Origin of the sequence: Variovorax sp. YR634 (genome assembly GCF_900106655.1) — a bacterium.
Taxonomy (GTDB): Bacteria; Pseudomonadota; Gammaproteobacteria; order Burkholderiales; family Burkholderiaceae_C; genus Variovorax.
Map to the genome: position 1 here is coordinate 223,904 of NZ_FNOL01000006.1, position 56,318 is coordinate 280,221.

Annotated in this window: 52 protein-coding genes (2 of these 52 running past the window's edge); 27 read left to right on the plus strand and 25 right to left on the minus strand. The window is 67.3% G+C overall.

Translation table 11 applies throughout. From position 1 onward, the window contains the following. The 8 genes in view from BLV60_RS13770 to BLV60_RS13805 are tightly spaced (at most 26 nt apart) and all read left to right on the plus strand, a layout consistent with a single transcriptional unit that may run on beyond the window. A protein-coding gene (locus BLV60_RS13770) for an MFS transporter (RefSeq protein WP_093055318.1) crosses the window boundary here: on the plus strand, positions 1-49 show its 3' portion. 1,280 nt of this gene lie to the left of the window's left edge; only the last 49 of its 1,329 coding nucleotides appear in the window; its start codon lies off the left edge, out of view; the stop codon is at positions 47-49. Positions 50-71: 22 nt separating this feature from the next. Next, complete coding sequence (ltnD, locus tag BLV60_RS13775; RefSeq protein ID WP_093055320.1) at positions 72-995, plus strand: L-threonate dehydrogenase; 924 nt, start codon at positions 72-74, stop codon at positions 993-995. A gap of 26 nt (positions 996-1,021) precedes the next feature. Then, positions 1,022-2,038, plus strand: coding sequence for a D-erythronate dehydrogenase (gene denD, locus BLV60_RS13780; RefSeq protein ID WP_093055322.1), 1,017 nt, complete (start codon positions 1,022-1,024; stop codon positions 2,036-2,038). A gap of 3 nt (positions 2,039-2,041) precedes the next feature. Continuing rightward, positions 2,042-3,313: a 3-oxo-tetronate kinase gene (otnK, locus tag BLV60_RS13785; RefSeq protein ID WP_093055324.1), complete on the plus strand. Its 1,272-nt coding sequence runs from the start codon at positions 2,042-2,044 to the stop codon at positions 3,311-3,313. Beyond that, the gene (locus tag BLV60_RS13790; protein ID WP_093055326.1) at positions 3,310-3,975 is read left to right on the plus strand and encodes a class II aldolase/adducin family protein; all 666 of its coding nucleotides are present in this window, start codon (positions 3,310-3,312) and stop codon (positions 3,973-3,975) included. Before otnK ends, BLV60_RS13790 begins: the two co-directional genes overlap by 4 nt. A 12-nt stretch (positions 3,976-3,987) precedes the next feature. Next, positions 3,988-4,809 carry a 2-oxo-tetronate isomerase gene (otnI, locus tag BLV60_RS13795; RefSeq protein WP_093055328.1) on the plus strand — a complete coding sequence of 274 codons (822 nt, stop codon included), beginning with the start codon at positions 3,988-3,990 and terminating at the stop codon, positions 4,807-4,809. Beyond that, positions 4,806-6,002 carry an amidohydrolase family protein gene (locus BLV60_RS13800; RefSeq protein WP_093055330.1) on the plus strand — a complete coding sequence of 399 codons (1,197 nt, stop codon included), beginning with the start codon at positions 4,806-4,808 and terminating at the stop codon, positions 6,000-6,002. The genes otnI and BLV60_RS13800 overlap by 4 nt, the downstream gene beginning before the upstream one ends. Further along, positions 5,999-6,469: a RidA family protein gene (locus BLV60_RS13805; protein ID WP_093055332.1), complete on the plus strand. Its 471-nt coding sequence runs from the start codon at positions 5,999-6,001 to the stop codon at positions 6,467-6,469. The genes BLV60_RS13800 and BLV60_RS13805 overlap by 4 nt, the downstream gene beginning before the upstream one ends. Here the strand turns inward: BLV60_RS13805 and BLV60_RS13810 are convergent. The 13 genes from BLV60_RS13810 to BLV60_RS13870 all read right to left on the minus strand — a co-directional run bounded on the left by BLV60_RS13810 (position 6,462) and on the right by BLV60_RS13870 (position 21,227). After that, complete coding sequence (locus tag BLV60_RS13810; RefSeq protein WP_093055334.1) at positions 6,462-7,139, minus strand: TetR family transcriptional regulator C-terminal domain-containing protein; 678 nt, start codon at positions 7,137-7,139, stop codon at positions 6,462-6,464. The genes BLV60_RS13805 and BLV60_RS13810 overlap by 8 nt on opposite strands. Next, complete coding sequence (locus tag BLV60_RS13815) at positions 7,136-8,095, minus strand: PDR/VanB family oxidoreductase (RefSeq protein ID WP_093055336.1); 960 nt, start codon at positions 8,093-8,095, stop codon at positions 7,136-7,138. The genes BLV60_RS13810 and BLV60_RS13815 overlap by 4 nt, the downstream gene beginning before the upstream one ends. A 27-nt stretch (positions 8,096-8,122) precedes the next feature. Continuing rightward, positions 8,123-8,713 carry an NAD(P)H-dependent oxidoreductase gene (locus tag BLV60_RS13820; protein ID WP_093055338.1) on the minus strand — a complete coding sequence of 197 codons (591 nt, stop codon included), beginning with the start codon at positions 8,711-8,713 and terminating at the stop codon, positions 8,123-8,125. Positions 8,714-8,867: 154 nt separating this feature from the next. Further along, positions 8,868-9,896 carry an ABC transporter substrate-binding protein gene (locus tag BLV60_RS13825; RefSeq protein WP_093055340.1) on the minus strand — a complete coding sequence of 343 codons (1,029 nt, stop codon included), beginning with the start codon at positions 9,894-9,896 and terminating at the stop codon, positions 8,868-8,870. A gap of 56 nt (positions 9,897-9,952) precedes the next feature. Beyond that, positions 9,953-11,332, minus strand: coding sequence for an FAD-binding oxidoreductase (locus BLV60_RS13830; protein ID WP_093055342.1), 1,380 nt, complete (start codon positions 11,330-11,332; stop codon positions 9,953-9,955). Beyond that, positions 11,322-12,209 (minus strand): ABC transporter permease, encoded by an 888-nt coding sequence (locus tag BLV60_RS13835; RefSeq protein WP_176928797.1) that lies wholly within the window; start codon positions 12,207-12,209, stop codon positions 11,322-11,324. Before BLV60_RS13835 ends, BLV60_RS13830 begins: the two co-directional genes overlap by 11 nt. After that, on the minus strand, positions 12,187-12,987 hold the full coding sequence (locus BLV60_RS13840) for an ABC transporter ATP-binding protein (RefSeq protein ID WP_093055344.1): 801 nt from the start codon (positions 12,985-12,987) through the stop codon (positions 12,187-12,189). The genes BLV60_RS13835 and BLV60_RS13840 overlap by 23 nt, the downstream gene beginning before the upstream one ends. A 13-nt stretch (positions 12,988-13,000) precedes the next feature. After that, positions 13,001-13,822 carry a creatininase family protein gene (locus BLV60_RS13845; RefSeq protein WP_093055346.1) on the minus strand — a complete coding sequence of 274 codons (822 nt, stop codon included), beginning with the start codon at positions 13,820-13,822 and terminating at the stop codon, positions 13,001-13,003. A gap of 176 nt (positions 13,823-13,998) precedes the next feature. Then, positions 13,999-16,629 (minus strand): autotransporter family protein, encoded by a 2,631-nt coding sequence (locus BLV60_RS13850; RefSeq protein ID WP_093055348.1) that lies wholly within the window; start codon positions 16,627-16,629, stop codon positions 13,999-14,001. Positions 16,630-16,787: 158 nt separating this feature from the next. Continuing rightward, positions 16,788-17,960: an MFS transporter gene (locus tag BLV60_RS13855; protein ID WP_093055507.1), complete on the minus strand. Its 1,173-nt coding sequence runs from the start codon at positions 17,958-17,960 to the stop codon at positions 16,788-16,790. Between the two features lie 2 nt (positions 17,961-17,962). After that, entirely contained in the window at positions 17,963-19,588 is a 1,626-nt protein-coding gene (locus tag BLV60_RS13860) for an MFS transporter (protein WP_093055350.1), read from the minus strand. Positions 19,589-19,617: 29 nt separating this feature from the next. Continuing rightward, on the minus strand, positions 19,618-20,388 hold the full coding sequence (locus BLV60_RS13865; protein ID WP_093055352.1) for an amino acid ABC transporter permease: 771 nt from the start codon (positions 20,386-20,388) through the stop codon (positions 19,618-19,620). A gap of 80 nt (positions 20,389-20,468) precedes the next feature. Next, positions 20,469-21,227 carry a basic amino acid ABC transporter substrate-binding protein gene (locus BLV60_RS13870; RefSeq protein WP_093055354.1) on the minus strand — a complete coding sequence of 253 codons (759 nt, stop codon included), beginning with the start codon at positions 21,225-21,227 and terminating at the stop codon, positions 20,469-20,471. Between the two features lie 192 nt (positions 21,228-21,419). On the opposite strand from BLV60_RS13870, the gene BLV60_RS13875 reads away from it, so the two are divergent. After that, the gene (locus tag BLV60_RS13875) at positions 21,420-23,096 is read left to right on the plus strand and encodes a M28 family metallopeptidase (protein WP_093055356.1); all 1,677 of its coding nucleotides are present in this window, start codon (positions 21,420-21,422) and stop codon (positions 23,094-23,096) included. Between the two features lie 10 nt (positions 23,097-23,106). On the opposite strand, the gene BLV60_RS13880 is transcribed toward BLV60_RS13875, so the two are convergent. Next, positions 23,107-23,604: an Lrp/AsnC family transcriptional regulator gene (locus BLV60_RS13880; protein WP_093055358.1), complete on the minus strand. Its 498-nt coding sequence runs from the start codon at positions 23,602-23,604 to the stop codon at positions 23,107-23,109. A 178-nt stretch (positions 23,605-23,782) separates the two neighbouring features. Here BLV60_RS13880 and BLV60_RS13885 point away from each other — a divergent pair, with 178 nt between their 5' ends. Beyond that, positions 23,783-27,394, plus strand: a complete 3,612-nt coding sequence (locus tag BLV60_RS13885; RefSeq protein ID WP_093055360.1) for an indolepyruvate ferredoxin oxidoreductase family protein — start codon at positions 23,783-23,785, stop codon at positions 27,392-27,394. Between the two features lie 22 nt (positions 27,395-27,416). Here the strand turns inward: BLV60_RS13885 and BLV60_RS13890 are convergent, their stop codons facing one another. Next, a complete protein-coding gene (locus BLV60_RS13890; protein ID WP_093055361.1) occupies positions 27,417-28,502 on the minus strand; it encodes a PDDEXK nuclease domain-containing protein in 1,086 nt (361 codons plus the stop codon). 365 nt (positions 28,503-28,867) lie between these two features. Here BLV60_RS13890 and yajC point away from each other — a divergent pair, with 365 nt between their 5' ends. From yajC to BLV60_RS13910, 4 genes are all read left to right on the plus strand, one after another. Next, entirely contained in the window at positions 28,868-29,200 is a 333-nt protein-coding gene (gene yajC, locus BLV60_RS13895) for a preprotein translocase subunit YajC (protein WP_013544185.1), read from the plus strand. 89 nt (positions 29,201-29,289) lie between these two features. Next, positions 29,290-31,173, plus strand: coding sequence for a protein translocase subunit SecD (gene secD / locus BLV60_RS13900; RefSeq protein WP_093055363.1), 1,884 nt, complete (start codon positions 29,290-29,292; stop codon positions 31,171-31,173). 18 nt (positions 31,174-31,191) lie between these two features. Beyond that, a complete protein-coding gene (gene secF, locus BLV60_RS13905) occupies positions 31,192-32,145 on the plus strand; it encodes a protein translocase subunit SecF (protein WP_093055365.1) in 954 nt (317 codons plus the stop codon). A gap of 157 nt (positions 32,146-32,302) precedes the next feature. Next, a complete protein-coding gene (locus tag BLV60_RS13910; RefSeq protein ID WP_093055367.1) occupies positions 32,303-34,708 on the plus strand; it encodes a DUF1631 family protein in 2,406 nt (801 codons plus the stop codon). 12 nt (positions 34,709-34,720) lie between these two features. Here BLV60_RS13910 and BLV60_RS13915 read toward each other — a convergent pair whose 3' ends face one another. Genes BLV60_RS13915 through BLV60_RS13925 form a run of 3 tightly spaced genes read right to left on the minus strand, consistent with a single transcriptional unit; the run spans position 34,721 to position 37,664 of the window. Then, positions 34,721-35,239, minus strand: a complete 519-nt coding sequence (locus BLV60_RS13915; RefSeq protein ID WP_093055369.1) for a Smg family protein — start codon at positions 35,237-35,239, stop codon at positions 34,721-34,723. Positions 35,240-35,273: 34 nt separating this feature from the next. Beyond that, entirely contained in the window at positions 35,274-36,413 is a 1,140-nt protein-coding gene (dprA, locus tag BLV60_RS13920; protein ID WP_093055371.1) for a DNA-processing protein DprA, read from the minus strand. Positions 36,414-36,446: 33 nt separating this feature from the next. After that, a complete protein-coding gene (locus tag BLV60_RS13925) occupies positions 36,447-37,664 on the minus strand; it encodes a LysM peptidoglycan-binding domain-containing protein (RefSeq protein WP_093055373.1) in 1,218 nt (405 codons plus the stop codon). Between the two features lie 159 nt (positions 37,665-37,823). On the opposite strand from BLV60_RS13925, the gene def reads away from it, so the two are divergent. From def to BLV60_RS13950, 5 genes are read left to right on the plus strand one after another with little or no spacing between them, the layout of a single operon-like run. Beyond that, positions 37,824-38,342: a peptide deformylase gene (gene def, locus BLV60_RS13930; RefSeq protein ID WP_093055375.1), complete on the plus strand. Its 519-nt coding sequence runs from the start codon at positions 37,824-37,826 to the stop codon at positions 38,340-38,342. A gap of 5 nt (positions 38,343-38,347) precedes the next feature. Continuing rightward, on the plus strand, positions 38,348-38,860 hold the full coding sequence (locus tag BLV60_RS13935; RefSeq protein WP_093055377.1) for a hypothetical protein: 513 nt from the start codon (positions 38,348-38,350) through the stop codon (positions 38,858-38,860). Continuing rightward, on the plus strand, positions 38,857-39,816 hold the full coding sequence (gene fmt / locus BLV60_RS13940; RefSeq protein ID WP_093055379.1) for a methionyl-tRNA formyltransferase: 960 nt from the start codon (positions 38,857-38,859) through the stop codon (positions 39,814-39,816). The genes BLV60_RS13935 and fmt overlap by 4 nt, the downstream gene beginning before the upstream one ends. Then, complete coding sequence (locus BLV60_RS13945; RefSeq protein WP_093055381.1) at positions 39,816-40,556, plus strand: AzlC family ABC transporter permease; 741 nt, start codon at positions 39,816-39,818, stop codon at positions 40,554-40,556. The genes fmt and BLV60_RS13945 overlap by 1 nt, the downstream gene beginning before the upstream one ends. A 32-nt stretch (positions 40,557-40,588) precedes the next feature. Then, entirely contained in the window at positions 40,589-40,900 is a 312-nt protein-coding gene (locus tag BLV60_RS13950; protein WP_093055509.1) for an AzlD domain-containing protein, read from the plus strand. Between the two features lie 4 nt (positions 40,901-40,904). Here the strand turns inward: BLV60_RS13950 and BLV60_RS13955 are convergent, their stop codons facing one another. Genes BLV60_RS13955 through BLV60_RS13980 form a run of 6 tightly spaced genes read right to left on the minus strand, consistent with a single transcriptional unit; the run spans position 40,905 to position 46,395 of the window. Then, on the minus strand, positions 40,905-41,879 hold the full coding sequence (locus BLV60_RS13955) for a Bug family tripartite tricarboxylate transporter substrate binding protein (RefSeq protein ID WP_093055383.1): 975 nt from the start codon (positions 41,877-41,879) through the stop codon (positions 40,905-40,907). A 40-nt stretch (positions 41,880-41,919) separates the two neighbouring features. After that, positions 41,920-42,885, minus strand: coding sequence for an MBL fold metallo-hydrolase (locus BLV60_RS13960; RefSeq protein WP_093055385.1), 966 nt, complete (start codon positions 42,883-42,885; stop codon positions 41,920-41,922). Continuing rightward, positions 42,882-43,085, minus strand: a complete 204-nt coding sequence (locus BLV60_RS13965) for a DUF2783 domain-containing protein (protein WP_093055387.1) — start codon at positions 43,083-43,085, stop codon at positions 42,882-42,884. The genes BLV60_RS13960 and BLV60_RS13965 overlap by 4 nt, the downstream gene beginning before the upstream one ends. Further along, positions 43,082-44,731 (minus strand): FAD-dependent oxidoreductase, encoded by a 1,650-nt coding sequence (locus BLV60_RS13970; protein ID WP_093055389.1) that lies wholly within the window; start codon positions 44,729-44,731, stop codon positions 43,082-43,084. Before BLV60_RS13970 ends, BLV60_RS13965 begins: the two co-directional genes overlap by 4 nt. A gap of 7 nt (positions 44,732-44,738) precedes the next feature. Further along, complete coding sequence (locus BLV60_RS13975) at positions 44,739-45,860, minus strand: alpha/beta hydrolase family protein (protein WP_093055391.1); 1,122 nt, start codon at positions 45,858-45,860, stop codon at positions 44,739-44,741. After that, positions 45,853-46,395 carry a VOC family protein gene (locus BLV60_RS13980; RefSeq protein ID WP_093055393.1) on the minus strand — a complete coding sequence of 181 codons (543 nt, stop codon included), beginning with the start codon at positions 46,393-46,395 and terminating at the stop codon, positions 45,853-45,855. Before BLV60_RS13980 ends, BLV60_RS13975 begins: the two co-directional genes overlap by 8 nt. 91 nt (positions 46,396-46,486) lie before the next feature. Between BLV60_RS13980 and BLV60_RS13985 the strand changes: the two genes are divergently transcribed. The 3 genes from BLV60_RS13985 to pyk all read left to right on the plus strand — a co-directional run bounded on the left by BLV60_RS13985 (position 46,487) and on the right by pyk (position 50,215). Continuing rightward, positions 46,487-47,392, plus strand: coding sequence for a LysR family transcriptional regulator (locus tag BLV60_RS13985; RefSeq protein WP_093055395.1), 906 nt, complete (start codon positions 46,487-46,489; stop codon positions 47,390-47,392). A gap of 91 nt (positions 47,393-47,483) precedes the next feature. Then, the gene (locus BLV60_RS13990; RefSeq protein ID WP_093055396.1) at positions 47,484-48,677 is read left to right on the plus strand and encodes a phosphoglycerate kinase; all 1,194 of its coding nucleotides are present in this window, start codon (positions 47,484-47,486) and stop codon (positions 48,675-48,677) included. 89 nt (positions 48,678-48,766) lie between these two features. Then, on the plus strand, positions 48,767-50,215 hold the full coding sequence (gene pyk / locus BLV60_RS13995) for a pyruvate kinase (protein ID WP_093055398.1): 1,449 nt from the start codon (positions 48,767-48,769) through the stop codon (positions 50,213-50,215). Positions 50,216-50,228: 13 nt separating this feature from the next. Here pyk and BLV60_RS14000 read toward each other — a convergent pair whose 3' ends face one another. Next, positions 50,229-51,245, minus strand: coding sequence for a 1-aminocyclopropane-1-carboxylate deaminase (locus BLV60_RS14000; protein ID WP_093055400.1), 1,017 nt, complete (start codon positions 51,243-51,245; stop codon positions 50,229-50,231). Positions 51,246-51,381: 136 nt separating this feature from the next. Between BLV60_RS14000 and BLV60_RS14005 the strand changes: the two genes are divergently transcribed. From BLV60_RS14005 to BLV60_RS14025, 5 genes are all read left to right on the plus strand, one after another. Beyond that, entirely contained in the window at positions 51,382-51,867 is a 486-nt protein-coding gene (locus tag BLV60_RS14005; RefSeq protein ID WP_093055402.1) for an Lrp/AsnC family transcriptional regulator, read from the plus strand. A 35-nt stretch (positions 51,868-51,902) separates the two neighbouring features. Continuing rightward, on the plus strand, positions 51,903-52,832 hold the full coding sequence (locus BLV60_RS14010) for an alpha/beta hydrolase (protein ID WP_093055404.1): 930 nt from the start codon (positions 51,903-51,905) through the stop codon (positions 52,830-52,832). Positions 52,833-52,896: 64 nt separating this feature from the next. Further along, the gene (fba, locus tag BLV60_RS14015; RefSeq protein WP_013544161.1) at positions 52,897-53,961 is read left to right on the plus strand and encodes a class II fructose-bisphosphate aldolase; all 1,065 of its coding nucleotides are present in this window, start codon (positions 52,897-52,899) and stop codon (positions 53,959-53,961) included. A 104-nt stretch (positions 53,962-54,065) separates the two neighbouring features. Further along, complete coding sequence (locus BLV60_RS14020) at positions 54,066-54,971, plus strand: phosphoribosylaminoimidazolesuccinocarboxamide synthase (protein WP_093055406.1); 906 nt, start codon at positions 54,066-54,068, stop codon at positions 54,969-54,971. A gap of 123 nt (positions 54,972-55,094) precedes the next feature. After that, positions 55,095-56,318: the 5' portion of a hypothetical protein gene (locus BLV60_RS14025; RefSeq protein ID WP_143042588.1), read on the plus strand. Its footprint extends 279 nt past the window's final position; 1,224 of the gene's 1,503 nt are visible here — the first part of the coding sequence; it begins with the start codon at positions 55,095-55,097; the stop codon falls past the right edge of the window.

The following is a 56,318-nucleotide window of genomic DNA, read 5'->3' on the forward strand; positions in this document are numbered from 1 at the left end:
CGGCGCCATCGGCGTGTGGCTCACGCCCAAGCAACTCGTCAATCGCTGACCTCGAAAGAAAGAATCCCTGCATGACTTCCACCACCACCCCCCCCGTCGTCGGACTCGTGGGCCTCGGCGCCATGGGCGCCGGCATGGCGCAATCGCTGCGCCGTGCGGGCCATGCGCCGCACGTGTTCGACGTGCGCCGCGAGGTCGCCGAAGCCTTCGCGCGCGATGGCGGCACGGCCTGCGACACGCTGGCCGCGCTCGGTGCGCAGTGCGACATCGTGGTCAGCGTCGTCGTGAACGCGGCGCAGACCGAGTCGGTGCTGTTCGGCGACGGCACCACGCCCGGCTGCGCCGCATCGATGAAGCCCGGCAGCCTGTTCGTGATGTGCTCCACCGTCGATCCGAATTGGTCGGTGGCGCTCGAAGCGCGCCTTGCCGCGCAGGGCATCCTGTACCTCGACGCGCCCATCTCCGGCGGCGCAGCGAAAGCTGCGAGTGGCCAGATGACGATGATGACCGCCGGTACGCCCGCCGCCTACGAGAAGGCCGGCGCGGTGCTCGACGCGATGGCCGCCAAGGTCTACCGCCTGGGCGACAGCGCGGGCGCGGGCAGCAAGGTGAAAGTCATCAACCAGCTGCTGGCCGGCGTGCACATAGCCGCGGCTGCCGAGGCCATGGCGCTGGGCCTGCGCGAAGGCGTGGACCCTGCGGCGCTGTACGAAGTCATCACGCACAGCGCCGGCAACAGCTGGATGTTCGAGAACCGCATGGCGCACGTGCTCGCGGGCGACTACACGCCGCTGTCGGCCGTCGACATCTTCGTGAAGGACCTGGGCCTGGTGCTCGACGTGGCGCGCGCGACCAAGTTTCCGCTGCCGCTGTCGTCCACCGCGCACCAGATGTTCATGCAGGCATCGACCGCGGGCTATGCGCGCGAAGACGACAGCGCGGTGATCAAGATCTTCCCGGGCATCGAAGTGCCGGCGCCGAAAAAACAGGCCTGAACAAGACAAGAAGGACACACTCGCTCATGAACATCCTCATCACCGGCGGCTGCGGCTTCCTCGGCGCCCGCCTCGCCCGCACGCTGCTTGCGGGCGGCAACCTCGCACTGGCCGGCGGCGCCGCGCAGCCCGTGTCGCGCATCACCCTGGCCGACCGCGTGCCGCCGCCCGCCGACCTGGCCGGCGATGCCCGCGTGCAGTTCGTGCAGGGCGACCTGTACGAGCAGGCCGGCAACGGCGCGCTGCCGCTGGCCGATACCGACGTGGTGTTCCACCTCGCCGCCGCTGTGAGCGGCGAATGCGAGGCCGACTTCGACCTGGGCATGCGCAGCAACCTCGACACCACGCGCGGCCTGCTCGAGGCCTGCCGCCGCGCGGGCCACTCGCCGGTGTTCGTGTTCTCCAGCTCGGTCGCCGTGTTCGGCGATTCGCCCGAGCAGCGCCTGCCCGCAGTGATCGAAGACACCACGCTGCCGACACCGCAGAACAGCTACGGCATCCAGAAATTCATCGGCGAGCAGCTGGTGGCCGACTTCACGCGCAAGGGCTTCGTGCAGGGCCGCAATGTGCGGCTCATGACGGTGTCGGTGCGCCCGGGCAAGCCCAACGGCGCGGCCTCCAGCTTCCTGAGCGGCATGCTGCGCGAGCCGTTGGCCGGCGAGCGTGCACGCTGCCCCGTGTCGCCCGACACGCCGGTCGCGCTGGCATCGCCCGGCAACACCGTCGCGGGAATCGTGCGCGCGGCCACCGCCAGCGCGACCGAATGGGGTGCACGCACGGCGATCAACCTGCCGGCATTGACGACCACCGTGCGCGAGATGGCGCAGGCGCTCGAACGCATTGCCGGCAAGGACGCCACCGGCCTGATCGACTGGGAGCCCGACGCCGCCATCGCGAAGATCGTCACCAGCTGGCCCAGTCGCATCCACGCAGCGCGCGCCGAAGCGCTGGGCCTGAAGGCCGACGCCAGCTTCGACGCCATCCTGCGCGACTATGTGCGCGAAAACGCACAGGCCGTGAAGCTGCCTGTCGTGAAGGGCTGAGCCATGGCAAAGCTCGTTCTCGGCTGCATCGCCGACGATTTCACCGGCGCCACCGACCTCGCCAACAACCTCGTGCGCGCGGGCATGCGCGTGGTGCAGGCCATCGGCGTGCCCGAAGGCTCGCTCGATGCCGATGTGGATGCCGTCGTCGTCGCACTCAAGTCGCGCACCATCGCGCCGGCCGAGGCCATCGCACAATCGCTCGATGCGCTGCGCTGGTTGCAGGCGCAGGGTGCACAGCAGATCTACTTCAAGTACTGCTCCACCTTCGACAGCACGGCGCAAGGCAACATCGGCCCCGTGACCGAGGCGCTGATGGATGCGCTGCAATGCGACTTCACCATCGCCACGCCCGCCTTTCCAGACAACAAGCGCACCGTGTTCAAGGGCTACCTGTTCGCGGGCGACGTGCTGCTCAACGAGAGCGGCATGCAGAACCACCCGCTCACGCCGATGACCGACCCGAACCTCGTGCGCGTGCTGCAGGCGCAGTGCAAGCGCAAGGTGGGGCTGATCGACTACACGGTGGTGGCGCGCGGCGCGGCCGCCATCGACGAGCGCATCGCTCAGCTGAAGGCCGAGGGCGTGTCTATCGCCATCGTCGACGCCGTGTCGAACGACGACCTGCTGCGCATGGGCCCGGCGCTCGCGAAGATACCGTTGCTCACCGCGGGCTCGGGCGTGGCCATCGGCCTGCCGGCCAACTTCGGACTCGCGCCTTCTTCGCAGGCCAGTGCATTGCCAAAGGCCGGCGGCAAGACGGCGGTGGTCTCGGGCAGCTGCTCGCTAGCCACCAACCGGCAGGTGCTCGATTTCATCCAGCGCGGCGGCGCGGCAATGGCCGTCGACCCATTGCGCATCGCCGCGGGCGTGGACGTTGCCGCCGAAGTGCTGGCCTGGGCCGCGCCCTTGATCGACAAGGGCCCCGTGCTCGTCTACTCGACCGCCGAAGCCGGCGCCGTGAAGTCGGTGCAAGGCAGGCTCGGTGTCGAAGAGGCCGGCGCGATGGTCGAACGCACCATTGCAGCCATCGCGCGCGGTTTGGTCGAACGCGGCGTACACCAGCTGGTGGTGGCCGGTGGTGAAACTTCGGGTGCATGCGTGCAGGCGCTAGGCATCGCGCAGATGCAGATAGGCCCGCAGATCGACCCCGGCGTGCCGTGGTGCCATGCGCGTTCCGATGCTGCGCCAGAGGCAGGCGTGCACATCGCGCTGAAGTCCGGCAACTTTGGCAGCGACGATTTCTTCACCAAGGCATTTACAGTGCTCGCATGACCGAGAACGAAGCCCGCGAAGAAATCTGCCGCGTCGGCCGCAGCCTGTTCGAGCGCGGCTACGTGCATGCCACCGCCGGCAACATCAGCGTGCGGCTGGACGACGGCTTCCTGATCACGCCGACCGATGCCTGCCTCGGCTTTCTCGACCCGGCGCGATTGGCAAGGCTCGATGCGCAAGGCCAGCAGACCAGCGGCGACCGGGCCAGCAAGACCATCGCACTGCACACGCGCATTTACGCCGCGACGCGCAAGTTCGATGCGAACACCGCCTGCGTGATCCACACACACAGCACGCACTGCGTTGCGCTCACGCTGAACGAACCGGGCGACGAACTGCTGCCCGCGCTTACACCGTATTTCGTGATGAAGGTCGGTCACGTGCCGGTCATTCCGTACCACCGGCCCGGCGCGCCCGAAGCGGCCGAACAGGTGGCACAAACCATCGAGCGCTTCGGCACCGCCGGCACGCCGATTCGCGCCGTGATGCTCACGCGCCTCGGCCCCAACGTCTGGCACGACACGCCGGCCGCCGCCATGGCAGTGCTCGAGGAACTCGAAGAAACCGCACGGCTTCAGCAGCTCGCGCAGGCCGCACGGCCCGAGTCGCTGAACGCCGATCAGATCGATGAACTGCGCCGTACCTTCGGTGCGCGCTGGTAGTACAAACACCCCATGCCCCAATTTGCCGCCAACCTCTCGATGCTCTACCCGGAGCTCGCTTTTCTCGACCGCTTCGACGCCGCCGCGAAAGACGGCTTCAAGGCCGTGGAATATCTCTTCCCCTACGACTTCGCGAAAGACGAAATCCTGGCGCGGCTCAAGCACAACGGCTTGCAGCAGGTGCTGTTCAACGGCCCGCCCGGCGACTGGAACGGAGGCGAGCGCGGCCTGGCCTGCCTGCCCGGGCGCGACGCCGAGTTTCGCGAAGGCATTGCCAAGGCGATCGACTACGCCGTGGCGCTCGACTGCCCGCGCATCCACGTCATGGCCGGCCTCGTGCCCGAAGGCCTGGAGCGCGACGCGCTTCAGCCCGTGTACCTCGACAACCTGCGCTGGGCCGCGGCCGAAGCCGCCAAGGCCGGCCGCGACGTGTTGATCGAGCCGATCAACACGCGCGACATTCCGCGCTTCTTTCTCAACCGGCAAGACCACGCGCACGAGATCGTCGAAACGGTGGGCGCATCCAACCTCAAGGTGCAGATGGACCTGTACCACTGCCAGATCGTCGAAGGCGACGTGGCAATGAAGATCCGCAAGTACCTTCCCACCGGCCGCGTCGGCCACATCCAGATCGCCGGCGTGCCCGAGCGCCACGAGCCGGACATCGGCGAACAGAACTACCCGTACCTGTTCGACGTGATCGACGAGGTGTCGGCGCAGTGCGGCTGGCAGGGCTGGGTCGGCTGCGAATACCGGCCGAAGCGCGGCTCGGAGCCGGGCGGCACCTCGGCCGGCCTCGGCTGGCTGCGGGCCTGGGAGCAGCGGCGCGCATGAAGCTCGAGGGGCTGCGCATTCCGGCGCCGCTGCGTGCATTCGCGGCGGGCGATGCGCAGCTGTTCGACGTCACGCTGGCCGGCGACAAGGTCGCATCCATCGTGCCGAGCGCCCAACAGAAGCACGCAAGCGGCACGCTGCTGAGCGCGCTGGTCGAGGCGCACGCGCACATCGACAAGAACTACACCGTGCAGGACGTCGGCGCAGCGCAAGGCAACCTGTTCGCCGCCATCGAGCGCATGAACAGGCATCGCGACAGCTGGACCGGCGAGTCACTGCGCGTTCGCATGGAGCGCGCATTGAACGACGCCTGGCAATCGGGCACGCGCGCACTGCGCACGCATCTCGACTGGGTGCAGGCCGAACCGCCGGCCGCGCTGGCTGTGTTCGAGGCGCTACGCGAGGAATGGCGCGGCCGCGTCGAACTGCAGTTCGTCTCGCTCACGCCGCTCGACCTGTTCGCCGATCAGGCTGCGGGCGAGCGCATCGCACGCGAGGTGAAGCGCGCGGGCGGTGTGCTCGGCGCGTTCGTCTACCGCAACGAAGGCATCGTCCACAAGCTCGGACGTGTGTTCGACCTCGCGCAGCAACACGGGCTGGGCCTCGACTTCCATGTCGACGAAGGGCTCGACCCCGAGGCCAGCGGCCTGCGCAGCATCGCGCAGCTCGTGCGGGCGCGCGACTTCAGGCACGGCGTGGTCTGCGGCCACGCCTGCTCGCTCTCGGCGCAGGACGACGCGGTTGCCGGGGAAACGCTGGCGCTGTGCGCCGGCGCGGGCATTCACCTTGTCGCGCTGCCCACCACCAACCTCTACCTGCAGGGCGCCTGGGGCCGCACACCGGTGCAACGCGGCATCACGCGCATCCGCGAGGCGGCGGCACGGGGCTTGCGTGCAAGCCTCGCAACCGACAACGTGCAGGACGCCTTCTATCCCTACGGCAGCTACGACTTGCTGGAGACCTTCGGCCTCGGCGTGCAGATGGCGCACCTGGCGCCGGCCTCCGACTGGCTCGACACCGTCACCGTGAGCCCCGCGAAAGCGCTGGGGCTCGCATGGGACGGGCGCATTGCGCCGGGCTGTCCGGCGGACCTGCTGCTACTGTCGGCCACAGACGAACACGAACTCATCGGCCCGCGCGGGCGGCAACGCACCGTCATCCGCGCTGGCCAGGTACTGGAGAAAACACAATGAACACGATGGGCAAGCCAATGGCCAACTACGCCGCCGCCAAGCGCGTCGGCGATTTCGTCTTCATGAGCGGCGTGGTCGCGGTCGACCCGGCCACGCGCCGCGCCGTCGCCGGCTACGACGCGATTCCCGAAGCGGCGCGCACCGCGCTGCAGGGCGTGGGCTATGCCACCGGCCAGATGTCGGTCGACGTGTTCGAGGCGCCCATCGTCGCGCAGAGCTGGTTCGTGCTGGAGCGCATCCGCCAGATCGCCGCCGAGCATGGCGGCACCATGGAAGACGTGGTGAAGCTGGTGCAGTACTTTCGCCACCTGCCGCACTACGCCTTCTACAACCGCGTGCGCGGCCTGTTCTATCCGGGCGAGCCGCCGGTGAGCACGGTGGTGGAGGTGTCGCGCTTCCTGCCGGGGGACGAAGTGCTGGTGGAAGTCGAAGCCACCATGTACCTGCCCCAGCGCTCTTCTACTTGACCCCCGCGCCCTTCAGCAGGAACTCCGTCACCTGCTCGATCAGGTAGCGCCGGTCTTTGCCGTCCTTGTCCTGGCCCTGCTGGGCTGCGTTGCGGTAGTAGGCCGCCTGCGTGGCGTGGTCGGCGTAGAACTGCGTCACCGCCCAGATGTGGAACAGCACCAGCATCGGGTCGGCCTTGTCCATCAGGCCCTGGTTCATCCAGTTCTGGATCACGGCTGCAGCCTGGTCGGTGCGCTGCTTGCTCGTGTCCATCATGTTGTTGATGACGGGCGCGCCGCGCATCATCTCGGCCGTGAAGATCCGCGAGCGCAGCGGGTGCTCGAACGAGAACATCATCTTGCGCTGGATCAGGTCGCCCAGCACCTTGCGCGGGCCGAAGGCCTCGTCGCTGAAGCCGAACACCACGATCCAGTCGGTGAGGATGTCCTGCAGCACCTGGCGGTACAACGCTTCCTTGCTCTCGATGTAGTAATGCAGCTGCGCCTTCGAAAGCCCCGCCTTGTCGGCGATGGCCTGCGTGGACGCGCCGGCCAGCCCTTCGCTTGCGAACACCTCGATGGCGGCCTGGTTGATGAGGCCGAGCACCTGCGTGTACTTGCGCGAGCGGCCGCGCGTGGCGGGCGCCTCGGCGTCGCTCTCTTCGTTGACGGAAGCAGGACGCGCGCTCACAGCTGGAGTTCCAGTTCCTGGCCCCTGGCGCGCGAGCAGCACAGGGCAATCTTGTGTCGGCGTTCGCTGCCCGTGAGGCAGAAGTCGCGGTGCTCGGCGTCTTCGCCATCGCCCTCGACCACGCAGGTGCCGCACAGGCCCTGCTGGCACGACACGGGGATGTCGATGCCGACTTCGTGCAGCGCGTCGACGGCCGTCTGGTCGGCCGCAACCGGCACGCTGATGCCACGCCGGGCGAGCTTCAGCGTGAAGGGCAGGCCGGTGGTGGCGTTGGCGTCGGTCGGTGCGGCGAAGTATTCGGCGTGCAGCGCGTCTTCGGGCCAGTGCGCGGCTGCGTCGCGCACCGCCTTCATGAAGCCGCCGGGGCCGCAGACGTAAAGGTGCGTGCCGGGCGCGCGGTCGGCCAGCAACCCATGCAGGTCGATACGTTGCGAGGCGTCACCCTGGTCGAGATGCAGCCGCAGGTGCGGCGCCAGCGAGGGCGCGTGCAGTGCATCGGCGAAGGCCAGATGCTCTTCGCTGCGCGCGAACACGCACAGCGTGAACTGCGCGTCGCGCGCCGCAAGCGCCTGTGCCATCGCCAGCAGCGGCGTCATGCCGATGCCACCGGCCAGCAGCAGGTGGTGCGTGGCTTCCTCGCGCAGCGGAAAGGTGTTGCGCGGCGCGCTGATCGGCAGCAGGTCGCCCTCGCGCACGCGCTCGTGCATCGAGGCCGAACCGCCGCGGCTGGCGAGCTCGCGCTTCACGCCGATCACGTAGGAGTTGGCGTCAGAGGGCGCGCGCGCCAGCGAGTACTGCCGCGAGAAGCCGCCGGGCATGTGCACGTCGATGTGCGCGCCGGCCTCGTAGGAAGGCAGCGGCCGGCCCCACGGGTGGGCCAGCTCGAAGGCCAGGATTTCCGGCGTCTGCCGCGAGATGCGTTCGACGCGGACGGTGAGCGTGCGTTCGAGGCTCATGGAGTTGTCTCCCTGTGTCGATGTTTTCTAGATGCTGCCCAGCTTGCGCGACACGCGCTCGATGAAATGGGTCCGGTCGCGTGCAGTCGCTGCGTTCATGTCGTGCAGCTGCAGCCACGTCACCTTGCAGCGCCACGCGAACAGCGCACGCAGCGCGCGCGTGAACAGCCGCCGGCCCGGGTCGCCGATCATCAGCACGAACCAGCGCGGCGAGCCGCCGGTGGTCACCACCGTCAGCCGCCTGATGTGCCGCATGCCCGACTTCGCGAGCTGCCCCTTGCGTTCCGCCGGCAGGAAGGCCACGCCCGGCAGCCACACCCGTTCGAGCCAGCCCTTGAGCATCGACGGCGGCCCGTGGAACCAGGTGGGAAACACGAACACAAGATGCTCGGCCCACAGCAGCGCTTCGACGTGGGGTTTCACGCGTTCGCGGATCAGGTCGGGGTTGTCGAGGTAGGCGATGCGCTCTTCGCGTGTCAGCGTCGGGTCGAAGCCCTCGGCGTACAGGTCGATGGCCTTGACGGGGTGTCGCGGTTCGAGCGCCTCGAGGGCGGTGCGATAGAGCGCGTGGTTGAAGCTGTCAGGGTTCGGATGGCAGTGGACGACTAGCGTTTTCATGGTTGAGGGCCGGTTCGCCCAGGACTTGCGTCGCTGGCGAGACGGGGTCAGAGCCCAAGGAGTGAAAGGCCGCGCGGTGCCTTATGGCAACCCAGGCGCCGGCATCTGACCCCGGCGCAAGCCCCGCGCGACCCACGGGAAAAAATCGGTGTGCTTACTTGCCTGTGAGCTTCTTGCGGACGTCGACGCCGACGCCCTTGTTGACGAACTGCGTGGTCACGACTTTCGAGAGATCGACCTCGCCGGTCTTGTACAGGCCGGCCTTGACCATCTTGTCGTAGAAGTCCTTCACGCGGGCCTCGTCCATCGCACCGATGCCCTTGGTGAGCGATTCGCCGCTGTCGACGATGCCCATCTTCTTCATCAGCTCGATGGAGCCCTGCGAGGCGGCCACGGGCGAGTCGGGGTTGATCTTGGCGATCATCTCGTTAGCGGCCTTGTTGTCGCCGTAGAGGTAGTTGTTCCAGCCGATGATCGAGGCCTCGACGAACTTGCGCACCGTCTCGGGCTTGGTCTTGATCAGGTCGGCGCGCGTCTCGATGGTGGTCGAGTAGGTCGAGAAGCCGTTGTCGGCCAGCAGCTGCACCACCGGGTCGAAGCCGGCCTGCGCCTTGATCGACAGCGGCTCCGAAATGGCATAGCCCTGCTGGATCGACTTCTTGTCGGCCAGGAAGGGGCCCACGTTGAAGGTGTAGGGCTTGAGCTGCGAATCCTTGAAGCCGTGCTCCGACTTCATCCACTGCCAGAAGCTGAACTGGCCGTCCTTGCCGATGAAGGCCACTGGCGCCTTGGTCATGTCCTTGAAGGTGTCGAAGCCCTGGCCCGGGTGGGCGAACATGGCCTGCGGGTCTTTCTGGAAGAAGGCCGCCACCACCACCGTGGGTACGCCGTTCTTCACGTTGTCGAAGGACTGCAGCAGGTTGCCCGTCATCAGGAAGTCGACCTTGCCGGCCGGCAGCATCGGCCGGTTGTTGACCATCGGGCCGCCCTGCTGGATGTCGACGTCGAGGCCGTACTTCTTGTAGGTGCCGTCCACCAGCGCCTGGTAGAAGCCGCCGTGGCCGGCCTGCGCCTTCCAGTTGGTGGCGAACACCACTTTTTCCTGCGCCTGCGCGGCGAAGGCGGCGGCCGCGAGGGCCAGGCCGAAGGCAAGCGGTCGGAGATTGAAAGCGGGGATGCGCATGGGGACGGACTCCTGTGGAGGTTTTGGAAGGTACGGGATGCGGAGACTAAATCTTTTCAGCGTTCGGTAGCCATCTCTGGCGACCAGCCACGCGTCTTGCCGGGATTCATCAGCCCCATCGGATCGCTGCGCTTCTTGAATTCGATCTGCTGCGTGTCGATGGTCTTCATGCCGCCGTCCTCGATGGTGACGACGTGCGGGTTGAAGATCTGGCAGCCGCCCTGCGACTCGATCTCGCGGATCACTTCGTACTGGTGGGCCTCGCCCTTCCAGCGCACCAGCAGGATGCCGAAGGTGCCGCACTCGCCGTTGGCGCGCGCGAAGTCCTGGTGCTGCAGCACGTCGTTGCCGAAGATCTGCAGATGGCGCTCGACCACGGCCGGGTCGAAGGGCTGGGCGTAGGCCACCTGCAGGTACGTCCAGCCGCGGTCTGCCTTCAGCGCCTGCAGCGTCGTGTGGTTGAACGCGCACTCGTAGGCCGGGGGCAGGCCGTCGGCGAGCAGTTCGGCTTCGGTGCCGGCGACAGAGATCGTGCCGCCCTGCGCGTCGGCGAGCGCACGGAAGTCCGCCATCGAATCCGGCGAGACCATGGCGAACACGGCGTGCCGGTCGGCAGGAAATCGGTCGCGCATGGCGGTGTAGTAGGGCGAGAAACGCGCCTCCACCGTCGAGAGCAGGAAGATGTCGAGCGAAGGCGCCTGCGCCGCAATGCCGAAGTCGAGCGCGCCGCGATACGTCTCGAACAGCACCGTGCAGTGCACCCATTCGACGGCGGGGCTCAGCGCCACTTCCACGTCGAGGATCACGCCGTTGGTGCCGTAGGCGTGGTGCACCTGCTGGATCTCGTCGCCGTGCAGTTCGATGATGCGCGGCTCGCGCTCCACCGTCATCACGCGCGCGCGCAGCAGGTTGCCCGGGTCACGCAGGATGCCGTGGCGGAAGGAGCCGATGCCGCCGAAGCCGCCCGCGATGAAGCCGCCGATGGACGCCACATGCCAGGTCGAGGGCCACATGCGCAGCGCCTGCCCGGTCTCGCGTGCGGCGAGGTCGATGTCGTGCATGCGCGCGCCGGCCTCGACGCGGATGCGTCCGGGCTGGATGTCGAGCACGCGGCACATCTGCGTCACGTCGAGCACGATGCCGCCTTCGAGGGGCACGCACTGGCCGTAGTTGCCGGTGCCGCCGGCACGCACGGTGAGCGGCAGCTTCCATTTTGCGGCCACGGCGGCGGCCTGCCGCACGTCGTCTTCGGTGTTGACCTTGACGACGAGGTCGGCCACGCAGCCCGCGAGCTGCGCGCTGAGGATGGGGCTGTACCAGTAGAAGTCTTTCGACAGCTGCTTGCGCTGGGCCGGCGCGGTGATCAGGTTGAGGCCGCGCAGGTCGGCGCGCACGGCATCCCAGTCGACGGCAGGCACGATGGTCCTAGCGTTCACGGCGCATTTCGCTTTCGTGCCAATGCCCGAGCACCAGCCGCGACAAGGCCGCGAACACGATGAAGATCACGATGCCCAGCAACGACACCAGCAGCAGCGCCGCGAACATCATCGGAATCTCGGTGCGGAAACTCGATTCGAGAATGCGCGATGCAAGACCCGTTTCCTTGCCCGCCGTGCCGGCCGTGAACTCGGCCACCACCGCGCCGATCAGGCTCAGCCCGCCCGCGATTTTCAGGCCCGCCATGAAGTACGGCAGCGCGCTGGGCGCGAGCAGGTAGCGGAAGGTCTGCCACGGCGAGGCCTTGTAGAGCTGGAACAGGTCGCGAAGGTTGCTGTCCGCGCTTTTCAAGCCGATGACAGTGTTCGACAGGATCGGGAAGAAGGCCACGATCCAGGCGCACAGCAGCAGCGCCGCCGTGGTGCTCGACACATAGATCAGGATCAGCGGCGCAATCGCGATGATCGGCGTCACCTGCAGGATCACGGCGATCGGGAACAGGCCGATCTCCACCCACTTGAAGAGCGCGAATGCAATCGCCAGCAGTACGCCGCCGACGATGGCCGCGGCCAGCGCGAGCAGCGTGAGCTTCACCGTGAACCACAGAGCGCTCGACAGTGAATCCCAGTTGTCGAACAGCGTGCGAAGAATGAGCGAGGGCGCGGGCAGGATGTAGTGCGGAATGTTGTTGGCGCGAACCGTCCATTCCCAGATGAGCAGCAGCAGCACGACGATGCCCGCGGGCACGACGATGCGCAGCAGCGACTCGCGCCGGCGCAGCCTGTCTTCGTGCGCGCGCAGCGATGCCTCGGAGGGCGCCGCATCCGCATTGGCATCCGCGAGGGCGACGGGCTCAGTGATCGATGTCGAGGCCATGCAGGGCTCCGTGCAGGGATTGCGACACGGCAGTGCAGTGCGCGTTGTAGCGGCTCGATGTGCGGAACTCTTCGCCGCGCGGATAGGGTTCGTCGATGCGGATCTCGTCGATCACGCGGCCAGGGCGCGCGGCCATCACCACGATGCGGTTCGACAGGTACACCGACTCGTACACGCTGTGCGTGACGAACACGACCGAGAAGCGGTGCTCGCGCCAGATGGCCAGCAGGTCGTTGTTGAGCTTGATGCGCGTCATTTCGTCGAGCGCGGCAAAGGGCTCGTCCATCAGCAGCAGCCGCGGGTGCGTGACCAGTGCGCGCGCGATCGACACGCGCATCTTCATGCCGCCCGAGAGCTCGCGCGGGTACACGTCGGCAAAGCGCGAGAGCCCGACCATTTCAAGCACCTGCTGCACCACCGGCGCAGCCGCGTCGCGGCTCATGCCCGCGAGCTTGAGCGGCAGCCACACGTTGTCGAACACCTTGGCCCAGGGCATGAGCGTGGGCTCCTGGAACACGAAGCCCAGGTCGCGGTCGCTCTGCGTCTTTCCGGTGTTGGCACCCGACCAGTGCATGTCGCCCGAACTGAGGCGCGTGAGCCCCGCGATGAGGCGCAGCGCGGTGCTCTTGCCGCAGCCCGATGGGCCCAGGAAGCTGATGAAGTCGTGCTCGCCGATGTCGAGCGTCATGCCCTGCAGCGCGAGCGTGCCGTTGGCGAAACGCTTGCTGACGTTGCGCAGGGTGACCAGCGGCGGGGTGGATGGCGTGGTGCTTTCCATGATGGCTGCGAGCCTAGCGCCAGGCGGGTTGGTTGGCGAGGCGAGACAGCGGGAAGCGGTCGACCTCGTGCAGCAGCTCGACGAAGCGGCGGCCCACGTGGTCGAGCACCGCCGCGCCCTTTTCGGCGGTGGCGCGCGTGGCGTCGCCGGCTGCGCCCGCGGGGTTGATGTCGTGCATCTGCCAGCCGAGCTTGCCGCTAGGGGTGATCGACAGGAACTTGTTCTCGGCGGCCAGTTGCTCCGTCATGGAGCTGAAGTTCTGGAACTGGTCCTTGCGCACGTAGTCGGGCGTGAGGTGCAGCATGACCGAGCTTTCGAGGTCGCCGGCGTGGATGCCGTGCTTGCCTTCGTGCGCGGTGAACAGGCCTTCGGGCAGGCCCAGCGTGTACCAGTTGGCGGCCACGACCATCATGTCGTGGGCTTCGCGCAGGTCGCGCGCCACGATGTCCATCACGCTCATCTGGCCGCCGTGGCTGTTGTAGAGCACCAGCTTGCGCACGCCGGCCTTGGCAACGCAGGCGCCGATGTCGGTCCACAGCGAGATCAGCGTGTTCGCCGACACGGTGAGCGTGCCCGGGTAGCGCGAGTGCTCGTTGCTCTTGCCATAGGGCACGGTGGGCAGGAACAGCACCGGCAGGTCGTCGGGCAGGTGCGGCAGCGTGGCGCGCACCATGCCGTCGATGGTGGCGGTGTCGGTCGACATCGGCAGGTGGGGGCCGTGCTGCTCGGTCGCGCCCACGGGCAGCACGGCGATCAGCCGTTCACGGTCGAGGCGGGAGAACTCTTCGCTGGTCAGGTCAGACCAGAAACGGCTGCGCAGTGGGGGCGGATTCATCGTGGTGTACCTCGTGGCGACGAACGGGATGATGGTCTAAATTATCCATACGGTCAAAAAAGATTGGCTATCCGTGGATACCCGTTGATCTTTCATGACCGATCTCATGCAAGCTGCATGCCATCAAATTTGCTCGAATGGTCAAAAAATGACCCAGAGCGCCCGCCGCCCGGGGTTCACCAGCGCAGGCGCAGCCCCACTTGCCCCTGCACGCCGGTCTGCTCGGTGATGCCGATGGCGCTGGTGTACGCCAGGCCGCCGTAGACCGCCAGCGTCTTGTTCACCTGGCCGACAACGCCGCCGCCGACTTCGAGCGCGCTCGAGTTACGGCGGTTGACGACCTGGTCGGTCGGCCCGAAGTAGATCGCGTTGCTGCCGCTGAAGGTGTGCCACAGGTTGACCTTCAGGTACGGCTTCCAGACGCCGCCGCCCGCGTCGAAGCGGCCTTCGAGCCGCGCGCCCAGCCGGCCGGTGACGGCGTTGTCGCGCTGGAAGCGCACGGTGGAAAGGCCATCGTCGAAATCGTCGATCGAGCTGCGCTGCCAGATCAGCTGCGCCTGTGGCTGCAGCGTCACGGTGTCGCTCAGGGCAAACGGATAGCCCGCTTCCAGCGATGCGGTGATCGTCTTGCCGTGCGGCCTCCCGCCGCGGCCGAGCGTGGAAATCGCGTCGGTCTTGAAGCGGGTGGCCATGAGCACGGCGTCGCTGTACCAGCCGCTGCTCGCAATACGGGTCCAGTACGCGCCGAGGCTGTAGCCCTCCACGCTCAGCCGGCCGGCCGCCTCGTTGGTGGCGCCGTCGGCGACGCCGCTCGCGCTGCCGCTGGCGCGCGTGTAGCCGCCCAGCACCCCGACGCGGTTGCGTCCGCCGGCGGCGTCGGTGCCCACCAGGAAGTCGTGGCCGAGCTGCAGGCCGTGGACGTTGCCGTCGAACTGCGGATTGGCATCGCCGCGCAGGCGCTGCCGTGTGCTCTCGCCGAACACGCGGCCCCACGAGGCCTGTCGGCCTTCGCTGTCCCCGTCGCCGGCCAGCAATTGCTGGTCGCCCTGCCGGTCGTGGAAGCTGCCCAGCTGCGCGAGCCCGAGGCGGCGCACCGCGATCGGCAGGGCGCTGTAGAGCGGGACCTCGGGCCGGTAGAGCTTGACCGGTTCCACCGACATGGCGGCTGGCGGCGCGCCGGGCACCGGCGGTGTTTCGTTGAGGACTGCGAGCGCTTCTGTCAGCGAGCCCACCACGGTGCCGCCGACCAGGTAGCCGTTGTTGCGCAGGTACCAGTTGTCGGGGTTGTTGCCGGCCGCGCCGCCTCGGAACAGCCGGTAGTTGTAGGCGCCGGCCTCGACCGCCTGGGTCAGCGAGAACGCGGTGGGGGCCGTGGTGGCGCCGTTGAGTGCCTGCACCACCAGGATGCCGTCGGCCAGCGTGGGCGCGCCCAGGCCGCCGCGGTTGACCACGCGGATGCCGGTGCTGCCCGATGCCGCGCCGCCGTCGATCACGAGCTTGTTCGATGGCGAGTTGTCACCGGCCAGCACGGTGTTGACCTGCATCAGCGCGCCGCTGCCGCCGAAGTAGTTGCCGCGCACGGTGAAGGCCCCGAAGTTCACGCCGTCGTTAGGCCCGGGCAGCAGCGTGCCCTGGTTGGTCACGTTGCCCGCGAAGGTGCCGGTGCCGGCCACCGTTGTGCCGGGGAGCACCGTGATGACGGGGCTCGTCAGCGTCGCGGGGAGGGTGAAGCGGCCGGACTCCACCCGTATCGAGTCGGAGAAATTCGCGTCGGTCAGCCACGACCATTCGGTGCCGCGCATCGTCAGGTTCTGGAAATTGCGGAACGCGTTGTCCACCGTGCCGGTGCCTTCGAGGAAGGTGCTGGCGGTTTTTCCGACGCCGCCGTCGGCGCCGCCCCGGATGACCGAGCCGGTCTGCAATATCAGCGTGCCGTTGCCGAGCGCGCCCATGTAGATCGCGTCGGTGTTGGCGGCGCCGCCGTGTCCCTCGATGGTGCCGGCGTTGACCAGCACGTCGTTGCCGTTCTGGCCGCGATAGCCGTAGCCGTTGGCGCTGGACAGCGTGCCACCGGCCCGGTTTTCCACGCGCGAGAAGAAGCTGGAGCCGAGCGTGTTCGCGTGCACCGCGTCGGCGCCGCCCGCGGGCGAGTTGGCACCGGTGGTGGTGATGGTGCCGGTGTTCACCAGCAGGTTGGCGACGAGGTTGCCGCCCTGCAGGTAGACGCCCTTGGCCGAGGTGCCGCTGGTATTGATGGTGCCGTTGTTGATCACCGTGTTGCCCGGGCCCAGCATGGAGACGCCGTGCGAGCTGCCGCCCGTGGTGCTGATGCTGCCGTTGTTGGTGATGACCGTGCGCGTGCTGCTGTTCGACGTCACCAGGATGCCGGAGGTGCTGCTGCTCGTCGTGCGGATGGCGCTGTTGTTGGTCAGGGTGTTGTCGTTGCCCGTGGCGACCATCGCCGCGCGAGCAGAACCCGAGCCGCCCGAGACGGTGATGGTGCCGTTGTTCGTGATGGTGCTGGCATCGCGCACCAGCAGGACCTGCGTGGCGTTGGTGCTGAGCGTGGCGCCGTTGTTCACGGTGATGCCGACGCCGGTGCTGCCCGGCGTGGCGATCACGCTGGCCGAGCCGGTCGTTGCGCCGTCGCAGACCACAGCGGTGTTCGAGCCCGGCGTGGCGGTTGGCGCGCAGGCGGCATAGGCGCCATCGGCGGCCAGCGTGGCGAGCGTTGCCGCAAGGCAGCGAGCAAGAGGGGAAGGGGAAGGAAGGTGACGCGGAATCCGATGCGATCGCGCGATGCTCATGCTTGCTCCTTTGTTCTTGGTTGTCTCTCGTGCACGACCCTGAGGCTGGGCGGTCGTTTGGCCATTTGCCAAGACATTTGGCACGATTAACAATCAAGAAACAATCGAGCGAATGTTTGCATGTTGCTGTAGTGAGACGGCGCGGGCGCCGGTGTCTTTCAGGCCGCCACGGCCTGCGTCTTGCGGCGCGGCCACGGAATGAGCAGGCATGCGCCGAGCAGCGTGACAACGCCCACCAAGCCGCAAAACAGGGTCACCGAAAAGCGCGGAACGACGGTGCCCAGCGCGAACGAGACCGAGAAGATGCCCAGGTTGAGCAGGCTCGCGTGGTACGAGTTGATGGTGCCTCGGCAGCGCTCGGACAGGGCGCTCAGCCTGGCATGGTGCAAGGGCCCGGCACAGCCGTAGCCGAAGGCCCATGGCAAGCCGAGCAGCGCCAGTTGGGCCATCGACTCGACCGGCAGCATGAAGCCGAGCAGGCCCACGGCCGCGACGAGCGCGGCGCCCGGCAATGCCGCTTCGCCCGCCATGCGCTGCAGCTTGCCGCTCGCGAGGTTGCCGCCGATCACGGCCAGCCCGTAGAAGCCCGCCAGCAAGCCGGTGTCGGTGGGAGACAGCGACAGCTTCCGCGAGGCGACTTCCGCCACCACCGCCCCGAACCCCGCGACCCAGCCGAGCCAGAGGTAGCTGGCCGACAGCCGGCGGCGGGCACCGGGCGTCTTCAGTGCTTCGCGGTGCGTGGCCATGAAGTCCATGTGCATCGCATGCGAGCCGGCGCCGGGTACGCGATCGGCGAAGGCGCGCGAAACCGCCAGCGCGGCCAGCACGGCGAGGGCGGCCAGCGCGTAGTAGGCCGACCGCCATCCCCACGTATCCGCCAGCCGCCCCGCCAGCACGGGCGTGAGAACGAACGCCAGCATCAGGCCGATGAAGACGTGGCCCAGGCGCCTGCCCACCTGCTCGGGCGGCGATTCGTCGGCCACCAGGGCCAGCGCGTTGGGCTGAACGACGGCCGCGCACACACCGGCCAACGCCGACAGGACGATGGCCGCCAGCAGATGGGGTGCACTGGGAATGAGCGCGCTGAGCAGCGCGAACCCGAGCAGCCCCGCCTGCAGCGGCCGCTTGCGTCCCCAGCGGTCCGACAGCGGTCCTGCCAGCAGGGCCACCGCGCCATAGCTGAGCCCGTAGGCGGCGGGCAGGTAGGCGATGGCGCTGGAGCGAACGCCGAAGTCGGCGCTCATGGCGCCCATCATCGGGCCGGCGAGCACCTCCGCCGAACCGATCAGGAAGAGGCAGCCGAAGAGCGTTGCGATCTGCGAGGTTTTCATGCTCATCGCCGCACCACATAGCGCGTGACCACGGGCGGCGATTCGCCGAGGTGAAAGGCCAGCCGCCGCTCGCGCAATGCCATGTCGCTGGCCGTCGCGCGGTTGAAGCGGCGCAGGTGGTCGGTCCACGACTCGTCGACGATCTGCTCCACGTAGCGCTCCGGCTGCGCGATGTCGTGCAGCAGCTCCCAGCCGATGGCGCCCTGGCTCAGGCGCGCGCGGCGGGTCTGCTGCATCACGAGGTGGAAGGCTGCGGCGCGGGCCGGGTCGATCATGAATTCGACGGTGATGACCACGCGGCCGTCTTCCTGCGGTGCCTCGGTCGGCGGGCCGGCGGCCCAGCCGGCCTGCGCGGGGCTGGTGTCGTCCTCGCCGCTCACGTCGGTCACCCAGCGCAGGGCCATGAGCATCAGCAGCGTGCCGCTGATGGCGGCGACGGAAAGGCTGGCGACCAGTGAGGTGACCGTGGCCACCTGCCCCCAGATCGCCGCGCCGATCGCGCTCGCGCCCATGATCGCCATCTGGTACATCGACATGCCGCGCGCGCGCACCCAGTCGGGCAGTGCGAGCTGGGCCGACACCGACAGCGAATTGGCCACCGTGATCCACGCCATGCCGCCGAAGAACATCGCCGGCACCGCAACCCATGCGTTGGGCGCGAAAGCCATCACGGCCGTGGCGCCCGACTGCAGCAGCGTGCCGCGCAGCACCAGCTGGTCGCGCCCCAGCGCCTGGCGCAGCCGAGGCAAGAACAGCACCGCGATGATCGCGCCCGCGCCCATGGCCGCCAGCAGCAGCGTGAAGGTGCCCGCGCCGCCGCCCTGGAGGTTGCGCGCCAGCAGCGGCAGCAGCGCCAGCAGTGCGGTCGAGTGAAAGAAGAAGATCGAGATGCGCGTGAGCACCGCGCGCATGCGCTGCGACTGCCGCACGAACTGCACGCCCACGCGCATCGCGCTGATGAGCTTCTCGCGGCCCAGCGGGTTGGGCGTGTGCTCGCGCCGCCAGCGCAGCACCACGAAGCCCGAGGCCACCGACAGCACCGCGTTCAGCGCAAAGACCCAGATGCTGCCCGCGCTCGCGATCAGCATGCCGGCCGTGAGCGGGCCGACGATGCGCGAGGCGTTCATCGCGATGCCGTTCAGGCCGAGTGCGGCCGGCAGCTGCGGCCGCGGCACCAGCTCGGGCACGATGGCCGCGAACACCGGCCAGCGCAGCGCCAGGCCGATGCCGTTGGCAAACGTGAGCGCCAGCAGCAGCGGCGCGGTCATGAGGTCGAGCGCCAGCGCGGCGCACAGCACGATGGCGGTGCCGGCCAGCCAGAACTGCGTGGCCACCAGCCAGCGCCGGCGGTCGAGGATGTCGGCCAGCGCGCCGCTGGGCAGGCCCAGCAGGAAAACCGGCAGCGTGGAGGCCGACTGCACCAGCGCCACCCAGATGGGCGAGGTGGTCAGCGAGGTCATCATCCACGCGGCGGCCACGTCGTTCATCCACATGCAGATGTTGGCGACGAGCCATGTGCTCCACAGCATGCGGAACACGGGGAGCTTGAGGGGCTCGAGGGCCGCGAGCTTCGTTGGCTGCGGCCGCGCGGGCGGGATCGGTGTCTCTTCGGGGGATATGGGCGGCATGTGCCGCTATTGTGGCGCGGCCTCTTCTCTCAACCCCGGTCGCTGCGTGCGAGGCGGTGTTCGAGGCGGCGCAGCATCGTCGTGAGCACCAGCGTCATCACCCAGTAGATGACCGAGATCGCGAGGTACGGCTCCCAGTAGCGCGCATAGGCGCCGGCCACGGTGCGCGCGGCATAGGCCAGCTCGGCCAGGCCGATGGCGGAGACCAGCGAGGTGTCCTTCAGCAGCGCGATGGCGTTGTTGCCCAGCGGCGGCAGCATGCGGCGGAAGGCCTGCGGCAGCACCACGTAGCGCATCACCTGCGCGGGCGAAAAGCCGATCGAGCGGCCGGCATCGAACTGCCCGCGCGAGATCGACTGGATGCCCGCGCGGAACACTTCGGAGATGTAGGCCGCCGAGTTGAGCGTGAGCGCCACCACGCCCGAGATGAGCGCGCCGTGCTCCTGCTTGAGCGTGCGCGCGAGTTCGCCGTCGATCAGGATGCCCGAGGTCGGGTGGATGAACACCGGCATCACTGCGAAGTGGATCAGCAGGATCTGCACGAACAGCGGCGTGCCGCGAAAGAAGCTCACGTACACCGTGGACGGCCAGCGCAGGAAGAAACGCGCCACCCAGGTCCACGGCGCATGGCGCGGGTGCGCCAGGCGTGCGAGCGCAAGGCACAGCCCCCAGCTGGAACCCAGCAGCACGCAGACCACCGTCATGCGCAGCGTCATCCAGGCGCCCTGCCAGAACAGGTCTTTGTATTCCACGAGGATGTCCCAGCGGAACCATCCGAAAAGCAGCACTGGTTGTTCCATGCTTGCGTCCTCAACTCTCAGTCAACGAAAAACGAAACGGCCGCGTGAGGGCGGCCGTGTTCAGGGAAATGCCGTGCGGCTCAGCGCACGTTCGGGTCCTTGTTGAACCACTTCTTGTAGATCGTCACGTAGCTGCCGTCGGCGCGAATGGCCGCGAGGCCGGCCGTGAGCTTGTCGAGCAGGGGCTTGTCGCCCTTCTTCACGACGATGCCGAAGCCTTCTTCGGGGAAGGACTTGTCGTCCAGCGTCTTCAGCTCGGGGTTCTGCGCCACGCGATAGGCGATCACGCCGTTGTCGCCCATGGCGGCATCGACGCCGCCGCCAGCCAGCTCGGAAATGATGAGCGGCGTGCTCTCGAAGCGGCGGATGTCGGGGTTGGTCTTGCCGAATTCGCGCGAGGCGATGTCGTCGGCGGTGGAGGCGCTGACCACGGCGATCTTCTTGCCGGCCAGGTCCTTCAGCGAGGCGACCTTGCTGTTCTTCGGCAGCGCGATCAGCTGGCGGGCCGCGAAGTAGGGAGGCGTGAAGTCGTAGCTCTGCTTGCGCTTCTCGTTGATGGTGACGCCCGAGATCACGAGGTCGACGTCGCCGTTGTTCAGCGCGCCGAAGATGCCGGTGAAGGGCGTGTTGACGATCTTGATCTTCAGGCCCTGCTGCTTGGCGATGGCGTTGATGATGTCGATGTCGAAGCCGACGATCTGCTTGTCCTTGTTCTCGAAGGCGAAGGGCGCGTAGGTGGCGCTGGAGGCCACCGTCAGTTCGCGGTTCTGGGCCTGGGCGCCAAGGGCGAGCGTGGCGGCAGCGAGGCCCAGGGCCAGGGCGCGGCGGAGTGGATTCATTCGGGGTCCTTGCTTTTTCGCCGTCCGGCGGGAGGTGGTGGGCGGGGATTTTAGGCTGTCGCTATCGGCCGCCCCCGGGGCGCTCCCTGGGGTGCGGGGCTAACTAAGGTTCTCCGGGAGAGATGAAGGGCATCGAGGAGCGATCGCGGCCTGCTGACTAGTATCCGGAGCTTCCCGGTTCAGGAGCCTTGCATGACGACCTCGCGGCTTGCTTTTCTTCTCTGTGGCATCGGCCTCACATGCAGCGCTGCGAGCGCGCTGGCGGCTGATCCTCCGGCGCCGCGCTTCGATCCGCAGCGCCTGTCGCAGATCGTGAAGACGGTTTCCGGCGACGACTTCGAAGGCCGCGCGCCGGCTACGCCAGCGGAGGCCAAGACGGTCGACTATCTCGTGGCCCAGTTCAAGGCCGCAGGCCTCGCGCCCGGCGGCGATCTTGAAAATGGCCGGCGTGGCTGGACGCAATCGGTGCCGCTGGTGAAGACCGAGTTCCGCGGTACGCCGCGGCTCATGCTCCAGGTGGGGGCTCATAGCGACGCGCTCGTGCAGGGCGAGCAGATCGCGGTGCGCGCCGCGCTCGACGGCTCGACCACGGTCGCGATCCAGCAGGCGCCGCTGGTGTTCGTGGGCTACGGCGTCAGCGCGCCCGAGCGGCGCTGGGACGACTACAAGGGCGTCGATCTGAAGGGCAAGATCGCCGTCGTGCTGGTGAACGACCCCGACTTCGAAACCGGCAGCGGAGACTTCGGCGGCAAGGCAATGACCTACTACGGCCGCTGGACCTACAAGTTCGAAGAGGCCGCGCGCCGTGGTGCGCTGGGCGTGCTGATCGTGCACGAGACCGCTCCTGCCGCCTATGGCTGGGCCACGGTCAAGAACTCCAACACTGCGACCATGCTCGACATCGAGCGCGAAAAGCCGGCCGCCGTGCATCCGAAGCTGGAGGGCTGGATCCAGCGCGAGGTGGCGGTCGATCTGCTGCGCCGCGCAGGCCTGGACTTCGAGGCGCAGAAGAAGCTGGCGCAAACGCGCGAGTTCCAGCCGCAGCTACTGAAGGACGCGAGCCTGTCGGCCGAGTACGCGATCGACCGGCAGGTGATCGTCTCGAAGAACGTGGTGGGCCGTGTCGAGGGCCGCAAGCGGCCCGGCGAGACGGTGATCTACAGCGCCCACTGGGACCACCTGGGCGTGGGCGCGCCCGATGCCAGGGGCGACAGGATCTACAACGGCGCGGTCGACAACGGCACCGGACTGGCCGCGCTGATCGAGATGGGCCGCGCCTTCGCGAGCGCGCCCAGGAAGCCCGAGCGCTCCGTCGTCTTCCTGGCCGTGACGGCCGAGGAACGCGGCCTGCTGGGCTCCGAGTACTACGGCGCCAAGCCGCTGTATCCGCTGGCGCGGACCGTGGCTGTCATCAACATGGATGCGCTCGGCCCGGAAGGCCCGGCGCGCAATTTCAGCACCTCGGGCAGCGCGGCCTCGCAATTGCAGGATCTGCTGGTCGAGCAGGCCAAGGGCTTCGGCCTGGCCTATGCGCCGGACCCGCACCCCGAAGCCGGCTATTTCTTCCGCTCCGACCATTTCTCGTTTGCCAAGCGTGGTGTGCCGGCCTTGTCCTTCGCCTCCGGCAACGACCTGGTGGAAGGCGGCCTCGCGGCCGGCGAAGCGGCCAGCAAGGCCTACACCGCCGAGCGCTATCACCAGCCGGCCGACGAATGGCGCGCCGACTGGTCCTTCACCGGCATGGCGCACGACCTGCCGCTGCTCTATCGCGTGGGCGAGACGCTAGCCAACAGCCGCCGCTGGCCGGAGTGGGGGCAGGGGTCGGAATTCCGCGCGATCCGTGAGGCCAGCCGAGGGGAGCGGCGCTGATCCAAGACGCCTAAGACGCGCGCGTCCGAGCGGAACCGCCGAGATGGCCCAGCGGCAGTGCGCTGCTGGCCTTTACCTCGCCCAGCGAGAAGCTGGTGTGCAGGTCTTTCACGTTCGGCAGGTTCATGAGGTGCTGGCGCGCGAAGGTCGAGAAGCTGTCGAGGTCCTGCGCCACCACCTGCAGCTCGAAGGTGCCGGTGCCGCTGATGTAGTGGCAGGCGATCACGTCGGGCAGCTTGCGGATCGCGTCTTCGAGCCTGCGGGTGGCCTCGTGCGTGACGCGCTCGGTGTCCACGCGCACGAAGGCGAGCACGCCCAGGCCGATCTTGTGGCGGTCGATTTCGGCGTGGTAGCCCTTGATGAAGCCGGCCTCTTCCAGCGCGCGCACCCGGCGCCAGCAGGGCGCAGCCGAGAGGCCCACGCGCTGCGCAAGCTCGGCGTTCGTGAGGCGGCCGTCGGCCTGCAGTTCTTGCAAGATTGCGAGGTCGAACTTGTCAATGCTTTCCATGGATGGCAATCTTAAGCAAGATTCTTTCTGGAAGCGGGTTTTTCAGGGCAAAGAACGCAAACACCTGTCGCGGACCCCGGCATACACTTTGCACGATCATGGGCTCGTGCCCTACCCGGGCACAGACCCACAGTAATCAGCCAGGCTCACAAGGCCCTGCCATACGGAGACAAAGAACATGAATGCACCGCTACCTGCGCACATTCGCAAGGCCCTGGAGACCGTCACGCTCGACGACAAATATTCTCTGGACTACGGCCGTGCCTTCATGAGCGGCGTCCAGGCCCTCGTCAAGCTGCCCATGCTGCAGCGCCTGCGCGACCAGCAGGCCGGCAAGAACACCGCCGGCTTCATCAGCGGCTACCGCGGCTCCCCGCTCGGCGGCTACGACCAGGCGCTGTGGAAGGCCAGCAAGTTCCTCAAGGAACAGAACATCGTCTTCCAGCCCGGCGTGAACGAAGAGCTGGCCGCCACCGCGCTGTGGGGCACCCAGCAGCTGGGCTTCTCCCCGCAGGGCACCAACAAGTTCGACGGCGTCTTCGGCATCTGGTACGGCAAGGGCCCGGGCGTGGACCGCTGCTCCGACGTGTTCAAGCACGCCAACATGGCCGGCACCACCGAGTTCGGCGGCGTGATCGCTGTGGCGGGCGACGACCACATCTCCAAGAGCAGCACGGCCGCGCACCAGAGCGACCACATCTTCAAGGCCTGCGGCACGCCGGTGTTCTTCCCGGCGAACGTGCAGGAAATTCTCGACCTGGGCATTCACGCCTTCGCGCTGAGCCGCTTCTCGGGCGTGTGGTCGGGCATGAAGACGATCCAGGAAATCGTCGAGTCCAGCGCCACGGCCATGATCGACCCCGAGCGCGTCGAGATCGTCATTCCCACCGACTTCGAAATGCCGCCCGGCGGCCTGCACATCCGCTGGCCCGACCATGCGCTGGAGCAGGAAGCCCGGCTCATGCACTACAAGTGGTACGCCGCGCTGGCCTACATCCGCGCTAACCGGCTGAACCACAACGTCATTCAGGGCCCGAACGACCGCTTCGGCATCATGGCCAGCGGCAAGGCCTACAACGACACCCGCCAGGCGCTGATCGACCTGGGCCTGGACGACGCGGCCTGCCGCCAGCTCGGCATTCGCCTGCACAAGGTGGGCGTGGTGTGGCCGCTGGAAGCGCAGCTCACGCGCGAATTCGCCACCGGCCTGCAAGAGATTCTGGTGGTCGAGGAGAAGCGCCAGGTCATCGAATACCAGCTCAAGGAAGAGCTCTACAACTGGCGCCCCGACGTGCGGCCCAACGTGGTCGGCAAGTTCGACGAGGGCGAGGTGCATGCGGCCGAGGGCTACTCGGGCGGCGAATGGTCGATGCCCAACCCGACCTCCCACACGCTGCTGCGCGCCAACGCCGACCTGAACCCCGCGCTCATCGCCAAGGCCATCGCCACGCGCCTGAAGAAGACCGGCCTGCTGGCCGCCGCCGGTGCCGACATGGCCGCGCGCATCGACGCGCAGCTCGCCATCCTCGAAGCCAAGGAGCGTTCGATGGTGGTGCAGCAGGCTTCCACCAGCGTGGTCGACGCCACGCGCCAGCCCTGGTTCTGCTCGGGCTGCCCGCACAACACCAGCACCGTGGTGCCCGAAGGCTCGCGCGCGATGGGCGGCATCGGCTGCCACTTCATGGCGACCTGGATGGACCGCTCCACCATCGGCTTCACGCAGATGGGCGGCGAGGGCGTGCCATGGGTGGGCCAGCAGCCCTTCACGACCGACCAGCACATCTTCGCGAACCTGGGCGACGGCACGTACTTCCACAGCGGCCTGCTCGCCATTCGCCAGAGCATCGCGGCGGGCGTGAACATCACCTACAAGATCCTCTACAACGACGCGGTCGCCATGACGGGCGGCCAGCAGGTCGGCGAACGGCCCGAAGGCCACTCGGTGCTGCAGATTGCCGAGAGCCTGCATGCCGAGGGCGCCAAGAAGGTTGTCATCGTCACCGACGAGCCCGAGAAGTACGAGGGCGTGAACATCCCCGGCGACCACGTGCAGGTCAAGCACCGCGACCTGCTCGACGACGTGCAGCGCGAGTTCCGCAAGATCCCCGGCACCACGGCCATCATCTACGACCAGACCTGCGCCACCGAGAAGCGCCGCCGCCGCAAGCGGGGCACAGCCGTCGATCCGGCCAAGCGCGTGGTCATCAACGAGCTGGTCTGCGAAGGCTGCGGCGACTGCAGCGTGCAGAGCAACTGCCTGAGCGTGGAGCCGCTGGAGACCGAATTCGGCCGCAAGCGCACCATCAACCAGAGCAGCTGCAACAAGGACATGAGCTGCCTGAAGGGCTTCTGCCCGAGCTTCGTGACGGTCGAAGGCGGCCAGCTCAAGAAGAAGGGCAAGAACAAGGCGGCCACGCCGGCCGAGTTCGGCCTGATGCCCGAGCCCGCGATTCCGTCGCTGGTGGGCGGCAAGGTCTGGGGCGTGGTGGTGGCGGGCGTTGGTGGCACCGGCGTGATCACCATCGGCCAGCTGCTGGGCATGGCTGCGCACATCGAGGCCAAGGGCATCGTCACGCAGGACGCGGCCGGCCTTGCGCAAAAGGGCGGCGCCACCTGGAGCCACGTGCTCATCGGCGACACGCAGGACGACATCCGCACCACGCGCGTGGGCACCGCGGCGGCCGACCTGATCCTGGCCTGCGATCCGCTGGTCACGGTGAATGCCGAAACCATGGCGCGCATGCGCGAAGGGCGCACGCACGTGGCGCTCAACAGCCACAGCGCACCGACGGCCGCCTTCGTGCGCAACGCCAACTGGCAGAACCCCGAAGACGCCTGCGCAGCCGAGATCGCGCGCGCCGTGGGCATCGACGGCATGGGCACCTTCGACGCCGACGCCGCCGCGACCACGCTGATGGGCGACACCATCTACGTCAACCCGATGATCCTGGGCTACGCCTGGCAGAAGGGCTGGATCCCGCTGGAGCACGAGTCGCTGATGCGCGCCATCGAGCTGAACGCCGTGGCGGTCGAGAACAACAAGACGGCGTTCGAATGGGGCCGCCAGGCAGCGGTGCGCCCCGAAGAGCTGCAAAAGCGCGTGCGCCCTGGCCAGGTCATCGAGTTCAAGAAGCGCGAGTCGGTCGAGGCCATCGTGGCGCGCCGCGTGGAGTTCTTGACCGGTTACCAGAACGCGGCCTATGCCGACGAATACAGGCAGTTCGTGGGCAAGGTGCAGCAGGCCGAGTCGGCCACCGGCAAGAGCACGGCGCTGACCGAGGCGGTCGCGCGCTACCTGTTCAAGCTGATGGCATACAAGGACGAGTACGAAGTCGCCCGCCTGCACACCGACCGCACTTTCCTCGATCGCGTCGAGGGCATGTTCGAAGGTGACTACAAGCTCAACTACCACCTGGCTCCGCCGATCATCGCGAAGAAGAACTCCAAGGGGCAGCTGCAGAAGCAGAAGTTCGGCCCATGGATGCTCACTGGTTTCAGGTTCCTCGCGAAGCTCAAGGGCCTGCGCGGCACGGCGCTCGACATCTTCGGCCGCACCGAAGAGCGCAAGACCGAGCGCGCGCTGATCGGCGAATACCGCGCCAGCATCGAGGAAGTGATCGGCGCCCTGCGCGCCGACAACCACGCGCTGGCGCTGGAGATCGCCAGCCTGCCCGAGCAGATCCGCGGCTACGGCCACGTGAAGGATCGCAACCTGGCAGCGACCCGCACCCGCTGGAGCGAGCTGATGGCCAAGTGGCGCAATCCGCAGGCGCAGCGCGTGGCGGCCTGATCCAGGATTGCTGGAGGTCGGCTCAGTCGGTCTTGTCCGCGAGCCGGCCGTCGAGCCGGGCGCGTGCAGCCAGCAGGGCGCCGTGAATCTTCTGTTCGAATACTTCGCGAGGCGGCAGGACGGTGAGGTATTCCGCCACGTGAATGCCTGACTTGTTCAGCTCGAGCAGTTCGATCTGCTCCTGCTTCTTGCCGGTGCAAAGAATGATGCCCAGCGGGGGCGCATCGCCCGGCTCCTGGTCGTGGCGGGCCAGCCAGCGCAGGTACAGCTCCATCTGGCCCTTGTACTCGGCGCGGAATTCGCCCAGCTTCAGCTCGATCGCCACCAGGCGGCGCAGCTTGCGGTTGTAGAAGAGCAGGTCGATGTAGAAATCGTCGTTGTCGAGCTGGATGCGCCGTTGCCGAGCGACAAAGCTGAAGCCCGCCCCGAGCTCGAGCAGAAAGCTCTCCAGCTCGCGCAGGATGGCGTCCTCGAGATCCTTCTCCAGATGGCGGTCCTGCAAGCCAAGGAAGTCGAGCACATAGGGGTCTTTCAACAGCAGCGCCGGCTCGGTGGGGTTCTGGCGCTGCAGTTCGTCGAGTTCCTGGCGGATCAACACGTCGGGCTGGCGCGAGACCGCGGTGCGTTCGTAGAGCAGCGAGCCAATGCGCTCCCGCAGCGTACGGACGCTCCAGCCTTCCAGTTGGCACATCTGTGCATAGAAGTCGCGGGCGAGCGGGTCCTTGACCGGCAGCAACGCGAGAAAGTGCGTCCAGCTCAAATGTCGTATCAGTGGCACGACAATTTGCTCGGACGGGAACACCTCGGCGAACTGCACCATGCGCCGGAGGTTCTTCTCCTCGAAACCGCGTCCGTAGTCGCTCGCCAATTGTCGCGACAGCGTTGCGACAATTTCTTCCCCGTAGCCGGCGCGCTGGCCCCCAAGCACTTCGGTGCGGATGCGCTGGCCAATGCGCCAGTACATGAGCGTCAGCCCCGCGTTCACGGCGGCGACGGCCGTTTGCCGGGCTTGCTCGATCAGTTGCCGCAGGTCTGCCAGGAGGGGATCCGGCCCCTCGTGAAGCGCCGGTGTGGCGTTGGCTGTCGTCAAGCTATTGCGCTTGCTCATGGAGGCTCCTTGCTTTGCGCGTCATGCGGGTGGAATTGTCCGGCGGCTGTCACCTCGGCCTCCACGTGCAATACGGTGTAGTCCGGAAAAGAGCTGAAAGCCGGTGATATTTGCAGGAATTGCTATCAAAAATGCAGCAAATGCGGGGCCTGGAGGCTTCCTGAAAGCCCCGCGCGTCGCGCCGGGATAGCGCCCTGAGAGGCGCCGCGCCCCGAATACAATGCCCGGTGCTGTGCGCGGCCAAGCCCCGCCAAGCTTTGATTTGCGGCCCGTTTCCCTTGTGGCCGCGAAGCCGCGAAAGAGGCGGAATGACGGACCCCGGTCCGCGCTCCTCTCGTTTTCTCTTCCCTCTGCTGGAGACTCTCTTGTTCATTTCCTCTGCTTTCGCCCAGACCGCGCCCGCTGCAGCCGGCGGCGGTGACATGTTGTCTTCCCTCGGCAGCATGCTGCCCCTGGTGCTGATGTTCGTGGTGCTGTATTTCGTCATGATCCGGCCCCAGATGAAGCGCCAGAAGGAAGCCCGCGCCATGATCGAAGCCCTGGCCAAGGGCGACGAAGTCGCCACCGCCGGCGGCGTGCTCGGCAAGATCACCTCGCTGGGCGACCAGTACCTCGGCCTCGAGATCGCCAACGGCATCGAGATCAAGATCCAGCGCAGCGCCGTCGTGCAGGTCCTGCCCAAGGGCGCCGTCAAATAAAAGCGTGAGCCGAGCCTTGCGCTTTGCGGCGCAGGGCCCCATTTCACGCCGTGTTCCATTTCTGAAAAGCTTGTAAAAAGCGCCCTCTCATGAACCGTTACCCGGTCTGGAAGTACGCGATCATCGTGATCGTGTTGCTCGTGGGACTCGTCTACGCCCTGCCCAATTTCTTCGGTGAGGCGCCTGCAGTGCAGGTGTCGGCGGCCAAGTCCACCGTCAAGATCGACGCGGCTACCCAGGCCAGGGTCGAAGGCCTGCTCAAGACGGCCGGCCTCACGCCCGATCTGCTGAGCCTCGAACCCACCGCGGTGCGTGCGCGCTTTGCCACCACCGACGACCAGATCAAGGCACGCGACACGCTGCAGCAGGCGCTGGTGCCCGATGCGGACGACCCCTCCTACGTGGTGGCGCTGAACCTGGTGTCGCGCTCGCCCTCGTGGCTGACCGCGCTGCACGCCTTCCCGATGTACCTGGGCCTCGACCTGCGCGGCGGCGTCGACTTCCTGCTGCAGGTCGACATGCGCGGCGTGCTCGACAAGAAGGCCGAGTCCTTCGCCGGCGACATCCGCATGGGCCTGCGCGAAAAGAAGGTGCGCGGCAGCGCCGTGAACCGCAACGGCCAGACCGTCGAGATCACGCTGCGCGACGCCGACAGCGTGGAAACCGCCCGGCGCCTGATCCAGGACCAGATGCCCGACCTCACCACGGTCGAGAGCCAGCAGGGCTCCGAATGGCGCATCGTGGCCAGCATCAAGCCCGAAGCCGCGCGCCGCATCCAGGACGCGGCACTCAAGCAGAACGTGACCACGCTGCACAACCGGATCAACGAACTCGGCGTGGCCGAGCCGGTGATCCAGCAGCAGGGCATCGACCGCATCGTCGTGCAGCTGCCCGGCATGCAGGACCCGGCCCAGGCCAAGCGGATCATCGGCCGCACCGCCACGCTCGAAATGCGCCTGGTGGACGAAAGCGCCGAAGGCCGCTCGGCCGAACTGAATGGCGGCCCGGTGCCCTTCGGCTCCGAGAAATTCCTCGACCGCTCGGGCCGTCCGGTGATCGTGAAGAAGCAGGTGCTGGTCACCGGCGAGAACCTCACCGACGCGCAGCCCGGCTTCGACCAGCAGAGCAACCAGCCCAAGGTCGACCTGACCATGGACTCCAAGGGCGGCACCATCATGCGTGACGTCAGCCGCGAGAACTACAAGAAGCGCATGGCCATGCTGATCTTCGAGAAGGGCAAGGGCGAAGTGCTCACGGCCCCGTCGATCAACGGCGAGCTGGGCAACCGCTTCCAGGTGTCGGGTTCGATGACCGTGGCCGAAGCCAACGACCTCGCGCTGCTGCTGCGCGCCGGCTCGCTGGCCGCGCCGATGGAAATCATCCAGGAACGCACCATCGGCCCGACGCAGGGCGCGGAGAACATCAAGAAGGGCTTCGACAGCGTGATGTACGGCTTCGCCGCGATCATGGTGTTCATGTGCATCTACTACGCGCTGTTCGGCCTGTTCTCGTCGATCGCGCTGGCCGTCAACCTGATGCTGCTGGTGGCCATTCTCTCGATCCTGCAGGCCACGCTCACGCTGCCGGGCATCGCGGCCATGGCGCTTGCCATCGGCGTGGCCATCGACTCCAACGTGCTGATCAACGAACGCGTGCGCGAAGAACTTCGCAACGGGGCGTCGCCGCAGGCGGCCATTCATGCGGGCTACGAGCGTGCCTGGGGCACCATCCTCGACTCCAACGTGACCACGCTGATCGCGGGCATCGCGCTGCTGGCCTTCGGCTCGGGCCCGGTGCGCGGCTTCGCGGTGGTGCACTGCATCGGTATCGTCACCTCGATGTTCTCGGCGGTGTTCTTCTCGCGCGGGCTTGTGAACTTCTGGTACGGCCAGAAGAAGAAGCTCAAGACGGTGTCCATCGGCACGGTCTGGCGCCCCAAGACCGACGGCGCTGCCGTGGCCGAAACGAAGTAAGAGGCAGAAGAGACAGTCATGGAATTCTTCCGCATCCACAAGACCATCCCGTTCATGCGCCACGCGCTGGTGCTGAACATCGTTTCCTTCGTCACCTTCGCGCTGGCGGTGTTCTTCCTGCTCCACCGCGGGCTGCACCTGTCGGTGGAATTCACCGGCGGCACGGTGATGGAGGTTGCCTACACGCAGTCGGCCGATGTCGGCAAGGTCCGCGAAATCGTCGGCACGCTGGGCTACACCGAAGTGCAGGTGCAGAGCTTCGGCAAGTCGGTGCAGATCCGCCTGCCTGTGAAGAAGGGCGCAACTTCCGCCCAGCAGAGCGCCGAGGTGATGACCGCGCTGAAGGCAGCCGAACCGACGGTGGAACTGCGCAGCAACGAATTCGTCGGCCCGCAGGTCGGCGACGAGCTCACCACCAACGGCCTGAAGGCCCTGGCCATGGTGGTCGTCGGCATCATGATCTACCTAGCGTTTCGCTTCGAATGGAAGTTTGCGCTGGCTACCGTGCTGGCCAACCTGCACGACGTGGTGATCATCCTGGGCTTCTTCGCCTTCTTCCAGTGGGAGTTCTCGCTGGCGGTGCTGGCGGCGGTGCTGGCGGTGCTGGGGTATTCGGTGAACGAGTCGGTCGTGATCTTCGACCGGATCCGCGAGAACTTCCGCCGCTACCGGAAGATGTCGACCACCGAGATCATCGACAACGCGATCACCTCGACCATCAGCCGCACCATCATCACCCACGGCTCCACCCAGCTGGTGGTGCTGTCGATGTTCTTCTTCGGCGGCCCGACCCTGCACTACTTTGCGCTGGCACTGACCATCGGCATCTGCTTCGGCATCTACTCGTCGGCCTTCGTGGCGGCGGCAATCGCCATGTGGCTCGGCGTGAAGCGCGAAGACCTGATCAAGGGCGGCCCGGCCAAGCGCGACGGCGAGTCCGAAGACGACCCGAACGCCGGCGCCGTGGTCTGACGGATACTTCGGGGTTCAACAAAGCGGTGGCGGCAATGCTGCCACCGCGGTCCGCAGGCAACGCCGGGTACTCTTCGCACTTGTGCGGTAGCGCTTCCCGATGCAAGCTCGCGGTTGTTGCCGATGAATCGATCACCCAGGCCTTTCCGACTTTTCAATGAGCATTGCGCGGTCCGCCTCTTCCCTGCAGCTCGCACGCGAGACGCGTGAGCGTTTCGTGTTGGCCACGGAAGGCGCCATTGCGCCGCTGGCGCGCGCGATCCGGGACCGGCTGACGTCGCTGTCCTCCGAGGCCGGCACCGCCCGCTCCATGCAGGAAAACCGCGACGACTTCGTCGCATTCCAGGGACAGGCCACGCAGTGGGTGACGCTCTCGCAGACCGGCTGGCGCAAGGCGCTGGGCGCCGGCTCCGGCAGTCCGTCGACGCTGCCTTCGGCGCTGCGGCTCGAGCTGATCGGCGACGAAGTGGTGGAAAGCAACATCCTCTCCTCGCGCCTCGCGCAGCTGATCCACGACAAGGCCAGCTTCGAACTCAGCGACCTGCGCCTGCGCATCCAGCACTTGGAAGGCACCACCGAACTCGACGCCAAGGACGTGCTCAAGCCCGAGACGCTGGCCAAGCTGCTGGTCGAGCAATGGCTGGCGGTCGGCCTGAGCCGCGGGCTCTGGACCCGCGTGCAGGACACGGTGCAGCAGGGTCTGGTCGAGGTGGTCGTCAAGGCCTACGAGAGTGCCAATGCCTATCTGATCGCCAATGGCGTGATGCAGGAGATCGACCTCAAGAGCTTCGTCCGTCGCACTGGCAGTGCGGGGGGCGGCGGTGGCAGCGGTGGTGGATCGGGCGCCGCGCCGGTGGACAGCGGCATGTCCTCCGGCGGACCCCACAGCGCGCAGCGGCCTGGTTATGGATTCGGAGGACAGCAGGCATCCGTGCCGTCGACCGTGGCCGCGGCGCCCGCGTCGACCACCGGCGGCTCGCCGCTCTCAATTGCGCGGCAGCGAGCGCAGACCGCGCTGCTGAGCCTCAAGCGCTTCGTGACGGCGCGCATCGGCGGCGAGGCGGGCGGCTCCGCCGCACAGTTCCAGACTGCGGGCGCGGAAGGGCGCGCCACGGGTGGCAGCGGCCAACCGGGCCAGGGCGGCGGCATTGCGGCGCCCCGCGTGTTCTCCAGGACCTTCGCCGGTGCCATCGCCGACGCCGAGGTCGCCTACCGGATGGCTGCCACGCAGTACATGGACGGCGCGGCCGAACAGGCCACGCTGATCCAGCAGACGGCGGTCGACCTGCGCCGGCGCAGCACCGAGCTCAAGAAACGCGCGCCCACCACGGCCGACAAGGCCACGGTCGAGATCGTGGCGCTGATGTTCCAGGCCATCCTTGCCGAGGAGCGCATTCCGTTTTCGGCGCGCGTGTGGTTCGCGCGCCTGCAGATGCCCGTGCTGCGCGTGGCCATCGCCGAGCCCGAGTTTTTCGGCACCCTGCAGCACCCCGCACGCATGCTGATCGACCGCATGGGCTCGTGCGTCATGGGCTTCGACGCGGCAGCCATCACCGGCAGCGCGCTCGAAGGCGAGATCCGCCGCGTGGTGCAGGTGATCGAGCAATACCCTGAAACCGGCCAGCGCGTGTTCAAGCTGGTGTTCGACGAGTTCGTTGCCTTCCTCAACCGCTACCTGACGCAGAGCGACACCACGCAGCGCGTGATGAGCGTGGCGCAGCAGGTCGAGCAGAAGGAAACGATGGCGATCCAGTACACCATCGAGTTGCGCAAGATGCTCAACGACATGCCGGTGCGCGACGAGATCCGCGAGTTCCTTTTCAAGATCTGGGCTGAGGTGCTGGCCATTGCCGCGCTGCGCTACGGCGCGCAGGGCGAGCAGACCGTCATGCTCAAGCGCGTGGCCTCTGAGCTGGTGTGGGCCGCGAGCGCCAAGCCCAACCGCACCGACCGCGCCCGCGTCATCCAGGACCTGCCGCAGCTGCTGCAGCGCCTGCGCCAGGGCATGGCGCTGCTGGGCATCGTCGACGAGCCGCAGGAAGCTCACATCAAGACCATCGGCGCCACGCTGTCCGACGCCTTCCTGTCGAAGACCGAAGCCATTCCGCAGGCCAAGATCGAGGCGATGGCCGAGCGGCTGGCGCACCTGGAAGACTTCGTGAGCGACGTGGGCGGCACCGCCGACCTGCCGCTCGATGCCCACAGCATCGAACTGCTGCTGGGCGTGGATGCAGCGTCGATCGAAGTCATTCCGGACGCCGCCGGCGCCAGGGTGCCCGAGGACATGATTGCCTGGGCGCACGAGCTGCAGGTGGGCAACTGGTTCATGCTCGACCATAACGACCGCGTGAGCCAGGTGCAGTTCGTCTGGCGCAGCGAGCGCAAGCAACTGCATCTGTTCGCGACGTCGGACGGGCGCAGCTTCCTTATTCAAGCCGGCCGGCTCGCAACCTACCTGCAGGCGGGCCTGCTGGTGCCGGCGGAAGAAGAAACGCTCACGGTGCGCGCCACGCGCGAGGCGCTGGCGAAGCTGGATGCCAACCCGGAACGGCTGCTGAACTAGCGGCGAGCCTGGTCAGTGAGCCGTGCGGCCTTCGCGGCTTTCGCACAGTTCGTCGAGCACCAGCGCATCGGGCTCGATGCCGGTGCTCCAGTGCACCATCAACACGATGATCTTCAGCTCGTCGAGCGCCACCGGGTCGCCGGGCGCCGCCATTGCGCGCTCGACGACGATCTCGCGCAAGCCGCAGGGCAGCACGTTCGACGATTCGAGAAAGCGGATGAAGCCGAGGCACTCGGCACCAAGGTGCTCCTGCTCGGCCTGCGAATAGACGCGCATCGCGTCGTCAGATTGGGGCATTGCCGCTTCGGGTGTGCCCCGAAGAATGACCGTGGCGCTGGCCTCGTCGTTGGCGCTGCGTTCGATCTGCATGCCTTGCGTTGCAAGGCTGAGGCCGTCGAGCCAGTGAAGGGCCTCGCGGATTTCTTCTGCCTCGAAGCCGTGTGCACTGAGCTTGCGGCCCAGTTGCTCCGGCTCTGGGCAGGCATCGCCGCGCCAATAGTTTTCGTACACAAAAACAAGCACTTCGAACATGAGCCCAATATAGCCGACGTTCGTGCAATCCAGACTAGGTGGAAGCCGCTCGCTGGAAGAGTCCGCCCGGCAGGCGTGAGATATGGCCTTCCAGCTCGAGTTCGAGCATCTTCGCCTGCAGCGCGGCCGCACTCCATCCGGTGCGCGCGCTCAGTGCGTCGAGGCTGACGGGGTCGAAGCCGAGGGCCTCCAGCAGCGGGTCTTCGGTGGTGGCGGCAGGGTGCCCGTTGCCGGCAGAGGGAGCGGCCGCAGCTGGTGCCCCGAGGGGCGGAAGTTCTTCGAGGATGTCGCTCACCGACTCCACCAGCTTCGCGCCCTGGCGGATCAGCGCGTGGCAGCCGCGCGATTGCGGCGAATGGATCGAGCCCGGAATGGCGAACACTTCCTTGCCCTGCTCCGAAGTGAGCCGCGCGGTGATCAGCGAGCCCGACTGCAGCGCCGCCTCGACCACCAGCGTGCCGCGCGCCAGCCCGGCGATCAGCCGGTTGCGCTTCGGAAAATTCTGCGTGAGCGGCGGCGTGCCCAGCGGCAGCTCGCTCACGATCAGCCCCTGCAGCGTGATGCGGTGCGCCAGGTCGCGGTGCCGCGCGGGGTAGACGCGGTCGAGCCCGGTGCCCACCACGGCCACCGTCGCGAGCCGCGGGGCGTCGCCGGCCGCATCGAGCGCGCCCTGGTGCGCCGCACCGTCGACGCCCAGCGCCAGTCCTGAGACCACGGGCAAGCCCGCCTCGCCCAGCGCCCGCGCGAAGCTGCGCGCATTGGTCGCGCCCTGCGGCGTTGGATTGCGGCTGCCCACCACGGCAATGCTGTGACCCAGTTGCGTGAGGTCGAAGCCGGCGGCGCCGACCACGTAGAGCATCAACGGCGGGTCGGCCATTTCGAGCAGCGAGGCCGGGTAGCTGGCATCGCCCAGCGTCACGACACGGCGCGAGACACCGTTGTCGGTCGTGTGGAGCCACTGCCAGGTCTGGTCGATCTGTGTCTGCAAGCCCACGGGCGGTTGCAGCAACGCCTCGGCCTGCGCAGAAGAGACGACCTCGCGCAGCGCGGCATGCGGCTGCGCGAAGACGCCCTCGGGCAGGCCAAAGGCCGCGAGCAAACGGCGCGCGGCACCGTCACCGATGCCGCGCGTCAGTGAAAGTCGCAGCCAGCCTGCGAGTTCTGCGCGTTCCAAACGAGTGTCGAGAAGGAAAGCCGGAGTCGCAGGTCAGGGATTGACGAGGAAGTCGCCGGCGCGCGGAGTGTCGTTGATTTCGAGCACCAGCGCGTACGAAACCTTCTCGAAGGTGCGGAACACCATCAGCAGGCCGATGCGTTCGTTAGGCAGCTTGATGGTTTCCTTGCGGGCGCCGGTGCGGTCGAGGATAGTCTCGCCGTTCTTCAGGATGGCCAGCACGTGGCCGTTGTCGATGCCGTCGCGCGTGCCCTTGTTGATGGCCACCACCTGGTTCTGTGCCGCGAACTGCACCGCGTTGCCGTAGACCGAGATGATGCGGCCGTCGACCTGCGTCGACGGTGCGCGCGGCACGTAGCTCAGCAGCTGGCGCGGCGGCTCGGGCAGCAGGCGGTCGCCGGCGCGCATTTCCTCGCGCGACGCGATGATGTCGATGCTGGCGGGCACCACGGTGATGACGTCCTTGTCTTCCACCGTTTCGACGGTGGTCGATTCGCCGCGCTGTAGCCGGGCCTTGCCCAGGTACTGAGCCTCGTAGCCGAGGATTTCGCCCGTGCCCGGGTCCTTCAGCGGCGTGGCGTTGCGGAAGATGCGGAAGTTCTGCACCGGGCCCGGCACCTCGACCAGCGGCGATTCGGCGTTGCCGCGGGCATAGGCCCGGTCGCCGCGCGACAGCAGCACGCGGCTGTCGTTGCCCGCGACGATGCGCGGGGCGCTTTCCAGCGTGCCGGCGTCCACCACGATGGGTTCGCTGAGGAAGGGCTCGATGATGCTCGGGTTGAGCGTGGGCAGTGCCATGCCGGCCAGCGAGTCGAAACGGGTGCGAGGTGACAGCTTGATGGTTCCGCCGTCGCCGCTGAAGCCGCCGCGGCGGGTGGTCAGGCGGGCGCGGCCACCGCTCTTGTCCAGGTAGAGCACCTGGCCCGGATAGATCCGGTGCGGGTTGGCGATTTCATTGATGTTCATGCCCCACAGCTCCGGCCAGCGCCAGGGGTGCAGCAGGTAGAGGCGGGAGATGGCCCAGAGCGTGTCGCCGGACTTGACGGTGTATTCGTCGGGCGCCTTGGGCGACAGTTCGTTCAGCGGCACGCCGGCCTGGGCGGTCTGCTGGGCGGTGGCGCGCTGCTGCGGCGTGACGGGGTAGTTTTGAGCCCAGGCTGTCGTGGCGCCGCAACTGCCGATCACCGCCAGGGCTGTCAGCGTGGCAAGGAGGGAGGGGCGCTGGCGGTCGGTGAGTCTGAGCTTTTTCATGTCTGGATGGGTGAGCGCGCGACGTATCGCTGCGCATACGAATCTCACAATTTGCTACGAATTCTGCGCTGAACCCCTTGGGAGGGCAACGTTTTCGGGGCCAGATGGCGCGTCACGTCGCGGAATTGGCGAAAATAGCCACAACTTTCCCCCGATTTCATGGCCAAACGAATCATTCTGAGTTACCCGGACAAACGCCTGCACACCGTGGCCAAGCCGGTGCAAGGCGTCGACGCACGCATCAAGACCCTGGTCGCCGACATGCTGGAAACCATGTACGACGCCAACGGCATCGGCCTGGCAGCGACCCAGGTCGACGTGCACGAGCGCCTCGTCGTCATCGACGTGTCCGAGGAGCGTAACCAGCCGATCGTGCTCATCAATCCCGAAATCACCTGGGCCAGCGACGAAAAAGTGCTGAATGAAGAAGGCTGCCTCTCGGTGCCCGGCATCTACGACGGCGTGATGCGCTCGACATCGGTCAAGGTGCAGGCGCTCGACGAGAACGGCGAATCGCGCAGCATCGAGGCCGACGGCTTGCTGGCCGTGTGCATCCAGCACGAACTCGACCACCTGCTGGGCAAGGTGTTCGTCGAATACCTCTCCCCCCTGAAGCGCAACCGCATCAAGAGCAAGCTGCTGAAGCAACAGCGCGAAGACATGCGGGAACGGGCTTGAACGCCATGGCGGCACGGCGCTTCGGCTCCCTTGCGGCACTGGGGGTCTTCGCGGTCGCCGGGCTGGGACTCATTGCCGGCTGCGCCAACGAACCCACGCGCGTGCAACCCGGTGCCACCGCCGCCGACACCCTGCAGCGCCTGGGCGCCCCCACCGGCCGCTACCCGCTCACCGGTGGTGGCGAGCGGCTGCAGTACTCGCGCATGCCGGCCGGCTTTGAAGTCACCGACATCGACGTCGACGCCTCGGGCAAGGTCGTCTCGGTGACGCAGGTTCTCAGCGAAGCGCGCTTCGGCTACGACATCAAGGTCAACCAGTGGCGCCAGAACGACGTGATGGCCTTCTACGGCCGTCCCTATGAAATCACCCGTGTCAGCTCCTTTGACGGCGCGGTCTGGACCTGGCGCTACAAGGCCGTGAACGAGCGCCGCATGCTGTACATCTACATCGATCCGACCGGCGTGGTCCGGCGCTATCACACGGGGGACGATCTCGATTTCGATCGGATCCGGGATTGAGCCGCCTCAGAGTCGTTTTTGCGGGCACGCCCGAGTTCGCGCGCGTCGCCCTCGAAGCCATTGCCGCCGCCGGCCATGACATCGTGCTGGTGATGAGCCAGCCCGACCGCCCCGCCGGCCGTGGCATGAAGCTGCAGGCCTCCCCCGTCAAGCAGTGTGCTGTTGCCAACAACTGGCCCGTGGCCCAGCCGCGCAGCCTGCGACTGGATGGCAAGTACCCCGACGAGGCTTCGGCCGCACGCGACACCCTGCTGGCCGCCAGGCCCGACGTGATGGTGGTCGCGGCCTATGGCCTGATCCTGCCCCAGTGGGTGCTCGACCTGCCGGCGCACGGCTGCCTCAACATCCACGCCAGCCTGCTGCCGCGCTGGCGCGGCGCTGCGCCCATCCACCGCGCCATCGAGGCGGGCGACGCCCAGACCGGCATCACCATCATGCAGATGGACGCCGGCCTCGACACCGGCGACATGCTGCTGCGCGAGGCCGTCGACATCGGCAGCGATGACAACACCGCGCGCCTGCACGACCGCCTGGCCGATCTGGGCGGAAAGATGATCGTCGAGGCGCTGTCGCGCATCGGCACGCTCACTCGCACGCCGCAGCCCGCCGAAGGCGTCACCTACGCCAACAAGGTCGAGAAGCACGAAGCGCTGATTGACTGGGCCCAGCCGGCCGACGCCATCGTGCGCCGCATTCGCGCCTTCGACCCGTTCCCGGGGGCCAACAGCCCGCTCGACGGCGAGACCGTCAAGCTCTGGGCCGCCCACTCTGCGGGTTCGCCCGAGGCGTCTGCTGCGCCGGGCACGATCCTGGCCGTCAGCGATGCCGGTGTGGCCGTCGCGGCCGCCGGCTCGGTCGTCAACGTCACCGAACTCCAGCGTCCGGGCGGCAAGCGCCTGCCCGTGGCCGATTTCCTGCGCGGCTTCGACCTGAAGCCCGGGCAGGTGTTCGGCTGATGTTTCTCTCGAAAAGCATCCGCAGCCGCCCTGAATTCCGCGTCGGCATGCGCGACATGTCCCCGGTGGCGATGGGCATCGGCGCCTGGGGCCTCATGACCGGCGTGGCCATGGTCAAGTCGAACATGAGCACGGTCGAGGCGCTCGCGATGACGCTGCTGGTCTACGCGGGCAGCTCGCAACTCGCAGCCATTCCGCTGCTGTTTGCCGGCGCCCCCGCCTGGGTGATCCTGGCGACGGGCTTCTGCGTCAACCTGCGCTTCGTGGTGTTCAGCCTGCACCTGCGGCCCTACCTCATGCACATGCCGCGCTGGCGCCGCATGACGCACGGCTACCTCACGGCCGACATGAGCTACGCGCTCTTCACGAAGAAGTACCCGAAGCCGCCGCTGACCATCGCCGAGCAGGAGTCGCAAGAGGCCTACCTCACCGGCAACTACTTCGTGACCTGGGGCGCCTGGATGGGCATGAGCCTGCTGGGCGTGGCGCTGGCCAACTTCATTCCGCAGACCTGGGGCCTGAGCTTCGCGGGTGTGCTGAGCCTGGTCGCCATCGTCTGCTCGATGGCAACGACGCGCCTGCGCGTGCTGGCCGCGCTGATTGCCGGCGCCACTGCCGTCGCGGCTTACTCGCTGCCGCTGAAACTCAACATCGTGGTCGCCATCGGCGTGGCCGTTCTGCTGTGCTTCTGGCTCGAAAAGCAGTTCGGCCTCGACCCCACGGCGGAGGACGACAAGTGAGCGGCGCGAGCGCGACCACCGACTGGTGGACCATGGGCGTGATCGTCGGGCTGGCGCTCGTCACCGTGCTCACGCGCTGCTTCTTCTTCATCCTCGACCGGCCCTGGGGCCTGCCCGAGTGGGCGCACCGCGCGCTGCACTACGCGCCGGCCGCCGCGCTCGCGGGCGTGATCGCGCCCGAGATCGTCATGACGCAGGGCCACCTCATCACCACGCTGCACGACGCCCGCCTGTATGCGGCGGTCGTCGGCGCGGCGTATTTCTACTGGCGGCGTGGTGTGCTGGGCACCATGCTGGCCGGCATGGCGGTGTACCTGCCTTTGCACCTCGGCCTGGGCTGGTAGCGGGTCAATCCAGCTTCACGCCGGCGGCCGCAATGATCTTGCCCCAGCGCTCGCTCTCGGCGCGAGACAGCTTGTAGAAATCCTGCGGTGTTCCGGGCAGCGCCTCGAAGCCGAAGTCCGCGAACAGCTTCACCACCTTCGGCGCCTTCATCGCCTTGTGCAGTTCGCCGTTGAGCCGCGCCACCGTTTCGGGCGGCATGCCGGCCGGGCCGATCAGGCCGTGGAAGGCGTAGGCGTTGACGTCGCTGAAACCAGCCTCGACGAAGGTCGGCACCTCGGGCAGGGCGCTCGCCCGCTGCGGCAGCGCAATGGCCAGCACCCGCACCTTGCCCGACCTGATGATCGGCAGGCCCGAGGCCAGGTCCAGCATCATCGTCGGCACCTGGCCGCCCATCACGTCGGTCATGGCGGGCGCGGCGCCCTTGTACGGCACGTGCGTGATCGTCAGGCCGGCCTTCTGCTTGAAGAGCTCCATCGCCATGTGGTGCGGCGAGCCGTTGCCGGGCGAGGCGTAGCTCACCTTGTCGGGGTTGGCCTTCACGTAGCGCACGAACTCGGCCACGTTCTTCGCGGGAAAGTCGGGGTGCACCACCAGCGCCACCGGAAAGCGGCCGATGGTGCCGATGTAGGTGAAGTCGCTCGCAGGCTTGTACGGCAGCTTGGCGAACATGTGCTCGTTGAAGAGCAGCGCCGCGTTCTCGGCCTGCATGATCGTGTAGCCATCAGGCTTGGCCTGCATCATCACGGACACGCCGATGTTGGTGGACGCGCCGGGCCGGTTGTCGATGATGAGCGGCTGCCCGAGCGAAGGCTGCATCGCCTCGGCGAGCGTGCGAGCCAGGTTGTCGGTGCCACCGCCGGCCACGTAGGGCACGATCCATTTGACGGGCTGGCTGGGGTAGGCGGCCGGCTGCGCCGGTGCAAGGCTGCTGGCCAGCGTGAGGGCTGCGCCCAGCAGGGGCAGAAGGAATCGCTTCATCGTCTCTTGTCTCCGTTGCTTGTTTTGAAATCGGTTCAGGTCATTCGCCGCGCAGCGTCTGCCAGAGCTCGCGGTCACGCTCCGCGGTCCACACCACGGGGTGCTCGATGCCGCGCAGTTCGTCGTACGCGCGCGAGACGTCGAAGGGCAGCACGTGCTGGAACACGGGCCAGTTGCCGAAGCGCGGCGTCATCGCCGCTTCGGCGCGCGCAAAGCAGCCCTTGAGCGTGTCGCCCGCGGCGATGCCGGCCTTCACGCTGTCGAGCAGCGTCGAGAGAAACGCCTTGGTCAGGCCGATGGCCTCGGCGCATGCGGCTTCGTCCTGCAGCACCGCGCCGCGCCCGGGCACCAGCATGCGCGGCTTCAGCGCCGCCACCGCGTCGAGCGTGCCGGCCCAGTCGCCGATGTAGGCGTCGCCCGCGTACACGCCGCAGCGGTTCTCCACCACGTCGCCCGAGAACAGCACGCCGCAGTCGGGCAGCCATGCGACCGTGTCGCCGCCCGAGTGACCGCGGCCCAGCGCCTTCAGATGCAATTCGCGGCCACCGCCGAGCTGCAGTGTCATCTCGCGCTCGAAGACCTTCGTCGGAAGGGTCAGGCCCGGAATCTCCTCGACACCGGCAAACAGGCGCGGAAAGCGGCCGACCTCCGAATCGAAATCGGCTTGGCCGCGCGTGCGGATCCAGTAGAGCGTGCCGTTGCTCGCGATGATGTCCTTCACTTCGTCGAAGGCGCTTGCGCCCATCACGCGCACTGCGTGGTAGTGCGTGAGCACGATGGTGCGGATGGGCTTGTCGGTCACCGTGCGAATGGCCGCGAGAAAGTCGCGCGCCATGCGCGGCGTGGGGCGCGTGTCGATCAGCACCACCTGCTCGTCGCCGACGACGAAGCCGCAGTTGGGATCGAAGTCGCTGATGTAGCCGTAGACGTCGGGCGCGAGCTCGCGCAGTTGCGGCTTCTGCTCGCGGGTGTCGGACGCAGAGGCGAAAGAGACGGAAGTGGTCATGGGGCGGTTGTTGTCGTGGTGTCTTCGGCGGCTGCGCGGATGCAGGCGAGCAGCACGTCTTGGTCGGCGCACTGGTTGGCCAGCAGCAGCACGAGGCGGGCGTTGAGGTCGGCGCTCTGCGCGTCGGTGCGGCCTTCGTGCGCGGCGAGCAGGGCCGCGTAGAAGCCATCGGGGTCGGGAATGCGGGGCTCGGTGATCATGGGTTGCTGTCGTGGCCCAGCGCGGTGCGCAAGGCGGAGGCGATGATTTCCGGCGTGGCATTCGCCAGCACGGCGGCGCGATAGGCGTCGGGCCGCACGAGAGCAAAGCTGCCCGCATCGCCGATGCCGAGGTGGCTCGCGAGCCTGTCGTCGGCCTGCAGCGTGGGCAGGCCGCTGTCGCCGCCCACGGCCAGCAGGCGCAGCGGCAGCGACGCCGTGGCATCGAGGGCCGCCTTCGCCTGCTCGCGGGTCGGCGCGAACCAGAGGCCGATGCAGTGCGTTCCCTCGGACAGCAGCTGCATCAGCGTCGTCTCGCGGCCATCGGCCCAGCGCAGCGGCAGGTTCTGCACCGAGCGCGCACCCTCGGGCAGTTGCGGCGCGGCCGGGTAGTCGTTGGCGACCGACATGCGCCCGGTGTTCACCAGCGCCCGCGCAAACGGATGGCGCGCCGCCAGCGCCACCACGGCGCGGCGCAGCGTGTGCTCGGCCGGCGAGCGCGGCGCCAGGAAGCGTGCCGATCGGCTCGTCACCTGCAGGTTCTGCTGCGCGGCGGGCTGGCGCTCGGCGTCGTAGCTGTCGAGCAGGGTGTCGCCGGCCTTGCCCTGCGCGACCAGCGCGAGCTTCCAGCCCAGGTTCGCTGCATCCTGGATGCCGCTGTTGCCCCCGCGCGCGCCGAACGGACTCACCACATGCGCCGCATCGCCGATCAAGAACACGCGGCCATGCCGGAAGCTGTCGAGCAGGTGGTCGCGGTAGCCGTACGGCCCGATCCACACGAACTCGAACTCCACGTCCGGCCCGAGTTGCTCGCGCAGCCGCGCGCCCGCCACTTCGGGCTGGCTGATGTAGGCCGTGTCGCAGTCTTCGGGCATCTGGTAGTCGATGCGCCACACGCCGTCGGCCATCAGGTGCTGCCACACGCCGCGGCCTTCGTTGAAGGGCGCATCGACCCAGGTCCAGCGCTCGGTCGGCAGAGGCTTCCTGAAGCGCACGTCGCTGATGCACCAGCGGTCGGTGCTGCGCGACGCGTGCGCCTCGATGCCGAGCTGCGTGCGGATCGGGCTGTTGGCGCCCGTCGCGTCGATCAGCCGGTCCGCCTCGATGGTGTAGCTGCCGGCGGGCGTTTCGATGTCCAGGCGCACGCCATCGGCCAGTTGCTCGACGCGCGTCACGCGGCTCTTCCAGCGCACGTCGGTCAGCCTGAGTTCGAGGATGCGCTCGACCAGAAACCACTCGACGTAGAACTGCTGCAGGTTGATGAAGGGCGGCTGCTTCGAGACGCTGTTGGCCTGCAGGTTGAAGTTGTAGACCTCCTGCTCTCCCGAGAAGGTGCGCCCGAACGACCAGGTGATGCCCTTGGCCGCGATGCGTTCGTAGATGCCCAGGCGTTCGAAGATCTCCAGGCTCTTCTGCGCATAGCAGATGCCGCGCGACGAGGCGCCGCGCACGCCGACGGTGTCGTCTTCGTCGAGCAGCACGGCGCGCACGCCGCGTTGCGCGAGGTCGCAGGCCAGCGTGAGGCCCGAGGGGCCGGCACCGACGATCACGATGGGGTGGCGCACGACCTTCGCGCTGCCCAGTTCGGGCGGTGGCGTGAAGGGCCAGACCGGCAGTTCGTAGGCCGGCGCGAAAGCAAAGTTTTCCATGTCTCTTCTACAGCGCGTGCGCGAACTCGGCGATGGCGTCCGCCGCCTTGGGGATCAACTCCGGCTGCCCCGCGAGATAGTGGTTGCCGCCGACGATGTCGACGTTGCGGATGCGCGACTCGCCCGCGGCCATCCACGCATCGCGCGTGCTCGGAAAGGTCGACTGGTCGCCCGTGTAGGTCAGCAGCAGCTTCGGCACCGTGGTTCGCGCGAGGTTGGTGGGGCCATCGGCCTGCGAGCGCGACGACCATTGCGAGAGGAACGCCGTCAGCGAGGTGGTACGCCCCATCGCATTGGCCGAGTAGTTCACCTGCCGGGCGTCGCCCCACACGCTGCCCGGAAGGCGGTCGTTGGGGTCGAGCGACAGGTCCACGCAGCGCGGATCGGCATGCGTGCGATAGACGATGAAGGTCTGGTCGCGCGGGGCGCCCGGCGTGTTGCGCAGCAAGGCAAGCCGGTCGATGGCCCATTGCTCGATGCGGTCCAGCCGTGCCTTCTGAGCAGCGCTGAAGCGCGCGAGAAAGTCGCAGTCGTAGGGCACGCGGTGGCGTGGGTCGTACATGTCGAGCTCGGGGTTCACCGAGAGCGGGTCGTGCTCGTCGGTGACCGACGGGTCGATCCAGTCGCGCATCAGCCGCGTGCGGCCCAGGTGCGCGGCGCACAGCGCGATGCCGTCCACGGGCGGAAGGTCGCTTGGGTGCAGGTGCGTGGGGTCACCGTCGGGCAGGTGCGTGGCCGTGAGCTTCTCGGCCTGCGCCTGGTAGAAGCTCGCGAGCGCCGCGCCGCCCGAGTTGCCGACGAGAAACACCTTTTCGTAGCCGGCAGCGCGCAGGTACTGCACGCCGGCGCCCAGGTCTTGAATGGCACGCTCCATCAGCAGCACCGTGTCGTTGCCCACGAAGCGCGAGTTGAGCCCCATGCAGCAGATGCCGCGCTCGGCCAGCGGGCCGATCAGGTAGTGGCCCATGAAGTTGCTGGTCGGGTGCATCACGATGGCGGCGACCTTCTTCGGGCCTTGCGGTGCGCGGAAGGCGCCGTAGATGCGCGGGCGCAGCATCTGCAGGCCCGACTGGCTCTCCATCGCCGCGCCGGGCTTCACGTCGATGACGGCGAGTTGCAGCTCAGACATTCGGCGCACCCTTTGCTGCTGTCGCACGAAGTTCGGCCTTGCGCGCGGTCCACGCATCGAGGTCGGCGCGAGCGCGCAGCGCGTGCGCGTCCATCTCCGCTTGCGGCACGGTCGGCGTGGTCAGCTCCACGCGAATGCCGTTGGGGTCGAAGAAGTAGATCGATTCGATGATGTGGTGGTCGGTTACGCCCAGTACCTCGACGCCCGCGCCTTCGAGCCGCGCCTTGGCCGCCAGCAGGTCGGCCACTGAATCGACGCGCAGCGCGATGTGGTTCACCCACGAGGGCGTGTTGGGCGAGGGCAGTGCGGCGATGTCGTCGCCGAGGTCGAAGAAGGCGATGTACGAGCCGTCGCGCATCTGGAAAAAGATGTGCACGTAGGGGCAGTACTCGCCCGTGCTCGGCACGTGGTCGCTCTTGATGACGTGGGCCAGCGGCAGGCCCAGCAGGTCTTCGTAGAAGCGGCGGGTTTCCTCGCTGTCGCGGCAGCGCCAGGCGAAGTGGTGCAGCCCGCGCACGGGTGGGGGGATCGGCATGGCTCGTGTCTCCAGTGAGCCGTTATTGGGCGATGCCGCGTCTTATGATGCAATCGAAATTAATTCATCGATTGATGAAATAACCGTATATATGAATCTCACCCTGCGCCAGTTGCGCGCCTTTGCCGCCGTGGCCGAAACCGGCAGCTTCACCGCGGCGGCGCAGCAGCTGCACCTCACGCAGTCGGCGCTCAGCGTGCTGGTGCGTGAGCTCGAACGCGAAATGGGCGTGCAGCTGCTCGACCGCAACACCCGCAGCGTGCAGCTGTCGGAGGCGGGGCGCGAGTTCTTGCCGTCGGTGCATCGCCTGCTCGGCGACCTGACGAGCGCGGTGGCCGGCGTCACGGATTTGCGTGACAAGAAGAAAGGCTTGCTACGGCTTGCGGCGCCGCAGCTCATGGCCTGCACGTTGATGCCGCGCGTGATCGCGTTCTACCGCGAGCAGTACCCCGACGTGGATGTGCGCCTGACCGACACGCTGCCCGAGAACCTGCTCGCAGGGGTGACGGCCGGCGATGTGGAGTTGGCCGTGGGGCAGGACGTGGCCGTCGACAGCGCCATCGAGCGCCGCACGCTGCTGCGCGACCGGCACTGGCTGATCTGCCCGCCCGGCCATGCCTTTGCCAACCGCCGCAAGGTGCGATGGCACGAGCTCGAGCCCTACACCTTCATCGCCCCCACGCGCGACTTTCGCCAGCGCGTGCTGCCCGAGCTGGCCCCGGCAGAGCGCGACTACATGCTGCGCCCCGGCACGCAGGAAGTGTCGTACATGACCACCGCCCTCGGCATGGTGGCCTCGGGGCTGGGGCTTACCGTGTGCCCGACCTATTCGGCGCCGCTGGTGCGCGCCCACGGCCTGCAGATGGTGCGGCTCGAATCGCCCGACTTTCACCGCGAGGTGTGCATCTACAGCGCGGCGCGGCGCTCGCTGTCGCCGGCCGCCGCGAGCTTTGTCGGCATTCTCGAAAGCTTCGCCAAGGTACAGCAAAAGGGCTGAAAAGCATCGAAGCGCGGCAAGAGGCGTGTAGAGCGGCAGTGGGGCCAAACCTACAATGCAGGCCGACCCGTCTTCCACCTCCTCCAGATCCATGAACGTCATTCGATTCACCGACCTCTGCGCACAGGGCAAAGCCGCCGGCCAGCGCGTCTTCATCCGTGCCGACCTCAACGTGCCGCAGGACGACGCAGGCAACATCACCGAAGACACGCGCGTGCGCGCCTCGGTGCCTTGCATCCAGCTGGCGCTCGACGCAGGCGCCGCCGTGATGGTCACGTCGCACCTGGGCCGCCCGACCGAAGGCGAGTTCAAACCCGAAGACTCGCTTGCCCCCGTCGCCAAGCGCCTGGGCGAACTGCTCGGTCGCGAAGTGCCGCTGGTCGCCAACTGGGTCGACGGCGTCGACGTCAAGCCCGGCCAGATCGTGCTGCTCGAGAACTGCCGCGTCAACAAGGGCGAGAAGAAGAACGACGAGGCACTGGCCAAGAAGCTGGCCGCCCTCACTGACATCTACGTGAACGACGCCTTCGGCACCGCCCACCGCGCCGAGGCCACCACCTACGGCATCGCGCAGTTCGCGAAGATCGCCGCGGCCGGCCCGTTGCTGGCGGCCGAGATCGACGCCATCACCAAGGCGCTGGCGCAACCCAAGCGGCCGCTGGTGGCCATCGTGGCCGGCTCCAAGGTCAGCACCAAGCTCACCATCCTCAAGAGCCTGTCGGCCAACGTCGACCAGCTGATCGTGGGTGGCGGCATCGCCAACACCTTCATGTTGGCGGCCGGCCTGAAGATCGGCAAGTCGCTGGCCGAGCCCGACCTGGTCGACCAGGCCAAGGCGGTGATCGACGCCATGCGCGCGCGCGGCGCCGACGTGCCGATTCCGGTGGACGTGGTCACGGCCAAGACCTTCGCGGCCGATGCGGCCGCCACCGTCAAGGACGCAAGCGATGTGGCCGACGACGACCTGATCCTCGACATCGGCCCGAAGACGGCCGCGATCCTGGCCGCGCAGCTGCGCGAAGCCGGCACCATCGTCTGGAACGGCCCTGTGGGCGTGTTCGAGTTCGACGCCTTCGCCAATGGCACCAAGGCCATCGCGCAGGCCATTGCCGACAGCAGCGCCTTCTCGATCGCCGGCGGCGGCGACACGCTGGCGGCCATCGCCAAGTACGGCATCGAAAAGCAGGTCGGCTACATCTCGACCGGCGGCGGCGCCTTCCTGGAAGTGCTGGAAGGCAAGACCCTGCCGGCCTTCGAGATCCTGTCGAAGCGCGCGGCCGGTTGAGCAAGGCCCTGCGCGGGAAAACCCATGGGTGACTTCCGTCCGACACACAAAGTGTATACAGTAGCGAATACAAAACGGAGACTACCCTCATGAGCACGGACCGCATCCCCCGCCACGCCACCAAGATCGTTGCCACGCTCGGTCCGGCGTCCAGCACCCCCGAATTGCTGGAAAAGATGATCCAGGCCAAGGTCAGCGTGGTGCGGCTGAACTTCAGCCACGGCACCGCGCAAGACCACATCGACCGCGCCGCCATGGTGCGCGAAGCCGCCCGCAAGGCCGGCCGCGAAGTGGCCATCATGGCCGACCTGCAGGGCCCCAAGATCCGCGTCGGCAAGTTCGCGCAGGGCAAGGTCTGGCTGGAGCCGGGCGCCAAGTTCGTGCTCGACGCCTCGCGCACCGAACTCGGCGACGCCGATGCCGTGGGCCTCGACTACAAGGACCTGCCACGCGACGTGAAGCCTGGCGACAGGCTGCTGCTGAACGACGGCCTCATCGTGCTGACCGTCGACGCCGTCAAGGGCGAGGCCGTGCACACCACCGTCAAGCTGGGCGGCGAGCTGTCGAACAACAAGGGCATCAACAAGCAGGGCGGCGGCCTCACGGCGCCCGCGTTGACTGCCAAGGACATGGAAGACATCAAGACCGCGATGAGCTTCCAGGCCGACTACGTGGCCGTGAGCTTCCCGAAGAACGCCACCGACATGGAAATGGCGCGCCAGCTGTGCAACGTGGCCGCGGCCGAGTACGGCCACAAGCCCGGCATGATCGCCAAGATCGAACGCGCCGAAGCCATCCCCAAGCTGGAAGAAATCCTGCGCGCCAGCGACGGCATCATGGTTGCGCGCGGCGATCTCGCGGTCGAGGTGGGCAATGCGGCCGTGCCGGCGCTGCAGAAAAAAATGATCCGCATGGCGCGCGACATGGACAAGGTGGTGATCACCGCGACCCAGATGATGGAGTCGATGATCACCAACCCCGTGCCCACGCGCGCCGAAGTGAGCGACGTGGCCAACGCCGTGCTCGACGGCACCGACGCCGTGATGCTCTCGGCCGAAACCGCCTCGGGCCGCTACCCGCTCGAGACCGTGCAGGAGATGAGCCGCATCTGCGAAGCCGCCGAAGCTGCCGAAGACAAGACGCTCGACGCCGATTTCAGCGGCAAGACCTACAGCCGCATCGACCAGTCGATCGCCATGGGCGCGCTGTTCACGGCCCACCACCTGGGCGCCAAGGCCATCGTGGCGCTGACCGAGTCGGGCTCCACCATCCTGTGGATGAGCCGCCACCGCGCGCACATTCCCATGTACGCGCTGACCTCGCGGCTGGCCACGCAGCGCAAGCTGGCGCTGTATCGCAACGTGCGTCCGCTGCTGATGGATTCGGAAAGCGACCGCGACACCGCGCTGCAGCAGGCCGAAAACCACCTGAAGAAGCGCGGCATCGTGCAGAGCGGCGACGTCTACGCCATTACCTGCGGCGAGCCGATGGGTGCCCCTGGCGGCACCAACATGCTCAAGATCTGTCGCGCTAGCTGAGCCCGAAAGCGGCTCAACCGTTGCGGAACAGGAAGCTGTAGGCGTTCAGCGCGGGCACCCCGCCCAGGTGCGCATACAGCACCTTCGAGCCGGCCGGGAATTCCCCCAGCCGCACCTTCTCGATCATCCCGTGCATCGACTTGCCCTCGTACACGGGGTCGGTCAGCATGCCCTCGAAGCGCGCGCACAGGCGAATGGCTTCCAGCGTGCCGTCGTTCGGCAGCCCGTACTCGGGGCCGCCGAAGCGGCGGTCGAGCACCACGTCTTTCTCGGTGATGTCGCGGCCCAGCTCCACCAGCTCGGCCGTGTTCTTCGCGATGCGCAGGATCTGGTCGAAGGTCTGCTGCGGCTTGGCCGAGGCGTCGATGCCGATCACGCGGTCGGCCCGGCCATCGGCCGCGAAGCCCACCACCATGCCGGCCTGCGTGCTGCCGGTGACCGCGCAGACCACGATGTAGTCGAACTTGAAGCCCAGCTCGGCCTCCTGCTGGCGCACTTCTTCGGCAAAGGCGACGAAGCCGAGCCCGCCGCGCGGATGCTCCGAGCAGCCCGCCGGAATCGGAAACGGCTTGCCGCCTGCCTTGCGCACGCTCTCCATCGCGTCTTCCCAGCTCTTGCGGATGCCGATGTCGAAGCCTGCCGCGTCCAGCCGCACGTCGGCGCCCATGATGCGTGACATCTCGATGTTGCCGACCCGGTCGTACACCGCGTCGGAGTAGTTGACCCAGTTCTCCTGCACCAGCACGCATTTCAGCCCGAGGTGCGCGGCCACCGCGGCCACCTGCCGCGTCTGGTTCGACTGGATGCCGCCGATGGACACCAGCGTGTCGTAGCCGCCCTCGAGCGCCTCGGGGATCAGGTATTCGAGCTTGCGCGTCTTGTTGCCGCCGAAGGCCAGGCCGCTGTTGCAGTCCTCGCGCTTGGCGTACAGATCGACCTTGCCGCCGAGGTGCGCGCTCAGCCGCTTCAGCGGGTGAATCGGCGTGGGGCCGAAGGTCAGGGCGTAGCGGGGAAACTTCTTCAGATTCATGGGAGCGGCTCCAGGGAGTTGAAGCCTTAGATCGTAGAAAGAAGCGAACGCAACGTGCTTGCGAAGTTTTATGGATTCTCTAGAGAAAAAAAGGCACTATGGCCAGATCGAAAACTTTCAAGCCAAAAAATAAGGCATGAGCACAACAAAATTGCGTATCGCGCCGGAGCTCGATCGCACCGACCGCGCCATCCTCCGCGCCCTTCAGCGCGACGCCTCGCTGTCGAACGTGGCGCTGGCCGCCAAGGTCAATCTCAGCGCCGCCGCCTGCCTGCGCCGTGTCGAGCGGCTCAAGGCGGAGGGGTTCATCAAGGGCATCGTCGCCCTGCTCGATGCCGACGCGCTCGACGTCGGCATGCTCGTGATGATCGGCGTGGTGCTCGACCGCTCCACGCCCGACTCGTTCGCCGATTTCGAGAAGGCCGCGCAGAAGGTGTCGGGCTGCCTCGAATGCCATGTGGTCACGGGCGAGTTCGATTACTTCATGCTCGTGCGCACGCGCGACAACGACAGCTTCAACCACCTGCATGCCGAGCAGCTGCTGTACCTGCCGGGGGTGCGGCAGGTCCGGACTTTCGTTGTGCTCAAGCAGGTGCTGTCGACCACGCAGTTGCCGATCTGACGAAACCGGCGCCCGCCCGCGTGCGTACTGTTGCGATGAGTCTTCCCACCTTCGCGTCACTCCGCCGGCGCCGCGGCGCTTTCTTCATCGCCCTCTGCGTCATCGCCGCCGCAGTGCTCCCGGCCTGCTCGCCGGTCAAGGTGCTCAACGGCCTGGTGCCAACCGACACCTACCGGTTCCAGGGCGGCATCGCCTACGGCCAGGCGCCCCGCCAGTTGCTCGACGTGTACCAGCCGTTGCCGGCCACCCGGCCGGCCCAGGGTGCGCGGCCGCTGGTCGTGTTCTTCTACGGCGGCACCTGGACGACCGGCGACCGCGCCAGCTACAGGTTCGTCGGCGAGGCGCTGGCCGCGCGCGGCGCGGTGGTGGTGGTGCCCGACTACGGGCTGTCGCCGGCCTTCACCTACCCGGCATTCGTGCGCGACAGCGCGCTGGCCGTCAAATGGGCGCTCGACAACGCGGCCCGGCTGGGTGCCGACCCGACGCAGGTGTTCGTGATGGGCCACAGCTCGGGTGGCTACAACACCGCGATGGTGGCACTCGACGAGCGCTGGCTCGGCGAGGTGGGCGCCAGCCCGAAGCAACTCGCGGGCTGGATCGGCCTGGCCGGCCCCTACGACTTTCTGCCCATCGGCGACCCGCAGGCGCAGGTTGCCTTCAACTGGCCGGATACTCCGCGCGACTCGCAACCGCTGGCGCATGTCACGCCAGCCTCGCCGCGCGCGCTGCTCATGGCGGCATCGAAAGACGACCTGGTCTACCCCGACCGCAACACCGGGCAGATGGCCACGGCGCTGCGCGCGGCGGGCGTGCCGGTGCAGGTCAGGCTGTTCGACAACCTGAGCCACGTGACGCTGATCGGCGCTTTCGCCAGGCCCATCCAGTGGCTGGGTGGGCCGGTGCTGCCGCCGGTGATGGAGTTCCTCGGGTTGGCGTCAGTCCTGTCCCACAAGGGGGCTCGGTAGAATTGCGGCAGTTTTCTCCTGTCTTTCAGCCTTCTTCTTTCCCTAATTTCCGCGAGGTATTTCCATGGCACTCGTCTCGATGCGCGAACTGCTCGACCATGCCGCAGCCAATGGCTACGGCATTCCGGCCTTCAACGTCAACAACCTCGAACAGGTCCAGGCCGTCATGGAGGCCGCCAAGGAAACCGGCGCGCCCGTCATCCTGCAAGCCAGCGCAGGCGCCCGCAAGTACGCCGGCGAAGCCTTCATCAAGCACCTGATCCAGGCCGCCATCGAGCAGTACCCGAACATCCCGCTGGTCATGCACCAGGATCACGGCCAGAACCCCGACGTCTGCAAGGGCGCCATCGACCTGGGCTTCAGCTCGGTCATGATGGACGGCTCGCTCGAGGCAGACGGCAAGACCATCGCCAGCTACGACTACAACGTCGACGTCACCAAGAAGGTGTCGGACATGGCCCACCGCCTGGGCGTCACCGTCGAAGGCGAGCTCGGCTGCCTCGGTTCGCTCGAGACCATGAAGGGCGACAAGGAAGACGGCCACGGCACCGACGACACCATGACGCGCGAACAGCTGCTCACCGACCCCGAGCAGGCCGCCGACTTCGTCAAGCGCACCCAGATCGACGCGCTGGCCATCGCCATCGGCACCAGCCACGGCGCCTACAAGTTCACGCGCGAGCCCACCGGCGACATCCTGGCGATCGACCGCATCAAGGAAATCCACCGCCGCATTCCCAACACCCACCTGGTGATGCACGGCTCGTCGAGCGTGCCGCAGGAACTGCTGGCCATCATTCGCCAGTACGGCGGCAACATGAAGGAAACCTACGGCGTGCCCGTCAAGGAAATCCAGGAAGCCATCAAGCACGGCGTGCGCAAGATCAACATCGACACCGACATCCGCCTGGCCATGACCGGCGCGGTGCGCAAGTTCCTGGCCGAGAACCCCGAGAAGTTCGACGCCCGCGAATGGCTCAAGCCCGCGCGCGAGGCCGCAAAGCTGATCTGCAAGCAGCGCTACATCGAGTTCGGCTGCGAAGGCCAGGGCGCCAAGATCAAGGGCGACACGCTGCAAGTGGTCGCCGCCAAGTACGCCAAGGGCGAACTGGCTCAGGAAGTCGTCTAAAAACTTCCTTGCGATTCGAAGGCCACCGTTCGCGGTGGCTTTTTTCTGCGCGCACAATCCGCTTTCACCGTCCCACGTTCCCCACCGCATTTGTTGTTGTTCCCATGACCACCGTCCACACCTCCTCCATCCAGAGCCTGCCCCTGCTTGCGCGCGGCAAGGTGCGCGACAACTACGCCGTCGGCGAAGACCGCATCCTGATGGTCGCGAGCGACCGGCTCAGCGCTTTCGACGTGATCATGGGCGAGCCCATTCCCGGCAAGGGCGAGATCCTCACGCAGATGGCGCTGTGGTGGTTCGAGCGGCTGGGCCAGATCTGCCCCAACCACCTGACCGGCGACGCGCCCGAAAGCGCGGTCACGCCCGACGAAGTGCCTCAGGTCACGGGCCGCTCGATGCTGGTCAAGCGCCTGAAGCCGATTCCGGTCGAGGCCGTGGTGCGCGGCTACCTGGCCGGCAGCGGCTGGAAGGAATACCAGGAAAGCCGATCGGTCTGCGGCGTGCCGCTGCCCGAGGGCCTGACCAACGCCAGCAAGCTGCCGCGCCCCATCTTCACGCCCGCCGCCAAGGCGGCAGCCGGCGAGCACGACGAGAACATCAGCTACGACCGCGTGGTCGAGATCGTCGGCCCCAAGCTGGCCCAGCAGATCCGCGAAACCAGCATCGCCATCTACGAAACCGCCGCCCAGATCGCCCTGACCAAGGGAATGATCATTGCGGACACCAAGTTCGAGTTCGGCCTGGACGAAGCCGGCACGCTGGTGCTGATGGACGAAGTGCTCACGCCAGACAGCTCGCGCTATTGGCCGGTCGAGGGCTACCAGGCCGCGCTGGCCACCGGCGCCAACCCGCCGAGCTACGACAAGCAGTTCGTGCGCGACTGGCTCGAAGCCACCAAGATCAACGGCAAGCCGTGGGACAAGACGCCCCCGGCGCCGCGCCTGCCGGCTGAGGTCATCGAGAAGACGGCTGCCAAGTACCGTGAGGCGCTGGAGCGCTTGACGGGCTGATCCTCCCCTTCCTTTTCGTCGCTTCGTAGTTCATCCCGGGCGCCTTGTCGCCACGGGAATCGGGGATGTACGAACGCCCCCGCCCCGCCATCATGCGTACTCAAAACATGAGGGGCGGGGGATATGAAAACCGGGAATGTTCTTCGTTGGCAGCGCTGCGTGGCGGCGGGGCTTGTGGTGGCTGTCACGGGCTGCAGCAGCACCAATCCCTACCAGCGCAGCAAGCGGGTCGACGTGCCGATCGCCCAACTTGGCCGCGAGGAGGTCCGCAACGCCCATGCCGAGCGGTTCGCGGGCAACCTGCATGGCGCGCTCGGCGTATTGAAGGACCAGCGCCGCGAGTGGTACGACTCCCTCTCGACGCAGGCGCGGGTGCGTGCCGTCACGCAGCTCGGACTGCTCGGCATCACGGCGGCGGCGCTCTACAGCGGCCTGAAGTCGGGCGTGACGAGCGACCACGACAAGAAGCGCCTGGCCCTGGCCGGTGCGATCGGCTTCGCGGCGTATTCGGGCAGCACGTGGTTCGTCAATCCCAACCAGGAACTGGCGTATGTCGAAGGCATCCGTGAGCTGACGTGCGCGATGATGAACATCGAGCCGCTGCGCATGAGTGCGGTCGACTTCTCGCTGATGCGACAGGAGCGGCAGGCCTTGACGGAAGCCATCAATACGCTCGACAAGGATTTGCTCGAAGCCGAGGCCATCGATCGCTATGGCAGCGACAGCAAGCTTCCCAGGGCACGGGTTCGCGCAGAGGCGAAAGAAGCGCTGTGGCGCGCCCGCAAGACCCTGGCCTCCAGCGAACAGTTGGCCGACCAGCTGAACAACAGCGGCGTCATCCTGATGCGCGAGGGCGATCTGGTCTTTGCCCGCGTGGCGGCCCGCATCAATGCCGCCAACAAGCCCATCACCCCGCCGGACACCATGGCCAGCCAGGCAGCGGGAATCATCGGCAAGTTCAGGGCGGTGAAGATCGATGCGCCGAGCGAAAGCAGCGGTGGCGGCGGCGCGGCCCCGCCAGCGCCTGCAGCGGCTGGTGCCCGGGCGCCGGCTGCGCCGGCGGTCGCAGCAAAGTCACTTGGGACTGCGAGCTTGCAGGAGCTGCTCGCGCAGATCACTGTGCTGCAACAACAACAGATCGTCGCCTTGGCCGCGGCAAAGAAAACGCAGGAAGACAAGCTCGAAGCGGATGCCAAGAAGCAGCCAGCCAATGCATCCGAGGCCAGCATGGCGCGCAAGCTGGCCAAGGAAACGGCTGATCTCTACGCCGCCCGCCGCCCCCTGAGCAACCGCCTGCTCAGCTTTGCCGAGCAGCGCAAGTCCGTGGAGCGAAACGGCAGCTGCGTG

Bases quoted from the DNA above. Each gene is read 5' to 3' on its own strand.
- secD (WP_093055363.1), top strand. From the start codon at position 29,290: ATGAACCGTTACCCGGTCTGGAAGTACGCGATCATCGTGATCGTGTTG.
- BLV60_RS13845 (WP_093055346.1), bottom strand. From the start codon at position 13,822: ATGAATCCGCCCCCACTGCGCAGCCGTTTCTGGTCTGACCTGACCAGC.
- BLV60_RS13820 (WP_093055338.1), bottom strand. From the start codon at position 8,713: ATGAAAACGCTAGTCGTCCACTGCCATCCGAACCCTGACAGCTTCAAC.
- BLV60_RS13910 (WP_093055367.1), top strand. From the start codon at position 32,303: ATGAGCATTGCGCGGTCCGCCTCTTCCCTGCAGCTCGCACGCGAGACG.
- BLV60_RS13965 (WP_093055387.1), bottom strand. From the start codon at position 43,085: ATGATCACCGAGCCCCGCATTCCCGACCCCGATGGCTTCTACGCGGCC.
- BLV60_RS13875 (WP_093055356.1), top strand. From the start codon at position 21,420: ATGACGACCTCGCGGCTTGCTTTTCTTCTCTGTGGCATCGGCCTCACA.
- BLV60_RS13825 (WP_093055340.1), bottom strand. From the start codon at position 9,896: ATGCGCATCCCCGCTTTCAATCTCCGACCGCTTGCCTTCGGCCTGGCC.
- BLV60_RS13790 (WP_093055326.1), top strand. From the start codon at position 3,310: ATGACCGAGAACGAAGCCCGCGAAGAAATCTGCCGCGTCGGCCGCAGC.
- BLV60_RS13960 (WP_093055385.1), bottom strand. From the start codon at position 42,885: ATGACCACTTCCGTCTCTTTCGCCTCTGCGTCCGACACCCGCGAGCAG.
- otnK (WP_093055324.1), top strand. From the start codon at position 2,042: ATGGCAAAGCTCGTTCTCGGCTGCATCGCCGACGATTTCACCGGCGCC.
- BLV60_RS13815 (WP_093055336.1), bottom strand. From the start codon at position 8,095: ATGAGCCTCGAACGCACGCTCACCGTCCGCGTCGAACGCATCTCGCGG.
- BLV60_RS13935 (WP_093055377.1), top strand. From the start codon at position 38,348: ATGGCGGCACGGCGCTTCGGCTCCCTTGCGGCACTGGGGGTCTTCGCG.
- BLV60_RS13970 (WP_093055389.1), bottom strand. From the start codon at position 44,731: ATGGAAAACTTTGCTTTCGCGCCGGCCTACGAACTGCCGGTCTGGCCC.
- BLV60_RS13855 (WP_093055507.1), bottom strand. From the start codon at position 17,960: ATGAAAACCTCGCAGATCGCAACGCTCTTCGGCTGCCTCTTCCTGATC.
- BLV60_RS13890 (WP_093055361.1), bottom strand. From the start codon at position 28,502: ATGAGCAAGCGCAATAGCTTGACGACAGCCAACGCCACACCGGCGCTT.
- BLV60_RS13955 (WP_093055383.1), bottom strand. From the start codon at position 41,879: ATGAAGCGATTCCTTCTGCCCCTGCTGGGCGCAGCCCTCACGCTGGCC.
- otnI (WP_093055328.1), top strand. From the start codon at position 3,988: ATGCCCCAATTTGCCGCCAACCTCTCGATGCTCTACCCGGAGCTCGCT.
- BLV60_RS13840 (WP_093055344.1), bottom strand. From the start codon at position 12,987: ATGGAAAGCACCACGCCATCCACCCCGCCGCTGGTCACCCTGCGCAAC.
- BLV60_RS13950 (WP_093055509.1), top strand. From the start codon at position 40,589: ATGGGCGTGATCGTCGGGCTGGCGCTCGTCACCGTGCTCACGCGCTGC.
- BLV60_RS13945 (WP_093055381.1), top strand. From the start codon at position 39,816: ATGTTTCTCTCGAAAAGCATCCGCAGCCGCCCTGAATTCCGCGTCGGC.
- BLV60_RS13870 (WP_093055354.1), bottom strand. From the start codon at position 21,227: ATGAATCCACTCCGCCGCGCCCTGGCCCTGGGCCTCGCTGCCGCCACG.
- denD (WP_093055322.1), top strand. From the start codon at position 1,022: ATGAACATCCTCATCACCGGCGGCTGCGGCTTCCTCGGCGCCCGCCTC.
- BLV60_RS13885 (WP_093055360.1), top strand. From the start codon at position 23,783: ATGAATGCACCGCTACCTGCGCACATTCGCAAGGCCCTGGAGACCGTC.
- BLV60_RS13980 (WP_093055393.1), bottom strand. From the start codon at position 46,395: ATGCCGATCCCCCCACCCGTGCGCGGGCTGCACCACTTCGCCTGGCGC.
- secF (WP_093055365.1), top strand. From the start codon at position 31,192: ATGGAATTCTTCCGCATCCACAAGACCATCCCGTTCATGCGCCACGCG.
- BLV60_RS14020 (WP_093055406.1), top strand. From the start codon at position 54,066: ATGACCACCGTCCACACCTCCTCCATCCAGAGCCTGCCCCTGCTTGCG.
- BLV60_RS13805 (WP_093055332.1), top strand. From the start codon at position 5,999: ATGAACACGATGGGCAAGCCAATGGCCAACTACGCCGCCGCCAAGCGC.
- BLV60_RS13985 (WP_093055395.1), top strand. From the start codon at position 46,487: ATGAATCTCACCCTGCGCCAGTTGCGCGCCTTTGCCGCCGTGGCCGAA.
- BLV60_RS13850 (WP_093055348.1), bottom strand. From the start codon at position 16,629: ATGAGCATCGCGCGATCGCATCGGATTCCGCGTCACCTTCCTTCCCCT.
- BLV60_RS14000 (WP_093055400.1), bottom strand. From the start codon at position 51,245: ATGAATCTGAAGAAGTTTCCCCGCTACGCCCTGACCTTCGGCCCCACG.
- BLV60_RS13865 (WP_093055352.1), bottom strand. From the start codon at position 20,388: ATGGAACAACCAGTGCTGCTTTTCGGATGGTTCCGCTGGGACATCCTC.
- fba (WP_013544161.1), top strand. From the start codon at position 52,897: ATGGCACTCGTCTCGATGCGCGAACTGCTCGACCATGCCGCAGCCAAT.
- def (WP_093055375.1), top strand. From the start codon at position 37,824: ATGGCCAAACGAATCATTCTGAGTTACCCGGACAAACGCCTGCACACC.
- BLV60_RS13925 (WP_093055373.1), bottom strand. From the start codon at position 37,664: ATGAAAAAGCTCAGACTCACCGACCGCCAGCGCCCCTCCCTCCTTGCC.
- BLV60_RS14005 (WP_093055402.1), top strand. From the start codon at position 51,382: ATGAGCACAACAAAATTGCGTATCGCGCCGGAGCTCGATCGCACCGAC.
- BLV60_RS13860 (WP_093055350.1), bottom strand. From the start codon at position 19,588: ATGCCGCCCATATCCCCCGAAGAGACACCGATCCCGCCCGCGCGGCCG.
- BLV60_RS13990 (WP_093055396.1), top strand. From the start codon at position 47,484: ATGAACGTCATTCGATTCACCGACCTCTGCGCACAGGGCAAAGCCGCC.
- pyk (WP_093055398.1), top strand. From the start codon at position 48,767: ATGAGCACGGACCGCATCCCCCGCCACGCCACCAAGATCGTTGCCACG.
- BLV60_RS13975 (WP_093055391.1), bottom strand. From the start codon at position 45,860: ATGTCTGAGCTGCAACTCGCCGTCATCGACGTGAAGCCCGGCGCGGCG.
- BLV60_RS13800 (WP_093055330.1), top strand. From the start codon at position 4,806: ATGAAGCTCGAGGGGCTGCGCATTCCGGCGCCGCTGCGTGCATTCGCG.
- BLV60_RS13880 (WP_093055358.1), bottom strand. From the start codon at position 23,604: ATGGAAAGCATTGACAAGTTCGACCTCGCAATCTTGCAAGAACTGCAG.
- ltnD (WP_093055320.1), top strand. From the start codon at position 72: ATGACTTCCACCACCACCCCCCCCGTCGTCGGACTCGTGGGCCTCGGC.
- BLV60_RS13915 (WP_093055369.1), bottom strand. From the start codon at position 35,239: ATGTTCGAAGTGCTTGTTTTTGTGTACGAAAACTATTGGCGCGGCGAT.
- BLV60_RS14010 (WP_093055404.1), top strand. From the start codon at position 51,903: ATGAGTCTTCCCACCTTCGCGTCACTCCGCCGGCGCCGCGGCGCTTTC.
- BLV60_RS13835 (WP_176928797.1), bottom strand. From the start codon at position 12,209: ATGGCCTCGACATCGATCACTGAGCCCGTCGCCCTCGCGGATGCCAAT.